Origin of the sequence: Sphingomonas aquatilis (genome assembly GCF_014196115.1) — a bacterium.
Classification (GTDB): Bacteria; Pseudomonadota; Alphaproteobacteria; order Sphingomonadales; family Sphingomonadaceae; genus Sphingomonas; species Sphingomonas aquatilis.
In genome coordinates this window covers 1-55567 of sequence record NZ_JACIDB010000011.1, presented here as the reverse complement: position 1 = coordinate 55567, position 55567 = coordinate 1, and the positions used below count along the sequence as shown (strand labels likewise).

Here is a 55567-nt window from a genome sequence, read left to right as displayed (position 1 = left end):
GCTCGCCCCGGCCGACCGATCAGCCCGAGAGCGCGGCCAGTCGTTCAGCCACTGCCTTGCCGCCATGGGAGGCGAGCGCCGCTGCGATCGTGCGGGCGTCGGACTTCTCGATGGCAGCGATCTTGACCCGCTCGAGCGCGGCCAGAAGGACAGGACGACCGGCGTCACGGGCCGCTTCCGTCGCTTGCTTCGCCTGCTCGTCGACGCGCGCCAGTTCGGCAAGCAGCGCCTCGCGTCTCGCCGCGATGGCCGCCAGATCACCGGTGTTGGATTTCGCACGAGGCATGTGGCGTTCTCTCTTGTGCTGCAATTCGTGGACAGCACAAACATGGCCGACCCTCTCCAAGATTACTAGGTATCAGGGTATTGATCTTGTCCAGATCGACGGTGTCGATACCGGACCGGCATCAATGACGACTGCCAAGGCCGTTCGACTGTCGAACATATCAGGCGTCCATGTGCTTGCAATAACCTCGGCAATACAGCCCACTCCGCGTCTGGAGTGATTTCACTCCATCTAATTGGTTTTTGTACGAGGGTGGATCAATTATGAGGGATGGCAGGATATGCCATCTGGCACCAATGTAATACATTGGCTCGATGGCACCGCTGCACGGGGCTTTGAAAGTGGTGATCAGTCTTCGGCTCAAGGACGATCTGATCGCGGAGATCGACCGCGTCGCGGCCGCCCATGGCCAGACCCGGAGCGCCTGGATCGCGCAGATCCTCACGCGCACGGTGCTTGCGTCGGAACATGATGACCTGCCCATCGCGGGGGCGGCAGGTAGGCTCGATCACGAGGGTCATTCAGACGAGCAGGTCCGGGTGACGGTCCGCCTCAACCGGCGCGAGATCGAGGCGATCGATATTGTTGGCGCGCCGCTCGGCCTGTCCCGCAACGAGTGGATCAAACGCGCCCTGCGCTGGCAGCTCTGGGACAAGGCCGCGCAGCTCCGGCTATGCCCGGCCATGAAGGAGGAGGTCGGAAAAGTCCGCAAGCAGATCCTTCTGATCGGCCGCAACATCAACCAGGCGGTCCATGCCATGAATGCCGCCAACCAGCCCGAGAGCAGCCTCGACATCGCGCGGATTGCGGAACCCTTTCTGGAGACGTGCGCCGACCTGAAGATCGTTCTGCACGCCACTCGGCGCAGCCTGTCCGCCTATGTCGGGGGCGAAGTCGCGTATTGGACCGGCGCGTTCGGAGCACCGCGCGCGTGAGCCTCAACCTGTCGCCGGGCACGCTCGACACGATGGCGGGGATCTTCGCGCCAGCGAAGAAGCAGAGGCTCGGCAGCGGGGGCGGGTCGCCTCCACCAGCAAAGCAGGGCGGAACAATGCTGAGGCTCGCGGTCGCCTCCATGTTCCCGAAGGCCACGAGCCGACCGGGTGGCGGTCGCCAACCTTATGCGACGAAGCAGGCATTCGGTGCGGGCGCCCAAGGCGCCGTCAGTCGTCGCGCTATCGCGACGATGGACCGAACCGCACGCCGGGTCCCCGAGGTCCTCGTTCGCATCACGGGACGTCAGCATGGCAGCGGGCACGTGCTCGCCAATTTCGCCTACATCAGTCGCCTTGGTCACGGCACCGACAAGCAATTGGCGCTGTATACGAGCGACGAGGAGGTGCTCCGTGACGGACGCGCCATGCAGGAGCTCGCGCAGGATTGGCAGGAATGGGAGATGGGCGACGATGCCCGCCGCAAGGGCGCGACGTCGCTATCGATGATCCTTTCGATGCCATCGGGTACCGATCCCGAACGCCTCAAGGCGGCCGCGCTGGATTTCGCGCGGGAGGAATTCGCGAACCGGTCCTGGGTCGCGTCGCTCCACATTGACCGGGATCATCCGCACGTTCACCTGACCTTCGCACGGCGCGACCATGATGGTCGACGTTTTCACCCCACCCGTGACGACCTCTTCCGCTACCGCCAGCGCTTCGCCCAGAAGCTGCGCGACCGCGGCATAGAGGCGAATGCGACGCCGGCGAAGGCGAGGGGGGTAGACCCCAAGCATGAGCCGATCGCTGCCAGGAAAGTGCGAGCAAACGGCCAGGTACCGCGGCTCGACACGAACCGCCTCGCGCGCGCACAACGCTTCGCGAACGCGACCACAGCCGATCCGGTTCGGGCTATCCTTACCGAGCAACAGGCCGTCGTCAGGGACGCCTATCTGCAGTCGATCGCCGAGCTCAGTGCCACCCCGTCGGTCGTCAACCAGACGGTCGCGAAAAGCCTGCAACGGTTCGTCGAGGTTCTGCCCGACCCCGAACCGAACTCCATCCAGGCCGCCCATACGCTCCGCGTGCTGCGGGCGTTGGACACCCGACTTGGTGGACTCGAAGCGGAGGCAAGCGATGCGCCAGCGGACCCGATCGCCGCCGCGATCGCCCGGTCCAGCGCGATGAGGGACCGGATCGAGGCACGTCGTCTTCGCGATCAGACGGATGCGGTCCGCTCGCCCGAACCCGTCGACCCCGAGCGGCAGAAGGAGGAAACTCGGACACCAATCACCCGCCACGATCCGGCAACCGCACCGACCGATATCGACGAGGTAATGCGTCAGGTTCAGGAGCGAGAACGCGCGCGGATGGCCCGCGAGCGGGAGCGGGATCGAAGCCCTGGTAGGGGAGGGCCGACGCGATGAGCGATGTCAGTCAGACTGCCGCCCTAGCCGCCATTCTTGACGCGCTGACACTGATGCAGGACCAGGTCGAAGAGATCGGCGAACGCAGCAAGCGCCTCGAAGCAAATCAGGCCGACATCCTTGCAAGGCTCGAGACCATCGATGCTGCGCAGGCCATCGCGACGGACCTCCAGCCTAATCTCGAGCATCTCGCGTCCGAAGTCTCCGAGACCCGGGGCGAGATGGGGGAGGGGTTCGCCCGTGTTGCGCAGGTCGCGGGCTGGGCGCATGCCGCGGCCGCTGGCAACGCCGCTCCATTGCCGGCCGATGTCCTCGACGATCCGCTGCTCGAGCTCTTCGTCATCAGCCAACCCGCAGACCGCACTTCAACCCGCCGCGCCATCGTGGATTGGCGGGAGAAGGCGCGGACGGTCGATACTGCGGCGCTGACCGCTCTTCTGATTAGCCAGTACCGCCCGTCACCGACAGACGATCGCGCAGGCCGCCGTCTGCGATACAAGTTGGCTGCGATCACCCGCGACGAACTGGAGCGTCGAGGTGCTGTGATGCCGCCATTGCCGCGCTCGACAATAGCGGCGGACCGATCGGCCGAGGCGCAGCGCGCGCGGTCCGAGGCGCTGGTCGAGGTGTGGCAAGCGGGGGAGGGCGCAATGCTCTACGCTGAGCCGGAGCTCGCTGGTGCGATGGACATCATGGCGGCGGCAAGGCGGGAGGGTGTTGCGCTGCCTGAGCAGAGCCTAGCAAGCGGATTGGCTGCGTTGCATCAGACGATTTCAGATCGCCTGAGTGTCGGCGACAGACCTGAGTTGGCATCTGATCCGAAGAACGTCGGCGCGAGGGAAGAAATACTCCGTGATCGATAGCTTTGAATCACGTACAATCTGAGGAAGAGACGCTGAAGCCGTGCGCCACATGTCAATGAGCGCGTCACATGAAGAAGCGGAACTGAAACGGGGTACTCCCCAAGCGGGGCATTCGTTTAAGAACCCGCGCTAGGACCTTGGCGTAGCTCATGGTCACGGGTAGGGGATCGTAGAGTCCGTCGTTGTTCCAATTCATCTTGGAAAGCGCCAATGCCGCCATAGCCGTGTCATCCCACGAGCCATGTCCGGCGTGGCGCACAAGCCGGATCGGCTTGGGAGTTCCCCGCCCGCCCTGAAGGTGCGGCCGCTTGCCCAAGCCGTCTACCGCGCCGTGTATCCAAAGCAGCGCGTCTCGTGGGCCGAGCTGTACCAGCGTTCCCCGTTTGACCGGATATGCGGCGGCCTGATTGCGGCGTGGATTGTTGGGGTCCTGCTCCCACCAGACACCACGCCACCCGACCTCATCAACGACTTGGATGAGATCGACCGCTTCGCAGACCGGTAGCGCTTCGAAGCAACCAGCGATCTCGTCGCTTTTGAATTCGGTGGTCTTGTGGATCATCACGCGTCGAGGTGAGCGTCCCCCGTGTCGTCGCCTGTAGAGTTCGAGCGACCGCGTGATCACTCGGAACATCTCGGCACGAGACAAAAACGGGTTCTCCCGTTGTACCTGAATTTCATTGGTATCAAACGCGATAAATTCTAATCCGGCGCCGTCCTCATCGAAAACCTGACTGCAGCAGGTTACGAAACGTGGACTACCGCTGTCGTCATTACGAACGGCATAGGAAATGCCGATGAAGGCCGTTTCCGCCTTGGTGTCAGCCAACTTCCAAGGAATGCCGCCAGCCTTGGCATAGATTGCGAGGCCGATACGCCACATCACGCTCGCTCGACATGAATAGGAGAGCGCGCGCCCTTCACGCACGATCTGGATCGGCATCCCGCGAATTGCTGCAAAGGCCTTCAGATAGTCGTGCAGGTCGAAGTCATCGTCGTGGCCGAAGAAGGCGGCCTCCCAGCGATCGGGCAGGTAGACGAACAGAACGTCGAACTCCGTGCGAAACGCCTCCAAGCAGCGAACTGCTTGGATAAGGCGGTCGGCCAGCAGAGTATGCGGCGCCGGGCTCGCGGCGAGATCGGCGTCCAGTGCCGGCTCAAGTTCGACACGGCACTTGGCCGGTGCCGCGGTTACCCGCGTGTTGAACACGGCCGAGAAGCCCGGCCACTCGGGAAGATAATCGGTTCGTTCACGTGGCGAAAACGTCCGGTGGAGCTCTTGCATGAAGCCGAACAGGCGGGTGGACTCTCCGGCCGGCGCAATGGTGGCAACCCGAATGGGACTGGGCACCTGCGAGGCGGAAAAGGGACCAAACCTCTTGAGGCCGCGTAGCGGATGAATATCTCGATCGCCGCTGCGCTCAGGATGGAAGAGGAGTTCCGGCTCCGGATACCAGACGTGGGGCGAAATTTCGCTGCTCATGGCGTCACCCTGAACGAGAACGCGGTTCGTCGCCCGACGGCGAACGAAGCGTCGATCCCATCTCCAATCCCCAGTGCCCGCACATTCTCTCCGGCAAACAGTCCCGTCCAGAAATCGATGAGCTTATCCGCATCCCGGTTGTAGCGGCGCGCTGTTCGCTCGCGCGCAAAGTCGGCCGCCTTGGCCCGGCTTGCGGTTGAGCCATCGTCGTCCGTATCGATCCGGGGCTCAACCAAGAGCCACAAGCGGTCGTCCGCCCAATCCAAGCGGACCGCTACTCCCTCCCGCCATCGTACCTTGCCGCCGTCGATCCGACCTTGGAGCGGTCCCACCAAGCTGCGCAGCGACCCCCAATGCTCATCTGCCGGGTCGTGCGGTGCCAGGATATGGACGTTGCGCCGCCGCTGGGCATCAAGCCCATGTACACTGCACAGCCCACGAACCAGCGCCTCTCGCAGCAGGCCTCGTTCACCGGAATCGTAACGCAGTCGCCGATCCTCAAAGACGGACAGATCAAAGTCCGTGATATCGTAGGGGGCGAAGACGCGGCGAAACTCCTGGTCCGAGCCGAACCCAATGACTCCCCCGCTGGTGCGGGTAGCAATCAGATCAGCCTTCGCCGCGAGTATTGCATCCCGGACGTCTGCCGCCCCACCAATTCCACAAACGACGCGGCGGGCGTTTGTCGGTATGGATTCGACCTCGATCCCATTTAGTCGGACGAGAGGCCAGTTATGTTTGCCGGTCAGCGCCGGGGCGGCTGTCCACCAGCGTTGCTTCTGACCCAGGCTGTCGAGCGCTGTCGAGTCGAGGTCAGGCAACAGACGCACGAGATCGCGAAGCGCTTCGTCCAAATTCTCGATACGGACCAGCCCGCTGTCGACGCCAACCGCCTGGGCGCGTTCGAGCAGCTGGTTGACGCGTTCGAAGGGTGGCTCCTCGCCGCGATGCAGCCAAAACAAGCCTCCCGGGAAGGCGCCGGGGCGTTCGAGTGCTGCCTCGAGCGCATCCATAATGGACGCATCGCGTCCGCTATACCCCCCGACGACCAGACCGGATCGGCGGCAGGAATCGACGAGCACCTCTCTGAGCTGTGCATCCTGCTGCCTGAGCTCGTCGGGTGTGTTCTTGAGCCGGCGGGACCGGAAATCGCCGTGCAGCTTGACCTCGATAGGCCATTGCTGCGCTGCAATCTGCTCGGCTGCCAGATCAGGCGCATCAATGGCCACGACGCTGAGCGACTTGGTGGTGCCATAGGTTTGTGCGCAGGCATCCGCGACGAGGTGATCGAAGTTGGTGGTCCAGATCAGGTGAGCATGCCCCGCCTTTAGCAGGGCAGCGAGCGCTAGGTGGCCATAAGCAGGCTTTGCGCCGCCGATCATGCCATCGATGAACGTTCGACGGTCCTTCTCGGCGGGATAAGCTGCTTCGAATAGCGCCGCATATTCGTCCGGAGCACCGGGGACTGGTAAGCTGCCCGATCCGCTGACATGGGCGTCGAGCAACGCACGCACACTCGGATTGCCGGTGTCGGCGATGGTCGAAAGCGGCACCCGCCGCTGCGCCGCATAGAGGATCTGCTTGAACTGCCAGATCATGTCCCATGCGGTGGGCACGCCCGCAGAGACAGACGCACCCGCGCCCAGAAACCACATGAGCTGACCAGGTCGCAGCGCGAAGCGCCGTGCGAAGTCATCACTATCTATCTCAGGTGCCAAGCCATTCCCCTCCCGGGCCACGCTAGCCAACTCAGGCCGCCTGTAAAGTAGAGGCAGCCAGCGTTGTGAGATCGGTCGGACTGAACCAAAACACCCGCTTCTCGAAATCTGCCGGTTCTCGTCAGTGCCGCAGGAAGCCGTCAGCTCTAGGCACTGGCCTGGGGCGATCACATATAAGACTGTATGAGCACTTTTCTGCTTCCGTTATCCGAGTTCAACCGCATCCATCAGGTGATCCACGGCACGATCAAGGACGAGGGCAATCCCGGCAAGGCGTGCACGCTCTTTGCCTGCATCGGCGCCTTAATCTTGAACAAGCATTACAAGATACCGGCCAGGGCGGTAGCCGGAGGTTTTGCGCTATGCGTCGAACCCGAGAAGGTCATGTTCTTCGGGCGGGATGGGGGAGGTACCGTAGAGTTCGACGAAGACGGCTTCCACATGTGGGTCCAAACCGAGACCCACGTGATCGACTTCATGTCTCCCTTGTACCAAGAAGCGTTCCAGGACGTGCAGCAGGAAGTGGCCATTCCACGCCGAATGTTGCAGAAGCGGCTATCCGATGAAGCACCCGACCTCAACCAGCTAAAGAAGGCCGGCGACTACTTTACGATGCCCGATCCGGAGCTGAGCGAGCGCTTGATCGATCACGTCCTAGACCGGCCTATCAACACCGATATTATCCACATCGCTGAAACATGGTTCGGCACGCGTCGAGGTAAGCAGAAGCCATCGCTGACGATCGGCAGCAATGACGGGCTGGTTCGTGACCTGCGGCTGCCGGCGACCGTCGCGCGAGGAGCTTGGTAAGCCATGGCAGTTGCACGATGCCGCTCCGGTTCGCCTAGCCCATGGCCCCTGCGATGCCGCTGATCGGCACAATTGATCCTGCATGGAAGGACATGTCCAAATACGTAGTCCACTTCGCCAAGGAGTCTAAGTTCAAATCGGCCTATGATAACGCAATTGCGATCCTGTACGAGCGGCGCATTGTCGCGATGAAGGCGTTCGGTGCCGGACGCCATCTTCCGCACGCCAAGCGCTCGGTCTGTTTTAGTGAGGTGCCGCTTCATCACTTCAAGCGCCTGGCTGACGCGCGAGGTCAGCACGGGATCGGCTTTCGCAAGGAGTTTCTGGTCGAGCGAGGCGGCGGGCCGATCCTCTATGCCTATAAGGATACGCCGCAGGCGCAGGCGATCAATGCCCTGGTCCATAGCGCAGCCGGCGATCCGGCCGCTCCGGTCTGGAATTTGGCGCCCTTTGTGGACTTGCCCGGCACCTATGGTGTCTCGACCTACCTTTTCGAGTGGGAGCGCGAGTGGCGACACGTCGGCGACCTACCGTTTGCAGAGACGGAACCGGCGTTCCTAATTATTCCCGAAACGCTCCACGATGCCGCCAGAGGCTTCTTCGCCTCCGCTAAGCTCGATCATGTCGGCCCGAGCTACGAGTGTCCGTTCATCGATCCCTACTGGAGCGAAGACAGGATCGAGATGGCGTTGTCGGGCTGAGCGCTTGGGTGTTGAAACGGATCTCAATCGGTTGCGCTGTCTGGATGTAAGCGTTGTCGGCACGGCAGGCGAGACTGCACGGAACGACCGACAAGCTTTGCTCACCACGGAGATCAAGCGTGACCTGCATCTACTGTCCTTCCGACGGCCCTTATACTGAAGAGCACGTCGTCCCGGCGGGCATGGGCGGTGACGACGGCAAGTGGTTGCTGAAGGATGTCGTCTGCGGGGTCTGCAATACTGACGTTTTCTCTCCCATGGAAACGAAGGTAATGCGCGCCTCTCCTCTGGCGATCGCCCGCTTGTTCAAGCAGACCCGGTCACGAAAGCGGGGCAAAAGGACTGCCGCGCCCTCTATTTACGCGCCGGTCAGTTACTTTGATGATCCACAGTCCGGTCTGCTTCTTGAACAGGAGCTTGGCAGCGGAGGCCAGTCAATGGTTTGGCCGCAAGTGAACTACGTACCGCCCGAACGGATGACTGTCAGCGCGACCGACGCGGCGTCGGCGAACGAGTTGATTCGCGATCTGGGGCACTCGCCGACCTGCTTACGCTTTGTGAAAAGCTGCGGGACGGTGTCGAGGTGCGTTACCGTCTGACTTTCTTGCGCTGGGACGGCGTCGCTTACCAGCCGGGCGAGGTCGACAGCGCCGCAGCAGCGCCGCGCGGGGCCGTCTGGCTCGAGCCGCTCGAGTACCCAAATACCGAAACAACCGGAACTCTTACCGCGCGTGTCTTTCGTAGGGGCAGGGGGGCGATGACTTGCCGGGCGGAAGATGTCGAGGCTGTCGCCAGCCTGCTAACCCTAATCCGTCAAAACCACCCGAAGCTCGTCGTCCCCGCTGACGCCACCTCAATCAGTACCGACACGCCCGGAATCCATCTTCGCCAGACCATGGATCCCGTTGCCTATGACAGAGTGCTGGTCAAAATAGGCGTAAACGTCTGTGCTCATCTGTTTGGAGACGCAGCTGTTCGGACGCCAGCATTTGCCAGCGCCCGAGACTATGCGCGCTACGGAACTGGCAGCGTCGTTCAGCTTTCGATCGAGGAAGCCAAGAAATTTACCGAAGCTTTCCCGGTGCTCGCACACCATCATCTGCTCCTGGTCGCCACCAAGACACCGGAGGGCGAAAAACCTGGCTGTGTCATGATCACCATGCAGTTCTACGGGGGGCTGACGCATTCCTATTTGCTTGCCGTGGGCGACGTGGTCCCGAACGCCGCAGACCCAATCTTCGTTGTAGTCGACTATGAAGCCAACGTGATCGAGCGTCACACTCCGGAAAGCTTTTCACGGTTCGCGAAGCGAAACGGTGCGACTTGGCGTCCTATCGACCTAGCTGGGGGGAGTAGCTAGGGTCTGGACTCGTTGATCGCAGCCAGGAGATGATGGTGGCCGCGAGGCGACGTCGGAGAAAAAGGCGTTTGGGCACCGATCGTAGCGGGAGCCGACACGGCGCCAGTCCTTCAGACGGCCGAACATGATCTCGATGCGGCTTAGTCGTATCTGAGCGACTCTTTACCCGACCTTCGACGCGGGATGCCGGGTTTAATGCCCTTGGCGTTAAGAGCATTCCTGACCCGACGGCGTCATAGCCGCGATCACTGAGCAGCCACTGCGCCCTTGTGCGGGTCGTCGAGCAGCGCCGCCGCACCGGTGTAATCGCTGACCTGGCCCGCGGTCATGAAGAAGCTCGGGCCGAAGAAAAGTCGTGAATGACCGCGTGTGGGATCGCGTCGCCCATGCTGATCTTTGAGGGTCTAATTATCTGGCCATCGGCGATTGCCGAGAAACTAAGCGACCCGAATGTTGAGTGCGATCAGATGATCGAACAGCTCCTTTGTTCGTGCGCTTGGAGGCACAGCCAAGGCTGCGTCCACGGCGGTACGACTGAGCAAGGTACGCCGTTGATCAGAGCTCCCATGGGTTGAATTCGGCGACGCGAGGCCGGAAGCGGCAATCGCAGCAGCGTCCTCCGCGCCGGACTCGCTTGCCTGAATGACCCTCAAGCTATTGCGGGCCACCGCGGGATCGAGCCGGATCATCGGCATGGCAGGTGGCGCGATCCGTGTGCGTGCCGCGAGCTTCTTCTCGGCATAGTATCGAACCTTCTTGCCATAGGTCGCATACATGCCACGCCGAAAGACAATGAGATCGTCCTCTGGCAACATTTCAACCTCCTGGGGAAGCATCAACGGGCGGCGCTGATCGGACAGCGACGTGGAGCCACCCCCGCCTCCCCAGGTCCCTATCGAGCGCGATCGTGATTTGAACGTGTACGTGCCAAGCTGCTCGGAGATATTCTTCGCATCGGACAGCCCTGCCGGGCGGAGGATGAGCCGCACGGCACAATTGCGTTCGATGTCGGCCGCCACCTTGTCGCCGTAGACGCCTTGGATCTGCTCGATCGATTGGAAGGCCGGAAGCAGCCGGAGACCATAGCCGGCGACGTAGCTGAAGGCGTTCGCCAGGACGGAGCACTTGCCGAGGCTGGCGAATTCGTCGAGCGCGAGAAGCACCTTCACCCGGTGCCGATCTCCCTTTGGCAGTTCGCGCACATTCAGGTCGACGAGCTGCTGGAACAGCAAGCCGTAGATCGGCGCGGCGCGATCGAGGTCGTCGGGCGAGACACCGAGATACAGCGAGATACGCTCATCTCGGAAGTCGCGCAGATCGAAGTCGCTTTCCGAAGTGGCGGCATCGACATAGGGGTTCAGCCACGCATTGACCTTGGCCGTCACCGACTGACGAAGCCCCGTGAACGTGTTCGCCGACGACGACGTGTAATCACGGATGGCAGATTCGCAGCCCCCAGACAGCGGCTTCCCGGTCGCTTTGCGCTGCTCGATGATCTTCGGGAACCGTCGCTGCGCGTCGCCAGCTGCGAACTGCCGGTAGACTTCACCGAACGTGAAGGGGAGCGCGTCTTCGCCATCGTCGGCCGTCGCAGCGATATAGGCCGTGACGCCAAGAAACGCCGTACGTGCCCCCTCGGCCCAGAACTTGTCGCCGGTCAGCGGATCGGGGAACAGCATGACCGCGATTTTCTGCAGTTCGTTGATCACCTCGACCGGATTGCGACGATCGATATAACTGAGCGGATTGTAGCGAGCCGTCCGTCCGGATGGATCAAGCGGGTTGAACAGGACGACACGCTGGCCCAGCTCCTTCAGGCGATAGCCGGCCGTGTTGTCCCAATTCTCCTGCTTAATATCGAGAACTACTAGGGAGTCGGGCCAGTCGAGCAGGTTGGGAATGATGACGCCAACGCCCTTGCCAGCCCTGGTCGGAGCCTCGAGCAGCACGTGCTCGGATCCGTCGAAGCGCATCACCTTTCCGCCGAACTTGCCCAGGACGATGCCTGCCTTGCCGAGCAGCTTGCCCTTGCGAACCTCGCCCGGCCGCGCCCAGCGCGCCTCGCCATGGAGGGTCTGCCGCCGGAAGAGCGAAGACGCGATCAGAAATCCGGTGAGCACCAGTCCGATCCCGAAACCGACGATGAACGGCTTGTAGATGATCGGATAGGCACGCATCGACCACAGGGCCGCCGGGACCTTCAGCCACGGTGTCTTGGCACTGAGAAGATGCGCGCGGCAGAGGACTGCGACGGCTCCGATCGCCGCGCTGAACGCAAGGCCGATCACCGTTAGAAAGATGATTGCGCCGGGTTGCGACCCTTCGCTGCTCCGGACCCACTTGCCGCTCACGCGCGACCCTCCTCAGTCTCGCGGCTTACCCGCCGGATCGAACCACACCTCCGTCATGCGATAGCGCGCAGGCTGCCCGTCTCGCGGGGGCAGCCGGTCCATTTGCACGACGATGTCCACCAGCGACCGCAGCAATGCTCTGATGTCATGGCGGTCGAGGTCGCTTCCGCCGTCCGACTCCTTCACCAGGAGCGTGAGCTGCTCGAGCGCGCCCTCGGCCGTATTGGCGTGGACGGTGGTGATCGATCCGGGATGACCGCTGTTGACGTTCCTTAGGTAGAAGAACGCCGTTCCATCGCGCAGCTCCTGGAGGAGGATGCGATCAGGGCGCATGCGAAGGGCAGACTCCAGCAACTCTTTTGCCCCGACCTTCTGCAGCCCCTTGCCGTCCTTGGCGTACATCATGTGGACGCGGTTGCGCTGCGGCACGACCAGCTCGCGCGTATCCTCGATCGTCAGGATCCGCTCATGGTCGGGGATCAGCTTGATGAGCCCCTTCGAAAAGCTGGTCTTGCCCGATCCTGTGGCGCCGGAAATCAGAATGTTCTTCTTCGCTTCCACGGCCAGTCGGAAGAACGCCTTCCAATCACCGGCCGCGCGCCGCGCGAGCAACGCCGCATCGATCTCCTCGTGAAGCCCTTTGGCACGCACCTCACTGAAAAGACCGGCCCGATCGAAATCGTCGAGGTCCATCGAGACACCGGATGCTTTGCGTACCGTGATCGAGATGAAGCCTTGCTCGACTGCGGGTGGAACGACGACCTGCGCTCGTTCACCGCCTGGAAGGACCGATGATACGATCGGATACTCAGCGCTGACATCCTGTTTGGTGCAGCCGGCGATGAGCCGCGAGAGCGTCATCAAAGACGAACTGTCGAGCGAAGGCTCCTCGTGCCACTCCCAACCCGCGCGAGTTTCCAGTCCAATCAGGCCGGGCTCGTTGATGACGAGTTCTGTGACGTCGGCGCGCTCCAGATGGCGAATGATCGGCGCCGCGTTATGAGCGTAGAGCAGCGAGGCTGAACCCGACGCCATATCAGCGCCTCAGGCGCACTTCGTAGACCGACCGAAAGTCAAAATCCTTCGCGACGAAAATAGCCGCCGTATCGCCTTGGTTCTTCTTCAAGACGGGCCTGATCTGCATCGTCTGTTGAAGAACGGTATTGGCGGTGTTGCCCGGAACCTGCGTCGAATAGGTTCCTTCCCCTTGAACCGCCCGGCTCGCGATGTTGGAGGCGTCCTCCAAGACCGAAATAACGAGGCCAAGGCCGAAGCGGGACCAGAATTGTGTATCAACCCCGCCCGGCAATCCCGCGCGCCCAAGACTGTCAGACGCCGGCGAACCAAGGTTGATCGCGACGCCGCGAGGGGTGAGTGCCCGGGTCCAGAGAACGAAAAGGCGCGCCTGACCTTGCGTGATCCCGCCTGCATACTGGCCGAGCACCTTCGTGCCTTTGTCGAGCAGCACGATGCGGCCGTTTTCCGAGAAGACGTCGTGATTGATGACGCATGACACAAAGCCCGCCTGCGTCGAGTTTATCGCCGTCTGCAGCGTGCAAGGGATGACGGTTCCGGCGCTGAGGAGGAGACTGCGGTCGCCCACCATCGTCGCGCGCACCGTCTGAATGCCGGAATGGCTCAGCTGGTCGCCGAGGTCCGTAGCGCCCTTTGCCGTTGCAGTGCCTTCGCCTTGGTCATTGAAGCCGCTCGCGCCGACATCACGACGAGCGACCATCGACCGCCCGGTCTGGAGGTCGCTGCCATCTTGGACCCCACCGGGATCCTGCGAAGCTCTCGTCGCGTCATTTGCCGATCCGGATGTTTCGGGGGTCGGACCCGTCGCACCGAACGCCATGATCGGCGATCGGCGCGCTGCATCCGCCATGATCCTTGCCTGTTCCGCGCGGCGCTGAGCGGGCGTCTGTTGGCCACTTGCGGTCGGACCCTGGTTCGCCACGACACCCGCCGCAGGATTCGCATTGCCGCTCGCGTCGACCGTCGGTGTCGCCGGCGTGATGGGACGACCGAAGATATCGGTTGCGGGAGCGCCAGGTTGGCCGAGCTGATTGGCGAGCGCGGCGCGCTGGACATTTGGATTGGCCATCACCTCGTCAACGCTGCGATCGCTAGCTTTCGCAGGCGCGGCAGCGTTGGTCGCGTTCACCGGTCGATGAAAGGCACCGTACCCGATGGCTATGCCGCTAATTGCGCCGACAAGCCCTATCCCAGCGCTCAGAAGGGCAATATTCCCCCAGCCGCCGCTACGCGCCACCATGGTGTCCGGCTGTTGCGATGCGATCGGCTCGGGGCCGATCGACCCGCCACGATCGATGATGGTCTCGGCCATGCTATTGGTCCTTCACCTTGCGCTCGACGACGTTGGACACGGTGCCGGTCCGGTCACCCCGGACGTTGCGGGGAGGGGCCTCGTTGAAGATGCACAGTACGGCGGTGCCGCGACGGAGCCGCAACTCCCGATACACCGCATGGATCACGACGAAATCCTCGCGCACGTCGTAGGGAACGATGGTTTCGGTACCATCGACGTCGACCGCGAAGATCGACGGAACGTCGGCATGACCCGGATATCGCAGAACAGTGAACTCACCGTTGTCCGATACCTCGCTAGGCTGCAGTGCCACGTCGCCCTGCACCGTATAGTTCAGGTTCCGCTGACCCTCGATCACGGCATGGTCGAGCGCCGCTGTGGTAATACCAGACTCGATCGCCTTGGCGGCCTGCGCCTCTGCGACCTGAGCCTGCAAAGCGGCGACCGCGCGCTCCTCGCGCAGATAACGAAAGCGGACGCCGTACATCGTGCCGGCCGTCCCCAACGAGAGATTGAAGTGATAGGTGCGAGCCACGCCTGCCGCATTGGTGACGACAATCAAATTGGTGGGCCCGGCGCGTTCCCGGGGCTTCAGGAACACGATGTTGGCGACCGGCGCGATCTGCCACGATACCGTATCCCCGAGCGCCGCCTGCGTGATCGTCTCACCGGGTCCAAATCGGATCTCGATGGCATGGCGGAAACTGCCGACGATCGAGACAACCTGATCGGGATCGTAATTGACGTCTCGCAACCGGGTGTCCTTCGACCCCGGGCGAGGGACCTCAGAGGCGGTCGCGGGACGAGGGATCATCGTCGACGCGATGAGCCCGACCGCTGAGAAGGCGACTAGCCGATGCCATATCCTTCCAATCCCTCGCCAGAACCGGCTCGTCGCGCCCGCTTTCGTCACGGTCAGCTTGCTCATCGAAGGCGACAGCCGCTCCTCGACCCTCCGACGCAGCGCCGGAAGGAACGGGACGACGACACGATCCGGGTTCACCCGGGAGTTCGATGGCTCGTTCATGTCACGCCTCCGGATCAGAGCGATAGTTGACGACCTGGAAGCCGAGCGGATTGATGTTGCGATCTTTCTCATGCTCGGGGGCTGTCGTGAATTTGAAGGTCAGGATGGCGTTCCAATTCTGTGCGATGGGAGCGCTCTGTCCGTAGGTAATGATCTTGGAATAGCGGACCTGCGCGACGGTCTGGCTGAGGAAGCTGATCGACCGGATCGAAATCGATACGAAGCCTTTGTCACCATAAATATTGGACGGTGCATTCCTGTTGCTTGACTGGACGCTGTTCAGATAACGCTGTGCTTCGTTCTGATCGCTCATCAGCATGACGGCATAGGCATTTTCGCGTGCTGCATCGTTGAGCCAGCCCTCCCGTAGCCGGACGTATTGCGCGATGAAGTAGCGATTGACCGCCTCATCGTAGGTGCGGGGCTGCGGTCCCTTCAGGGCCGTGACGATCTGGGTTTCACCCGAGGATCGGTCGACGCGGATCACGAACGGATCAACCGTCTTGAGCGGGGTCAGCATCGCGACGGCGGCCACCGCGACAATCGCCAATACCACCGCGACTGCCGCGATGATCCAAGCGAGCTTCTCGCGTCCTGCGGCAGCGCGGAAGCGATCGTATTCCCAGGTCCGTGACGTCTGAAAATACTCGTCCTTCTTCTCGGCCTTCACCGCCGGCATGGCGTCGTCCCCCTGATCAGCATGGAAGGTAGGATCGAGCGACGATCCGGTTTGACAGGCGGGGCTTGGCCGCCGGACCTAGGATCTCGCGGCCCGACGATGAGGAAGGCGTGCCCGAGCCTCGTAGCGTCGGGATCTCGGGGGCAGACGCAGGCTGTTGCGGTGGCGCGGAGCCGGATGGCGGGGCGATCATTGATCGTGCCGCCGCTTGCGATACAGGCACGGGGATCGGCAGCGTCGGAAGAACGCTGCCGTAGGCGTTCGCTGGCCGTCGATGCTTGCCGTCGCAGACCGCCGGCTTCTTGAGTTGCGCGCCGGCACATCCGCTAAGCGCGATCGTGCCGATCGCCACCAGGGCTAAGCCTCTCATACGATCTCCAATGCTGGTGATGCTGGATCCAGCGGCCTGGATCCGATCTGGACGATGCTCATCGCTATGGTCATGCCGCGCGATTGATCGAACCGCCGCTCGCCGCCCGATTGGCTGGAGTGGCAGCCTGGGTCGCGCGCCGGAACATCAGGCGATTGGCCATCATGTTCGCACCCGTCATCAGAAAGCCATGGCCGCTGGACGAGGCGCCGCCGGCGATCCCCGAGGCGATGGCGGGGGACTGAAAAAAGAAGATCGAGCCGACGATATAGATCGCTGAGCAGGAGATCGTCGCCACGACCATGACCCCGGCGCTGAGTGTCAGATACGTATTCTCGGTGGTGACAAAGATGGTACCGTCGCCAATTGAACCCAGGATGCCGTCCATCGCGGCCTCCTGCAGGCCGGTGATGAATTTCGTCATGATCGCCATGATGACCATCAGGAGAACGAAGTTGGTGGTCTGCTTCAACCAGCCATCGAACAGCCACCGCGAGGAGTTGAACAGTAAGCAGGCAAGAGCAAGTGGCGCGAGCGCAACGCAGATCGAAACGGACAGCTTGGCGAAGATGACGATGCAGAAACCAATCGACGCCGACAGAAACGCAAAGACGTATAGGATTGCGATGCAGATATAGGTGACCAATGAACACGTCAGCTGAATGAGCGGCGTCCGGAAGTCAGTCAGGCCGCGCGAAGCCTGCGCCTGGACCTTTGTATTCGCGTCGACCATTCGCTGACCGAGTTTGCCGGTGTCGGCAACATAGGTATCGAACGTCGTGCCCGGATTGGTGACTGGCGTCCCCGACCCTGCCGCGATGATCTGGGCTGGCAGGTCGGTCGCGATGTTGACGACAAAGGTCGTATAGCCGACCGCGCTGGCCGCCGCGAGCGCGAAGCCGACCTTTCCAGCTTGGAACACGAGCTCCCGGAGTGGCGCCTGGATAGCACCCCGCAGGACAGCGAAGCCGAGCAACAGGAAGTAGATCGTGGCCGCAAGTGCAAGCGGCGCCGCGACGAAGCTCACAAGGCCCGAACCGAAGGTCGCGACGGCACCGGCAATGGCACTCTCCACGTACCCATACATGGTCGTGAACAACGTCATGATGTTGGGAGCGGCCATGCTAAACCCGTCCTGATATTGCGAACCGACACCGCACGAGCATCACTTCCTCAGCGTGTTCGCCTTGAAGAAATCCGAATCCTTCTTGCCCGCCTGCATCTGTGCGACGGAGATGGTGGCCTCCTGCGTGGTCGCGCAGAACTCGGCCTTTCGCGCCGGCGAAAGCTGGCTGTATTCGCCAGTGTCACATTTGCCCTGCCACTCGGTCAGCAGCGATCGATCGGCGATAAGTTGCTTGGCGGTGGGAATGGAGACTTGCTGTTGGCACGCGCAGACGGTCAGTAGCCCACATAATGAAATGAACCGACGCATGTTACCTCCGGATCGTGTTGGCCTCGAAGAACGCTGACTCGTTGCGGCCTGCGGATACCAGCGCAGCACTTGCGGCCAGATTTGCCGCACCGGCTTGGGCCATCTGGACCGCCTGCATCTTGAGCATATCGTTCTGGAGCTGCGCCTGTTCGACCGCGATGCGCGCCTGCAGGTCCATGACATCCTTCGGATCGCGGGCGCTCGCCAATTGCTGGCGGAGCTGATCGAGGCCCTGGGTCCGTGCTTGGGTCACGTTCAGGGTGTTTTCGCCGAGTGCCGCGGTCGTCGCTGCGGCCCCCGTGGCGTTTCGCAACGCCAGATCATAGGCTGCGTCCGCGTCGGACGATCCGGTTCCTGAAAGACGGTACCTTGCCTGGATATTCGAGGCGAGGTTGCCGAGCGGCCCCAGCCTCGAAAGGTTGCCGGATAGCAACGTTGCTGCGTCGGTATTGGCGTCGGGGAGGAGGTTGCGCACCTGAGGCAGGTTCAGGGTCGAGGCGATCTCGCTCATGTTGGTGAGCTTCTGCAGCGACTGTAACTGGTTGGCGGCCGTCTGGATCTGCTGCCTTCCTTGGTCGACGATGGTCAGGGTTTGACGGGCGGTCTGCAACGCTTGGAGATACGTCGTCGTGTCGAACACCGGGATGCCCTGCGCCGCGACGGGCGCGGCGAGTCCGATCACCCCGACCGATGCTGCGAGGCCGAGCAAGGTCCGTTTGATCCGCATGTCAGCTTTTCCTCTCGTTAACGTAGAATAGTGGCAGCCAGTCGTTTGGATGGTCGCCGGCGACGGCGATCGCTTCATCCATGGCGATCAGGGTCTCTGCCCGTCCGGACAGGACTTTCAGCTCATCTGGCATGCCGCCGAGGTCGAGCTTGGCAACGATGGAGGTGTGGCCCTGCTTGACGAGAAAGCAGCGGCTCTCCGGCGTCAGATCCTCGCGGATCAGCCGGAACTCCGCTTCCGTCAGTCCCAGCCCGTCGCAATAATCGGAACGCTTCGCATCCGAGTTGGGCAGGAGGATCTTGGTCGCCGTCTGCTCAATGATCGAATGGGCGATCGGAGAGCGCAGCGCGTCCGCGGGTGACTGCGTGCCGAAGACCATGAACGCGTTGCGCTTGCGGAAGGTCTTCAGTCCGTCCTGCGCGAACGATCGAAAGGCTTCGTCCTGCAGCGCTTTCCAAAACTCGTCGATATCGACGACGACCCGCTGTCCATCGAGCAGCTCGTTCACCCGGTGAAACAGGTAGAGCATAGTAGGCGTGCGGATCTCCGGGTTCTCGAGGAATTGCGTCATGTCGAAGCCGACGAACCGTGCCGACAACGATACCTCGTCGACCAGGCCGTCAAAGGCCCAGCCTAGCGATCCGCCTTGGCACCACCGCTCGAGCCTGGCGCCGATCCCCTCGGCGTCCGCGTAGCCGAGCATCTCGCGCAGCGCGCCCATTGAGCGAGCGGATGAGGGAAGCCGCATGACGGCGTCGATGCCGTCATCGATGAGACGGTCTTCGGCAACCGTGAGTGGCCGGTTCTCACGACGAACTAGCACGCGGACGAATTGACGGAGGAAGGCGATATTCTCCGCAGTAGGTGGCAACCCCTTTAGCGGCGCAAAGCCGGTTGGCTCGCCATTGCGCAACGTCAGGTAGGTGCCTCCACAGGCTCGGACAAAAATTTCGGCGCCGCGGTCCTTGTCGAAGAATATCTGCCGTGCGCCGGTCTTTTCGAGCTGCGCCTGAAGGAAGTTCTGCAGCACGGTCTTCCCCGCACCGGTCGGGCCGATAATCAGCGTGTGCCCGATGTCGGCGCGATGAAAGTTGAACCAGAAGGACGACCCGGCGCGCGTCTTAAGCAGCGTGACCGCCTCACCCCAATGGTTGCCCGATCGGCGTCCTGCAGGAAACGTGTAGAAAGGGCTCAACGCAGCAAAATTGCGACTGTTGATCACCGCTGGACGTGCCCGCATTCGAAAATTGCCCGGCAGCTGTGCCCAGAACGCCGCCTCGAGCGCGACATCTTCGCGCGCCATGACCATCCCGGTATCCGCCGCGGCCGAGCGCGCGATCGATAGCCGCTCGAGCAGCCGTTTCGGATCGTCGTCGATTACCGAGATCGACAGGTGATGCTCACCCATGACGAACCTGTTCGCCATGAGTTCGTCCTGGCCGTCCAGAAGCTCGATCGCTTGGCTGACGCCGGCATCATCCGACGACGTCATCTGCTTGTATTTCTTGGAAAAGCGCTCGCTAGCGGCCTGTTTTACCAGCGGGGCGAAGCTCTGCGTCAGCACAAAGGGGAAATCGAGCTTGAGCAGGCTGTTGAACTGCCCTGTTCGCGTGCTCGCGACATACTCGCGGACGCCGAACATCCCGAGATAATGCGACTTGTGCGGCAGCCGGATCTCGGCCGCTTCCCGGCCGAACACCACGCGGGATTGGTACAGCGCCTGTCCCAGACGGCCATCCAGCAGGGGCACGCGGATGCGGTCGCCCGTCAGAATGAAGTGCAGCACCTCCATGGGCTTCGAGAACAGGATGCCGTCATGTTCATAGAGTGACAGTGGCTCGGGGGCGGCGTCCGCCAGCAGCGTTTCAAAGTCGCGGCACTTGTCCGCCATGATCGCCAACGCGCGCGTGTCGAGTTCGTCGGGGCTACTCCGTCGTCCAAAGAAGCGCGCTACCTGGTCGCCGGCCATGCTCGATGGCCGCACGATGACCGCAACATAGAACTCGTTGTGGTAGAGGACCTTCTCCCTCAACGCCTCAGAGTAGCGATCTTGCAGCCGCCGGGCGAAATCCGAATGGAAGTCACCGCCGAGGACCGGATCGGTCGCTGTTCGAACGAGATGCGTCCACAATGCGACACGATCGTCACCGATCGATCGCCAGGTGATGTTGAGCTTGGTGTGCCAGGTGTTGAGGTCGGCGATATCGCTCGTCTCGAAGGGCCGTCCGTCGACGCGATATAGTCGCATCAGCGAGCCGTCTTCGAGGGCTACGACTGTGTCGTCGACGTGCCGGGTGTAGGGGATGAACTTGACGTCGTCCGTCTCGCGCACGGCAACGCGCTTGTGCTGCAGCCGGGTGTCAGTCATTGCCGAACTGCTTGCGTCTAACGGCCTTCCCGAGGCGGACGGGAGAATAGCTCCCGCCACCCCAGAACTTCCGGTTCTTCGACAGGAAAACCGTCTGGAACCAAAGGCCCCACAACCGAAAGGCATTGTAGTCGTAGTGGACGACCATCCGCGCCGGGAAGTAGAGCGCGCCGAACAATGCCAGGGGATAGAACGGGTTATGCATGATCCCCCACAGGACCATGCAGACCATGATGATCGGCATGATCGCCTCGAGCGGCAGTCCCATGAAGACCGACGGCCTGGTCAAGGCGAGGAAGACCTTATCTTCCGCCAATTTGTCGGCTTCAGCCACCCGAGCTCATCCAGCCGACGATCGTCGTCGCCGAGAAGATGATGCCAATGCCGATCAGCACGGTGACGGCGCGTCCCCAGTCCATGCGGCCCGTTAGTTTCGCATAACCGACTGCCATGACCGCGATCACACCGACGACGCCGGCAACCGTAACCATCCAGTCCTTGATGGTGTTGAGCCCGCCTTCGATTGCGGTTCCGCTACTCTGGGCAAGTGCCGGCTGCGCGATCGCGGCGAGAGCAATCATGCCGGCGACGCCGATCAGTTGCCGGGCACGACGATCGGACATCAGCCTGCCCATGTTCGACGTAAACTTCATAGGGGTCTCCATCGCTAGCTCTACCGCTCCATGTCGGATCGGATCTGGATCGGCTCGACCTGTCGAACCGGGGTCGGCTCACGCACTGAAACCTCGAACCCCCGCCGCAGCACGTCCGAAATCATCTGTCGGCTTTCGAGGTTAGCGGTTGCCATGCGGCCCGCATCACCGCCGAAGACCTCGCCGATATGGAGCTCCATCGCGGCCTGTGCCTCGCGCGCGCCGGCGAGCCGTGGATCGGCCGAGACGCGATCGATGGTCCCGTTCAGAAAGATCTCCGCCAGTTCTTCGCTCTCGCGCTGTCTCGCACTCGCGTCGCGGTCCTGACGTTCCCCGACAGTCGGCTCTCGGTCGATCAGCGTTCCGCTGCCGGCGGCCGAATGCTTCGTGCGGGCGGCGTCTTCTAGTTCATCGGCAATGGCGCTGGTGGCGCGCTGTGGCTCGCTTGCCTCTAGATGAGGGGTTTCGCGGTGCATCCCCGATCGCACGCGAGCGATCGCGTCGGCGATTTCGCCATGGCTTTCGTCGACCATGTCCAGTGAGCGCAACCGGTCCGGCCCGTATCCCACCTGCTCGAACGCCGCAGCCAGCGTTGGGCTCTCGAGGGCGCGCTCCAGAGACGTGTTTACTGCCTCGCGATTATGATCGAGGCGCTCCGATCGAACGTCGCGATCGAAAGCATCCATGCCTGGACGCAGGGGCGCATCGAGACTTTTGCGGTCCTCGATATGCCGGCTGACCGTGAGGAGGAGCTTTCGGTCGCCGCTCGATAACGCGTTTCCGTCATCGTCGCGCAGCGCGCCGCGGCCATCCGCCTCCGGCGGAGTCATCGCTGCCTTGGGATGTGTTTCGCCGACAATGTCAATGCGCGGCGGGGCAGCGGCTCCCTGCTGAGCGTCGCGCTCGCGGCGCTCCTTCGATGCGCGTCTGGCCTGCTCCACGCGCTCTTGCTCGTTGAAGCTGGGATCGTAGCCACTGACCCTAAGTCCTTCGCGGGTCGCGGCCTCCCAAACGGCCTGCCGAAACTCCGGCGACCCGTCGACCGCGATGCGATCCCAGCCGCTATGCTGCGCGATTGTCACGAGGGCGGCCACCGTCTCGGCGTCCTCACTTCGCGCAACGATGCGATCGTTCGTGATCTCGATCGAGGGTCCATCGCGATCAGTGGGCCGGAAGAGACCGATCCGCTGCTCGCCATCGGCACCGTCAACGACACGAACGTCGTATCGCCCGGCCAGGGCCGGTGGTAGCTCGAAGCCGGCCGGCTCGGCTGGAACCACAGGCATTCGGTCGTCCCGGACGATGCTGTTGGCGCCGCTCATTTGAACACCGTGACTGTGGTCGGCGAAAGCGGGCCGACGACCCATTGGTCTTGGGCTGTCAGCGTTGGGTGTGCCGCCGAAGCCGCGCGTGTCGCCGCAGCAGTGTCAACTCCTGGCAGGGCTGGAGCGGTTTCAATGGACCCCAGGTTCACCGCGGCTGACCAGACGCGGCCTGCATAGCCGTTGCGTAGACCACGGGTGAGGGACCCGGTGTTGTACATCGAGTACGTCGCAGAGATCGCGTCCAACCCCGAATAATGCCGGGCGGCGGTGTCGTAGCTGCGCTGCAGGATCACCGAGGCAAGACGAAGATTATTGCATGGCTCAAACACGCTCTCGATCGTCACGCCGAGACGGGTGAAATTTGCTGAGTTGATCTGGGCGAGGCCGACGTCGACCGTGTAGCCCGCCGCGATATAGCGGCGTACCAGCGCCGCTCCCTCCGGAACTGTTCTTGCGCGAACACGGGGACCCTTGTTCACGTTTATCTGCAACGGCTCGCCGCCGCTCTCGGTGAGGACGAGCGGCACGATCGCTTCGGTCGCGATCTCGGGAGCGCAGGCTTTCGCCAAGGCGATGATGGCCGGTACGTCGTAGCTCATTGGGACGTCACCGTCTGGTAGCGCGTGTCGAGCTGGTAGCGTGCCGTCGTTCCATCTGACTTAGAGACGGTGAGGCTGTAGCCATGTTTCGTTTGACGCGTCCGGATGCCGACGCCGATGCAGCTGGGGAACACGCCACCGATCGCGAGATGCTGCCAGAGCTTCGTAATTGGTGGCACACAGGCGGGATAGGTCGTCGGCGAGCCCGGTGTCGCGAGACACAGAACGACCTGACAACCCCAGTCGGACGCGCGTGCCGGCTGTGGCACCGCGATCGCCAACACGCCGGCAAGGGGGATCACGACGCCCGCTGCGCTCTGCGAGATCGTCTTGAGAGTCCGTGCCAGCATCATCCACCTCCTTGAAGCGAACGAGGACCGGTCGTCGCGAAGACGTCCCACGCCGCAGGTCTCGGCTCGGCAACCGACCCCTCGGGGACCGCGTCCAGCTGCCTGGTTCCGGCGGGTTGCTGCCCGCTACCGTTCCGCGCGACGTCCAAGAACCAGTCTTCGCCGTCCTCGATGTGCTGCGTCCGGTCTATGGTCTGTCCCGGGCGGGCGAACGCGACGTGCCAGTGATTGGAATGCCCTTGATCGCCTGGGCCAAGGAGCTCGATGATCCGGATGCCGTGCTGGGCCATCAGTGCCCGGATCCGGCAACGATCGATCGTCCCGACGCCGCCAGCCGGCACGAAGTCGACGGCTTGTCCGACTTTGTGCCAGCTGTAGCGGGCCCCATATGTCGCATTCGCCGGTCGGATCGTATCGGTGACGCGGGCGCCGAACGCCTTGCGAAGCAGGCTGACCACATCTGATACGCTTTCGGTACCGGCGAGCGGCGATCCGCGGCCGCCATCGCCGACACGCGCGAGACTGCATGGATCAAACACCGTCGATGGAGTGACCCCGAAGGTCGTAAAATGGCGCCCCGCGATCTGGAGCGGACCCGCGGTGAAGTCGGCCCTGAGGGCGAGAAGGTCGCGTACCGTCGCTTCCGCATCCGCGAGGTTCTGCGGCTCTCGCAGCAAGGTAGCGCCGCTGATCACGGCAACCGGAAAGGACCCCGCCGAGATTGGCTGAGCGGGTCCAACCATGGCTGCGCAGAGCTGGATTGCCTTCGCTGTGAGTGCCGCTGGAAGCATGATGCTCCGTCCATCTGGTGCAGTCCAAATAAACTCTAAAACGAAAATGACGCAAGATGGAAATTCGGCAGAGTCGCTTTAACGGCCTTCCTGGGTGCCGGCGGTTGCGTGGTCAGGCCGGTCTTCGACGCGCACCGTGTTGCTCGGAGCCTATGGTTGACCTACAGAATTCGCGCCCGGCACACGGTGGCGCTGGCGCCGTTCATCGAGAGGAGGGCAGGGGTGGGAAAAGTCGTCGCGTTCCTCGCGGAATGCCAAGGATCGGCGACGATCGACGATCAGAAGGCCGCCATGAACTCCGAGGCGCTCATCGTCGTTGCGGGCCGTCAGAGCTTCAACAAGCTGGGCGATCTGCTCGCACGCAGCGGTCTCCAACTTGAGGCCGGCGACAGGGTCGTGGTTTATGATCTGTCGTGTATCACACTTTCCACCCCGACGTTGATCCGCCTTATCGACCGGATGCTCCGCCGCGGCATCGCGTTCGAGATCGTAGCGGCGGGCGTTGTCATCGAACCCGCACCTGACGACAAGCTTCACGCGCTGATCCGCGCCCTTGATGGGCACCATCGTTATTTGCACGGGTTAAAAACACATCCCGAGACAGCGTCGCGGGGGCGCAAACGGCTTCTCGACCCAGATGATCTGCCTGCGATCAAATCGAGGCTGGAGTCACCGGGGGCGACGGCAACCGATGTCGCCCAGGAGCTACGCGTGTCGCGCTCCACCTTGTTCAACTTTCTCGAACGGTACGATCCCGACCGGGTCAGAAGGAGCAAGAAGATCAGCGACGGGGGTGATGAGGATATTAGAAAGCAGCGTCATCTCGCGTAACGTCACGCAGTCTGACGTCGCGCCCATGATATCCTTGATGCGCTGCACGGAAAGTGTCGCCCGCGCCGCCAGGACTTCAACAGAGAGCCCGGATCGATCTGCCAGCGCCGCGATCCTCAGACCGAAGCGACGTCGCATCGCTTTACCATCGCTCACGCCGACACTCCATACGATAGACCAGATACCGCTTTGTCCGGTTGCTCGAAGCAGTCGATTGCTACCCAATTGGATTTAGGAGGCCAGCGTAAAAGGAACAACGCCGTGTTTGGATGCAAGAAGCGATTAATTCGGAGTGATTAGGTTCCTAGTCGTTGTTCGGACGAAGCAAATCCCACACATCGGTGTCGAGAACTTCGGCAATCTTCGCCATGAGATCGAGCGTCGGATTGGCCTGTGCGCGCTCGACCTGCGAAATGTAGGCGGCCGTGCTGCCGGTCCGCTCGGCGAGTTGGGCTTGCGTCATGTTGTGAGCAAGGCGACGCTGTTTGAGCCTTCCGCCGAAAAGCTCGGCGAGAGGCAGCCTGACGTTATCGGCGATGATTACCTTTGGCATGATGCAGCGCTACCAAGTTTTTCGTGTAAGTCCCACAGTCTGCATCGAGGCGCGGCGCTCAACGCAGGATCACGGCAAGGCTGGGCCACGCCCGCAGGACGCCACGCTTCGTCAATGCTCTTGCGGCGCACGTTGGGTCCAGTGGGCCGCTAGACCGATGTCGTTGTCCAGCCCGTCCGGTAGTCAAAAAAGCTCCGGTCGGGCTAGGCGAGTGCCGCTCTCGTGTTCGACATAGCGCGCTGCGATCCGGAGGCCATGTGAGGCGGCGAACGCATCCAGCGCGGCGCGAGCGCGGTTGGCGTCCTGTTCAGCGATCGATGCGCGGAGATAGGCCCGGACGAACGTACCTCAGTGCTTGATGAACGGTCTTGTTATGTCCAGTCCTTTTTGAACGTCGTTTGACGGAAACGAGACTGAGCGCGCTCCAGTCTTTCAGAGGTATGCCCAAAAGACTGGCTGGGTCGATTTGCTAAGTTTGGCTTCTTAGGGAACGCCGCGAGGGACTACGCCGGACGAAAGCGCCGTGACACGGTGGGGTTAGCCGAACCGGTGTTGAGCGCGTAGTCGCTCCGGCGTGCTTTTCGGCTAAGTGTATGTGCCGACGGAGTGATCGCAAGCTCAAAGCCCGCTGGGTCGATCCAAACAACCTCATTATCCCGCAGTACGGGTACCACGGCATAGTGCCCGCGTTGTCCGTTGGTGCCGGTCAGCACGGCGTCAAACTGCGCAGTCGGCTTGTCCTCGGTGGCCTTCCTGGCGAGTGACCTCTGCCACTCGAGGAAGCGCTGCGGATCGATGAACGCGTCCGGTTCGGGGGCTGGTTCAGCAGATGTCAGCCAGCGATTAAAGTCGGCGCGGCGGTTCGCGCCTTCATCCCGTGTCTTCGCCAAACCCTGAGATAGACAGAAGGCGATGAATGGATCGTGCGTACCCCAGCGTAGGAGTTCCCGTGCCCAAAAGCCGAACCACGGAAGACCGGTCGTAGCCTTCCAATCACTCAAGCTAGGGATGGCTAACGGATCGGCTGCCCCCAGCGACCAAGCCTGCGCAACGACGGCTCCCAACGCCATACCAAGACGGTATTCGAGGTTGTCGGCGACGAAACGCTGCCAAGATCGCAGTTGATCGGGGGCAGGGGGTGTTACATCAGGTTCGTTGAGGCACCACCCAAGGACGTCATTCCAGCGGTCAAGCAGACGCTCATCGGTATCGGTCCGGCGGACGCGGAAACCGTAGCCGCGATCGTCCTTGATGAGATCGCCGATCCGCTCGAACACGTCGATCCGTTCTTCTGGACTAGCGGTCCCGTAGTTTACCGCCTTGCTGATTTCCGCAAGTATCGCGGTCGCTACTCCCTCGAACCGGCGACCAATCACCGGTGTGAAGCCAAATTGGTAGAGGCGAGTGCGTTCGGCACGGTCAGGGTAGAGCTGGGTGACTACGCCGGAACCGCGACGAATAAATGCTTGTTCAAGCCATGCTTCTTGGGCGGTTGCTGTTGCGCTGAACGTGCGCTCCCAAACGCTTTTCAGATGTGCCTCGATCTGCGCGCGCGACATTGCAGCAGTATCGCTTTGCTGAAGTTCCTCCACGGCCGCCAACGCCAAGCCATCAAGCTCATCCATGGCATCCGCAAGTCGGGCACGAGGGTCGGTCGCTCCAGTGCCGGCTGCTGCGCTGACGGTCGTGGGCGCCGTCGCCTCGAGCCAGTTGAGGAAGTCGTCTGGCGATACCTGCAGCAGCCGATGCGCGCGATCCCAGATCAGTTCCAGCAGCATCGCCAGGGGGCTGGGCACACTATCGGCATCACGCTCTTCTATTACAAGCGCATCACGCAGCTGGTCGTATTCCGTACTCAAGGTTGCCAGCTGACGACGCTGTATGGGGCGGCTCGCAGTGGCAGTGGTTGAAATTTGGCGGGGCAGAGCGACCAGGGTCAGTCCTTCAATCCCTCGCGATGCACCAGGTCGCCCAGCGCGTCCGGCAAGATTGCGAAACTCCGCCGTACTAAGCGGAGCGATGATCTGCTCCTCCTCGACTGGATCCCACGATGTGCGCTTCAGTGAGGTCAAAAATATGAGATCGAACGGAAGATTCACACCCTCCGTCAATGTCGCCGTCGCGACCGTTATCGGGCAAATACGCTGATCGATCATCTCCACCATCAACCGACGGAGACGCTGCGGCATCTGACCGTGGCTGGTGGCAATTCCCCGTTCCAACAGGAAAAGCTCGAAGCTATCGGCTCCACAATAGTCCTGACAAGCGGCTCGCGCCTCGTCAAAGCGCTCACCACGGCGGCCCCGGGGCGGCGTAAAATTGACGATCGCCTGCCAAGCTGGCAGCTCAAGCGCTTCTTTGTACCAGCGCATCGTTTGTTCGGGCTCTTGCGCGACCGAGATCAGGATGCGCTGATCCTCCTCTACGAGATGCAGGGCGGTCCACAAAACGCTCAACGTGTTGAAGCGATTGAGGCTGTTGCGCCACTGCGAGCGAAGCTGAGGCATCGGTGCAACGCGGAGGGGAAGATACACCGGGTCTTCCTCGCCCCGGAGGTAAAGCGGGCGGCCGTTCATGAGGTCGAGCAGGATACGACCTGATGCGTTCGTTGCGGTCTCCAGCACCCCGATAACCTGGCGGGTGCTGCGATAGCGGACGCCAACGGCCTGAGCATCCCCGCGGCCTTCGATCCAGCGCGCAACGGGCTGTGCGGCCCCCCCTGCAACGGCGGTGAGCGCGATGCGTACGACCTCCGGCTGTCGCGCGACGATACGCGAAACCAGCGTCTCGAGCCGGATGGCCCGATTGCTATGCTCCGCGAAGCTTACGCGGGTGGACTCGTCAGCGTCGGGTACGACCTGATGGGCTTCGTCAATAATGAGGAGTTTGATGCGCGCTATGAGGATGGGCCCGAGATAGCGCATCAACGCGTCAGCCTTCTCGACCGTAGCGATAAGCACCACCGGACGGTCGGTCGTCAGCCAGGCATCCGTGATGCCCCAGTCGGCGCCACCATACAGACCCGTAATCAGGCACTCTCGACCAAGCTCCGAGGTCAGTTTCGCCTCGACCTCGTTCGCCAGCGCGCGAGAGGGAACGATATAAAGCGCCAACGGTCCGATCGCTGCGGGCTCCGCACGCAGGAGCAATTCTTTGACGATCGCCATGTTGGCCACCAACGTCTTGCCTGATCCGGTCGGCGTGCAAAGCGCGAAGGAGTCGTCGCGTAGTTGCCGTTCCAGTCCCTGCAGCTGCGATGTCCAAAGGATACCGCGCCCGCGACTGAATTGGTCACGCGCGTAATCGGTGAGCTTGGAAAGCCGCTCTGGCCGGAGCACAGCTAATGCGCGCAGGGGTTTGTAGATGGAGGCGGCAACGAAGCGATCGGCCACATCCCGGATCAGGGAAAGAACGAGCGCTGCATCGTCGCTGAAGGTCCGAGCTGCCATCTCGTCGAGCGCGCGCAACTTGGCCATTGCGCGATCCAGGCGTGGATCGTCACCGCGGCGGAGGCAGTCGGCGATGAGGCCGACAGTGCGAACTAATTCGATGGTGAAGTACCAGGTGACGCGATCGCCATCCTCGCCGGCTTCGTCGGATTCGAGGAGCGCGGTTGCGAGCAACGTTCCCTGGTCAGGCTGGGTGAGATGTGGGTGCTCGCTCCAGAAATTAGCGGCGCGCGCGATGACATCGTCGAAGTCGGCGCGCAGGAAGGCAGCGAGCAGGCTGACCCCATCCTGATCGGACGGCACCTGGGCGAGCAAGCCGGCTGCCATCGCCGGCAAACCGCCAAGTTGGTAGGCACCGGCCGCGAGCAATTCGATTGGTACGATCGTGCGCAGGCCGTCATCTGCCCGCGCCAACCACTCAAGCAGTTCGCCCGTGCGGCGATAGCAGTCGATAGCGCCAGGGCACGTCGGCCCATCCACTGTGCGGAAAATGTGCGCCGCATGAAGAAGACGGCGCGCGTCACTCAGCTGACTCTCAGACTCACGCGCCGACCAATGGATCGTGGGAACCTGCCAGGTCGTCTGCAAGCAACGCACGAAGGCGCGAGCCTGTGGGCGGGATAACGCGTTTTCGATGGCCAGCGAAGTGCGAACTTGCTCTGCGACGGCACGCCGCATCTCTTCGGACATGGCGTCAGGGCTTCCACATAGAGGTATACAGCCCGTCGATCAGCGCCTCACCGCCTTCAAGGATCAACTCGACAACCTGCAAGTCATGCGGGGCGGTGTAGTCTGCCGGCGGCTTCTTCCACGGGATCAGCACATTCAGTTTCTTGCGGGTCGCTGCGGCGTTGCCGGCGATCACAACGAGGTTCGTCCGAGCAAGCGTGGGTACGGTCGCGGTGATCGCGGCGTCCATGGACGCAATGGCGGTCGCATGATTCACGGGATCCCGCAGCTCCAGCAGGCGCTGCAGCTGACGCAAGCCCTTCGGAACGACGCTATCCCGATTCACCTCAAACCAAATGCCACGACCGTTGTGGACATTCTTGCCCGTAGTCGGATCTTTCAGGTTCTTCTCGCCATGGAGGAGGGCGGCGACGGCCGAGTTGGTAAGGGAGGCGCGCCACTTTGCTTCCCCGACGATGACCCGGACCACGTTCCCGGCCGCGTCGAGCCGTACCCCGACGAAGTCGGAACCGAAGCGACCGAATACCTGGCGCTTGCGGGATGGATCGTAGCGAAGGTCCCACAGATAGCTCTCCACATCGGCATGGAAGCGGAAAAGGAAGATCGGGACCGACCACTGATGCTCGCCGACGAGTTCCTCTGCATAGGCCTGGGTTACCAAGCCGGCGACTACTTCGCCAAATAGGCCACGCCGGGCGACGGCCGGCAGGCAGTCTGGATAGCAGGCATGGGCTCCCGCCGCCCCAGCGTCCGGGTGAAGGTCGATGCCGACCTGCTTATGAAAATGTTCGCGCGCGTCGAGATGAGCTGACTCAAAATACGGGCGAAGAGCGTCGATCAGACTCTTGTCGATTGGCTTGATCTGTTCGAGCAGGAGGTGACCGTAGCGATCTTCGATCGTCCCGTTGGCATCGAGCCACGCCTCAAGTGCGGCAGATGGGGGCGGTTCGGTGTGCACCTCACAACCTACCGGATAGTCACGATCTTCACGGCCACGTCGCCTGCTATGTCGCGCCACGCTTTGTCGGCGGTGTACGCCGCGACGCCGAGGCGTTTGGCCAAAGCGAGGCAGAAGCGATCGCCCAGCGACAACCCGGCCGATGAGGTGGCAGCGCGCAGGTTACCGGCATCCCAGGCGAGCGCATCATCCGCCGCGACGACGGTATAGGGCAGGGCCGCCAGCATCGCCCGCACGTCGTCAAGCGGCGCGCCTAGATGAACAAAGTGGCTGATGACCTCCGCCTGATTGATCGCGCACACTGAGGCATCCGCAATCACGCTGCCGACCTTGCTGGCACCGCGCTCGCCTTTCAACAGTGCGAGGATCGCCGAGACATCGAGAACGACATGGGTCATTCGCCGCTGTCCTCGCGCCGTACGGCAAGAAAGTCATCGACCGACGCGCCGGGCTGTTGTGCGTAGCGCTTGGCGATTGCTTGCGCCTTTGCCACCGCCTGCTCCACGGTGCGCAGGATAACTCCGTCCGGCGTTTCTTCGACAAGGACCGCACCGCCATCCTCAAGCCCTAGGCGCTTTCGAATGCCCACCGGCAGGCTCATACGACCATTTGGTGTGATGTTAACTTGTAGCGTCATATGGCAAAGCCCGCGTGTGGTGGCATTAGGAGTTATATATGCCACCATGATAGCGAAGAGGCGAGGGGGTAAACGCAAGCCGCCATCTGTAGGTTTCCCTAAAATGGTGGACGCCATCCTACCTACAGCAGCAGCTGAAAAGAGTGGATCTGCGCCCGAAACAGTGGACGGCAGCCGCTCTGTTCCGCCACAACTCGCCTGCCTGAGCGTACCGTACCCAAAAGCACGAATGTGCGGCTAATCGGCCAGCGGCCGTACGTTGGTGATGGTGACGCCGACCTCAGCGCTCGCCAGCGGCCCGTCCGTCGTGAACATCTCCGCTTGTAGGTCAATCGCCAAGGCAAGACACGCTCGGTCACCAAGCGAAAGTCCAAGCGCCTTCGTCGACGGTCGCAGGTCGCCTATGATGAGCGCCTGGGCAGGAGAGAGCGGCCGTACATCGAGGTGCAGCCCGCCAAGAGCCTCACGTACCTCGTCGAGCGGCAATCCTCGGTCCCGAAGCTTGGAGACGACCTCGGCGAGGTTGGTCGTTCCGATAATGCTGCGGGTCAGGACGTCGACTACCCGATCCGCCCCAGGTTCGTCGTTCAGAAGGCAGAGCAGGGCGGAGGCGTCGAGTACGACCTTGCTACTCACGCTCCGCCTCGCGCCGGCGCTCTGCGATCAGCTCGTCAGCCAAACCGACGCCTTCGGGCACATATTTGCGAAGGATCGCGCGAGCCCTTTCGAGCGCCTTAGGCACGGAACGTACCCGTAGCTCGCCATCGTCGACATCGACGAGAACGGTATCACCCGTGGTGATCCCGAGCTCACGGCGCATGGCCGCCGGGATCACGAGTTTACCACCGTCCACGATCTTGACCCTCTGTGCTTCCATCTGCACTGAACTCGCTTGGCTGACCCAACTCTCGGATCATACCGGATATTGGCGCTGACGGATAGCGCGAAGCAGCGCACTTCAGCGCGTTTGGTGATCAGTCGTCGTTCATATCAGCGCCATTAGCTACTTAGACCTGGCTTGCTGAGCTAGGCTCGACAGGATCGGCGTTTGCTATTCCGAGCCGGTTGCCGCAGTGGTGGCTCACATGGGTGTACCGAACGGAGCCAGCATGACGAACCCGATCCGCGCTGCGCGCGTGTACCTGCGCGTAAGCACCGACGAGCAGGACCTGACCCGGCAGGAAGCAATTGTCACCGGTGCGCGCGCAGCAGGCTATTACGTCGCGGCGGTTTACCGCGAGAAGGCGTCGGGCGCGCGGCCTGATCGGCCAGAGCTCTTACGCATGGTTGCTGACCTGCAGCCGGGCGAGGTGGTGGTTGCGGAGAAGATCGACCGGATCAGCCGTCTGCCATTACCCGAAGCCGAACTGCTGGTGGCGACGATCCGGGCGAAGGGCGCGCGGCTAGCCGTGCCAGGCATCGTCGATCTGTCCGAGCTTGTCGCTGACAGCGCCGGTGTCGCGCGCATCGTGCTCGAAGCGGTGCAGGACATGCTGCTGCGCGTCGCGCTTCAGACCGCACGAGACGACTATGAGACCCGGCGCGAGCGCCAGCGAGAGGGCATCGAGCTCGCCAAGCGAGCAGGGCGGTACAACGGCCGTAAGCCGGATATCGCCTTGCACAGGCGCATTGTTGGGCTGCGGGAGACAGGGATGAGCATCGCGCGCACGGCCGAGCTGGCGGGATGCAGCATAGCGCAGGTGAAGCGCGTTACGGCGCTGCATCGGGCACGGACGGGCTCAGGAAAAGCTCATGCCGAGCCTCGGTCTGCGGAAACTGGCGGAGGTGATTTATCGGTGCGCTTTGAATCTGGGTGAGGTCGGCGTTGGATGCCACGCGATTCAAGCCGCTAACGAAAGCATGTTCCTTCCGGCATTCTTGGAACGGTACAGTGCCTGATCCGCTGCAATGAGCGCGCCTTCCAAATCACCGTCGTCCGGGATCGGAGCGAGACCGACACTTACGGTCGCGGCCACCTGCCTGCCATCCGGCAGGGCGAGCCGCTCGGCGGCGAACTGCAGTCTAATACGTTCGCACGCGGCGCGTGCCTCGGCCAGCCTCACATCTAAGTAGAGCACAGCGAACTCTTCCCCACCAAGGCGTGCGACTGCATCCGTGCCGCGGGTATTCGCTGTGAGCACAGAGGCGAAGGTTCGAAGTACATCATCGCCCGAGGCGTGACCGAACGTGTCGTTCACCGCCTTGAAGCGATCTATGTCGAAGAGGGCGAGGAACTGCTGCCCAGGTTTGCCTGCCTGCGCGAGCCGCTCCCTAGCGATCTCTAGGCCACGGCGATTTGGAAGACCGGTTAGCGCGTCTGTCGCAGCGGCGCGGGCGAGGTCGAGCTCGACCGCCTTGCGGCGCGAGACCTCCCGCACCACGTTCACGGTTCCGCTCGCCTGGCCATGCTCGTCCGAAATGGCGCAGGCATGGCTTTCGAACCATGCCATCTCTCCCGACGCCTTCATCGCCCGGAACTCGAAAATGATGGTCTGGTCCGGCGAAAGCATAGCGCGCCGGTGCGCGTCGACGATCTGCTCCACGTCCTCAGGAGAGACGATCTCACGCGCAAGTTTGCCGACTACTGCTTCGGGCGCAAAGCCGGCGATCTTCATCAGCGATGGAGATACGAAGCTGATCCGGCCGTCTGCAGTGACCGCCATGATGATGTCGCCACTGCGGTCGGTAATGATTTTGTGAAGGGCGGCTTGCTCCTGCACCTCCGAAAAAAGGATCTTCCGCCGCTTCAGCTCCGTCGCCGCGGGAAGCGCCATCAGCGTCGCGACGGCAAGGTAGAGTTCGATAAGCTGGATTCTGCCGCCCGCACTCAGCTCCGGCATCGCAACAGGTCCCAGCCCGCGAGCAGTGCATACCGAGCCGATGATCGTCAGCAATAGTAGCGCCAAGGCGGCGCCTAATCGGCCGAACCGGAAGACCATCAGCATCAACGGAAGCAGCGGCACGAACAGGAGCGGCAGCTGCGTCTGAGCGAAGACGAGCACCGCAACCGTGACGTGCAGCGTGGTTAGGGCCGCGAGCTCATAAAGCTCTCTCCGGCGCACTGCCTTGCTCCACGCCGTGACGTCCCCGCCGATTACCAGCTTGACGATCGGCATGACCGTCAGTGTGCCCAGCGAATGGGCGACGAACCAGTTGAACGCGTTGCGCCAAACAGGAAGGTCTGCGGCCCCATGCGCAAGAAGACCTGCCGGTAGCGCGGTCGCGGCCGGGACCGCGAGCCCAGCGACCAGGAGCAAAAGGCCGAGTTCGCGCAGGGACGTGAGGTGACGAGGCGTCGGCTCGACCCGCCGCATGAGCCAGGCGATCGCAGCCCCTTCCGCAACGCCGAGCAGGGCGAATGGAAGGGCCACCTGCAAGCCAAGTCCGTGGATGGTGGTCGCGAGGGCGCTTGCGATTGCACAGCCCACCAGCCTCAGCGTCCAGGAGCGCTCCGGACGATAACGGAGATCGACCGCCAGCAACGGCGTGGCGAACCATAGAAGGGCAACGCCGCCTCCCACGCGCGTGTAGGTGACAGCTACATAGGCTGCGATGAAATAGGCGATGGCGAGAAGTGACGCTTGCGCAAGCTCCTTCCTCAGTATTTGCAAGAGGGTCACGTTCGGCATGCGAGAGTGTTAGGATAAAGTGCTTAACGAATGTTAATCGCGCCTCGGGCGAAGACGTCGTCGCGCCAGTTTGTGCCTCATTGTCGACGCGAGGAAGTGTCTCTAACCAACAACCACGAGCGGCGTCTCGGTGCGCTCGAGCAGGTCGCCGGTGACCCCACCGAGCAGGATCTCGCGGATGCGGGAATGAGCGAACCCGCCGATCGCGATCAGATCGGCACCGATTTCTTGCGCATAGAGAGTCAGCGTCTCCGCCTCGCTCTTGTCGTCGTTGACGACCCAGTGCCCCTGAGCGTCGAAACCGTGCCGGAGCAGGTGTCGTTTGACTTCGGCGTGCGCCTCCTGCTCGCCCTCGCAAGCGTGCAGGGACGTGCCGACCGTCACGACATCGATCAGCGCGCCCGGGTCAGCCAACTGCACCAGCGTGTGCATGGCACGGGTTGCCTCAGGTCCGGCCTTCCACCCGAGCACTGCGCGACGGACAGGTTTGAGCGTCTGCTCTTCAGGCAGGATCAGCAGCGGGGTTCCGCTGGCCCGGATGAGCGTCTCTGCGACGCGTCTGCGCAGCCACGGGTTCGCCCAGGTCTCGCGCGCGCCGATCGCGATCAGGTCGGCCACCTGCCGCCTTCGTTTGAGATTGCCGGCAAGCCAGCCGATGTCGTCATGCAGGCCGAAGATCTCGGCCGATGACCCGGCGGCGGCGAGATGAGCGCGCACCCGTTCGACATTGGCCTGATCGTCGCCCATCAACACCCACTCAGGAACGTATAGCGTTCCGAACGGCGCGGTCCCTGGCGAGGCTGTCGGAGCGGGCGTGAGCGCGGCGACCTCCAGCGTCGCTTCACGAGCCGCCGCGAGCTCGGCAACCGTCTTCAGGAAGGTTTGTGCGTGATCGCCGTCATCGACGATGGCCAAGATGTCCTTGATCATCGGCTTTCTCCCCAGGTCAGGCGGCGGTCGCCAGGTCGGTCTCTTGCAGCGGTGCCGCCTGGGCATTGATGTCCAGCACCACGCGTCCTTCGATCGACCCTGTCCGCATGCGATCGAAAACGTCGTTGATGCGCTCCAACGGCGCTGTTTCGACCGTCGCGCGGACCTTGCCGAGTGCAGCGAAGTCGAGCGCTTCCTGCAGGTCGAGGCGGGTTCCCACGATGGAGCCGCGCACGGTGATGCCGTTCAGCACCGTGTCGAAGATCGACAGCGGGAAGTCGCCCGGTGGCAGGCCGGTCAGCGACATGGTCCCGCCCCGACGCACCATCCCAAGCCCCTGTGCGAAGGCGGTGGTAGAGACCGCGGTTACGAGCACGCCATGCGCGCCGCCGATCGCCCGCTTGACGAAGGCGACCGGGTCGCTGGTAGCCGCGTTCACGGTCAGCGCGGCCCCGAGCCGTTCGGCCAGCCGCAGCTTGGCATCGTCCACATCGACCGCGATCACGTGCAGGCCCATCGCGACCGCATATTGGACCGCCATATGGCCCAGGCCGCCGATGCCGGACACGACCATCCAGTCCCCCGGCTTGGTGTCGGTGACCTTCAGTCCCTTGTAGACCGTGACGCCGGCGCATAGCACCGGCGCAATCTCGGCGAAGCTCACCCGATCGGGGAGGTGCCCGACATAGCCGGCATCGGCGACCACGTAGTCGGCGAAGCTGCCGTTGACCGAGTAGCCGGTGTTCTGCTGGCTCTCGCACAGCGTTTCCCAGCCGCCCAGGCAATGCGGGCAGTGGCCGCATGCGGAGTACAGCCAGGGCACGCCGACGCGATCGCCCTCCTTGACGTGGATGACGCCGGACCCGGTGCCGACGACGGTTCCGACACCCTCGTGACCCGGGATGAACGGCGGCGCCGGCTTGACCGGCCAATCGCCATCGGCAGCGTGGAGATCGGTGTGACAGACTCCGCAGGCCGCGACCTGCACCAGAATCTGCCCGGGGCCGGGGCGGGGGACGGCCACTTCCTCAATCACCAGCGGCTCGCCGAATCCGCGCACGACCGCGGCCCTCATCGTCTTGTCCATCGTCGATCTCCGTTGTGCGCGAAGTATCTCGCCCAAACAGAGATGGCGCGGCATTGGGGATGTTACGGAGGCGGCGAACCGGCTGACCCGCCCCTTGGTCGCCGATCTCAGGCGCGGGTCCGTCGTACGATCACCAAGGCGACGAGGCACAGGCCGGCAAGCCCGAACCAGGTCAGCGCATAGACGAGGTGATTGTTCTGGAAGCGGATGACGGTAAGCCCGGCGCGCGGCCAAGCGTGCTTCGGCCGGGCATCGGCGTCGGCATCGATAAAGTATGGCGCCACGCGAACGAGCTGGCGCGCAGCCGCGATCGCCTGGACATCGCGGGAGAACCAGCGATCTGCCACGGGATCATTGCGGCGGAGAAAGGCACCACCAGGCTCCGACGTCCTGAGCAGACCCGTGACGGTCGCGTGCGCCGGGAGGTTGCGAGCCCGGGTGGCCTGCACCGCACGCTCCGGGGGGACATAGCCCCGGTTGACGAGCACGACGAAGCCGGTGTCGGTGCCTAGCGGCGTGAGCACCCAGAAGCCCGTGCCCAGGTCCGTCACCGCCCGCACCAGCGTCTCGCGGTCGTGGAGGAAGCGACCGCGCGCGACGACGTGCAGATAGGCGTGGCGCTCACGTTCGATCGATGGCCAAACGGCCGGAGGCGGCGCAGACACGGGCGATGCCTGCACGCGCGCGTCCACCGCTTCGATCAGCGCCAGCTTCCAGCTTCGGCGCTCGACCTGCCAGATGCCGAGCGCGCTGAAGAGGACGATACCGAACACGGCCAGGACCGTGAGGGCGGTGCGCTTGCGCCTACCCGGACGCGACCGCCCCATCACCAATCTCGCTTCAGCGAACCGGGCCGGTCATGCCGCCGGGCATCGGCATCATGTTGGTGTTAAGGTGGAACATGACCCACACCGACCCACCGATCGTCAGCACCACGATGACCGCGGTGAACAGGAACGCCAGCAGCGTCCAACCGCCCTCGGAGCGGGTGTCCAGGTGCAGGAAGCAGACGACATGGACGACGATCTGCACCAGCGCGAGCGCGAAGATCACCGCGGCGGTCCAGCCCGGCGCGGGCCCCTGCTGCGACATGACAAGCCAGAAGGGCACGACCGTGAGGATGATCGCCAGCAGCGAGCCGATCCGGTGGCCGCGGCGGCTGCCGTGACCCATCGTGTCGCCGTGCGCGTGGAGCGCGTGATCGTAGGGTTCGGTGCTCAACGGATCACTCCATACAGGTACACGAAGGTGAAAACGCCGATCCAGATGATGTCCAGGAAGTGCCAGAACATCGACAGGCAGATCAGCCGCCGCTTCATCGGCAGCGACAGGCCGTGCTGCCCGAGCTGGATCAGCATGACTGTGAGCCAGATCAGGCCTACCGCGACGTGGGCGCCGTGCGTGCCCACCAGCGTGAAGAAGGCCGATAGGAAGGCGCTGCGCTGCGGGCTCGCGCCTTCGGCGATCAGCTGCCCGAACTCGTAAAGCTCGATGCCGAGGAAGGCGAGGCCGAGCAGCCCCGTGATCGCCAGCCACGCCCGGGTCTGCCCGACCCGGCCGGCCTCCATGTGCGGCATGGCTTCGCCGAAGGTGATGGAGGAGGCAAGCAGCAGCGCGGTGTTGAGCGCGACGAGCTTAAGGTCGAAGATCTCGCGCGGGATCGGACCGCCGGCATAGCTGGTGCTCACCACGCCGAACATCGCGAACAGCGAGGCGAAGATGAGCGCATCGCTCATCAGGTAGATCCAGAAGCCCAGGATCGTGGCGCCGCCTCCGCCGTGATCATGGTCCTCCTGCTCGGCAAGGTGCCAGGTCGGGCTGGCCGCGCGAGGGTCGAGTGCGTGGTCCGTCATGTCAGGCTCCGGCGCCGAGCAGCAGCTGCTGCCGCTGGCTTTCTGTGCGGGACACCTCGTCCGCGGGGATGAAGTAATCGCGATTGAGATTGAAGGTGTGGCCGATGGCGACCGCCAGCAGGCCGGCGAAGCTGAGCGCGGCGAGCCACCACATGTACCAGACCATGCCGAAGCCGAGCGCCAGAGCGAGGCCGGAGAGGATGACGCCCGTGCCAGTGTTGCGCGGCATGTGGACCGGCCGGAAGCCGTCACGGGGCCGCTCGTACCCGCGTGCCTTCATGTCGTGCCAGGCGTCGAGCGCGTGGACCACCGGCGTGATCGCGAAGTTGTAGGCCGGCGGAGGCGAGCTGGTCGACCATTCCAACGTCCGGCCGTTCCACGGATCGCCGGTCGTGTCGCGGAGCTGCTCGCGCTTCAGGAACCCGACGAGGATGCTCATGACGAAGCCGAGGATGCCGACCAGGATGATGAGCGCGCCGATCGCCGCGATCACGAAGTAGGGCTGGATACTGGGGTCGTCGAAGTGGTTGACCCGGCGCGGCTCGCCCATCAGGCCGACAATGTAGATCGGCGTCCAGGCGACCCAGTAACCGATCACCCAGCCCCAGAAGGCGACCTTGCCCCAGAACTCGTCGAGCTTGAAGCCGAACGCCTTGGGGAACCAGTACACCATCGCCGCGAACAGGCCGAATACCACGCCGCCGATGATCGTGTTGTGGAAGTGCGCGACCAGGAACAGCGAGTTGTGGAAGACGAAGTCGGCGGGCGGGATCGCCAGCAGCACGCCGGTCATGCCGCCGACGACGAAGGTCAGCATGAAGGCGACCACCCACATCATCGGCAGCTCGAAGCGGACGTCTCCCTTGTACATGGTGAACAGCCAGTTGAAGACCTTGGCGCCCGTCGGGATCGAGATCACCATGGTGGCGATCCCGAAGAAGCTGTTGACGCTGGGGCCCGCGCCCATGGTGAAGAAGTGGTGCAGCCAGACCAGGTACGACAGGATGGTGATGACCACCGTGGCATAGACCATTGACGAGTAGCCGAAGAGCGGCTTGCCCGAGAAGGTGGAGGTGATCTCGGAATACATGCCGAACGCCGGCAGGATCAGAACGTATACCTCCGGGTGGCCCCAGATCCAAACCATGTTCCAATACATCATCGGCGCGCCGCCAAGGTCGTTGGTGAAGAACGCGGTGCCGATGTAGCGATCGAGCATCAGCAGGAAGAAGGCGGCGGTGAGCGCCGGGAAGATCGCGATCGCCAGCACGTTGGAGCAGAGCGCGGTCCAGACGAACACCGGCATTTTCATCATGGTCATGCCCGGCGCGCGCATCTTCACGACGGTGGCGACCATGTTGATGGCGCTGAGCGTCGTTCCGACGCCCGCGATCTGGAGCGCCCAGAGATAGTAGTCGACGCCGGTATCGGGACTGTACTGCAGCCCGGCGAGCGGCGCATAGGACAGCCAGCCGGTGCGCGCGAACTCGCCAACGAACAGCGAGATCATCACCAGCACCGCGCCCGCGACCGTGAGCCAGAAGCTAAGATTGTTGAGGAACGGGAAGGCCACGTCGCGCGCGCCGATCTGGAGCGGCATGACGTAGTTGATGATGCCCACCACTAGCGGGATCGCCACGAAGAAGATCATGATCGTTCCGTGCGCGGTGAAGATCTGATCATAATGGTGCGGCGGGAGGTATCCCTCGTTCGCGCCGAACGCGATCGCCTGCTGCGCGCGCATCATCAGCGCGTCGGCGAAGCCACGCAGCAGCATGACGATGCCTAGGATGATGTACATGATGCCGACCTTCTTGTGGTCGACGCTCGTGAACCATTCGGACCAGAGATAGCCCCACAGGCGATAGCGCGTGACCACACCGACGATGCCGAGCCCCAGCAGCGACACGACGATGAAGGTGCCGAACAGAATGGGCTCGTGAATCGGGAACGATTCAAACGTCAGCCGGCCGAAAATAGTCTTGAGGATGGAGTCGCTCATCGTGGTTCCGATCGCGCGGGGGTCAGGCCCGCACGGCGCCAGCGGCGCCGCGGAGGAAGGAGGGAAGGGCGGAAAGGTCGCGGTTGCGCTGGTCGCCCGGCTTCAGCTGGCCTGGAGCCTTCCCGGGCTTCGCCGGCTTGGTGACATTCGGGCCTGAGCCCTTGTCTTCGGGCGCCTTCTGGAGCGCGGGCGTGGGCTTTTCACCCATGATCGGCGCGGCGCCGCGGCCGGGCGGCATGCCGGCGCCCATGCGGTGATCGTGCGGGTTGCCGCCGGCACGCGCCATGTCGCGCGTCATCACGTCCATCATGCACGGCTTGCCTGCCTCGACGCAGCGGTTGACGATGCGATCGAACAGCTGCGGCTGCACGGCGGCGAAGCGCATCACCGGCACCTTCTCGCTCGGCTTCGCCAAGGCGACGAAACGCTCCGTGGGAAGCGAGCCGCCTTGCGCCTTCACTCCGGCCACCCAACGTGCGAAGTCTGCCGGCGACTGCCCGTGCATCTTGAAGCGCATGTTGGAGTAACCTGCGCCGGAATAGTTGGCGGAGTAGCCCTCGCTCGTTCCCGGCTTGTTCAGGACCGCATTCAGCTCGGAGCGCATGCCCGGCATGGCGTAAATCATGCCTGCCAGCGTCGGCACGTAGAAAGTGTTGAACTGATCGTTGGAGGTGATGGAGAAGCGCACCGGCACGTCCACCGGCAGAGCCAGCTCGTTCACCGTGGCGATGCCCTGCTCGGGATAGATGAACAACCACTTCCAATCGAGCGCGACAGCCTGGATCTCGAGCGGCTTGGTGCCGGCGGGCACCGGGCGGCCCGGCGAGATCCGCTCCAGCGGCCGGAAGGGATCGAGCAGGTGCGTGCTGGTCCAGGTCACGGCGCTCAGCGCAATGATGATCAGCAGCGGGCACGACCAGATCACCAGCTCCAGCGTGGTGGAGTGGGTGAAGCTCGGATCGTAGGTCTTGTTCGCGTTGCCGCGGCGGTACTTGCGCGCGAACACCACGGTCAGCACCATGACCGGCACGATGATGAGCAGCATGACGCCTGTAGAGAACAGGATCAGGTCGCGCTGCTGGACCGCGATGTCGCCGGTGGGGTTCATGACCACCATGTCGCAGCCGCCGAGCAGTGCCGGCAGCGCCAGCATCGCCAGACGCTGTGGCAGGCGCAGAGCGCGTCGCATGAGGTTGGATCCTGTCTTGAGCATGCCCGTCCGCTAACCGGCACGCCGCCCTCTCGACTTTGACAAAAGTCAAAGGTTCGCCGGTCGCCCGAGATTACGAGAAGACGTCAGATTGAAGGACTTGGAAGCATGGTAGCCAGCACCCTGGGCCCGGCGAACTCGACGGCACTTGAGCGAGACGCCAGCCTCATCAATGCCGAACGGCACGACGTTCGCCCGGGCGACATCGCCGTCGGCGTCATCATCGGCCGCTCGACCGAGTTCTTCGACTTCTTCGTCTACGCGATCGCGTCGGTGCTGGTGTTCCCAAGCCTGATCTTCCCCGACGTGAGCCCGGTGACGGGAACGCTCTACTCCTTCGCGATCTTCGCGCTGGCCTTTGTCGCGCGCCCGTTCGGCGCGATGGCGTTCCTGTGGCTGGATCGGAGGCACGGGCGAGGGGTCAAGCTGACGGTGGCCATGTTCCTGCTGGGCGGCTCGACCGCGGCCATGGCGTTCCTGCCTGGCCATGCGCAGGTCGGCTGGATCGCTGCGGCCCTGCTCGCGCTCTTCCGGATCGGGCAGGGGATCGCGCAGGGCGGCACATGGGACGGGCTGCCGGCGCTCCTGTCGCTGAACGCACCGGCCAACCGCCGCGGCTGGTTCGCCATGATCCCGCAGCTCGGCGCACCGATCGGCCTGTTCGTGGCCGCGGCCGTGTTCGCGTTCCTGCTCAACACGTTGAAGATGAGCGACTTCCTCGACTGGGGCTGGCGCTATCCCTTCTTCGTCGCCTTTGTTATCAACGTGGTCGCGCTGTTCGCCCGGCTTCGGCTCATCTCGACGCCCGAGTTCCAGGAGCTGTTCGAAAGCCGAGAGCTGCAGCCCTCGCCCGTTACCCAGATGTTCCGGGAGGAGGGGCGCACCGTGGTGCTCGGCGCCTTCGCCGCGCTCGCCAGCTTTGCGCTATTTCACCTCGTCACCGTCTTCCCGCTCTCCTGGGTGGTGCTGAATGGGGGCAGCGCTATCCGCTTCCTGACCATCGAAATGGTGGGTGCAGCCGTCGGACTCCTTGCGGTCACGGCTTCAGGGGCCATCGCCGACCGGATCGGCCGGCGGGTGCTGCTGGGCGTGTCGGCGGCGATGATCGGCGCGTACAGCGGGTTCGCACCGCAGCTCCTTGATCGCGGGCCGGCGGGCGAGTGGACCTACATGATCCTCGGTTTCGTCCTGCTCGGGCTGTCGTTCGGGCAATCGTCCGGCGCGACCAACGGCAGCTTCTCGCCCCGGCATCGCTACACGGGTGCAGGTACCACCGCGACGGCGGCCTGGTTCGTCGGTGCCGCCTTTGCACCGTTGGCGGCGCTGTTCCTCGCCAGCCGCTTCGGGCTGATCGCCGTGGGGGCGTACCTGCTGTCGGGCGCCGCCTGCACGCTGGGCGCGCTCGCGCTGAACCGTGACTGGGGCCGCAAGGCCGCCTGAGCCGGCCACCGCTACTGGAGTGAAGCCATGATGTTCCGTCACCTCGTTGTGCTCGCCAACCCGACGCCTGAAGGGTTCGACCACGCCATCGTCGATGCCTATCGGGAGGCGGTTGCAGCCAACCACCATAGCGTCGAGGTCCGCGATCTCTATGCATTGGGGTTCGACCCGGTGCTGCGCACCAGCGAGCGTCCGACTGAACCCGGCTGGTCGCCTGCAGCGGACGTCGCAGCCGAACTAGCCCATCTGGAGCGCTGCGACATTGTCGTCTTCGTCTACCCGATCTGGTTCGGCCTGCCGCCGGCCATGCTGAAGGGCTATGTCGAGCGTGTACTGGGGGCGGGCTACACCTTCCGCGATCTGCAGGCTGCTTCCGGGCAGTCGGTGGTCGCAGGAAAGCCACTTCTGTCGTTCAGCACGTCAGGCGCCTCGCTCCCCTGGCTCAACGAGCAGGGGCAGGTACTGTCGTTGAAAGAGGTGTTTGACGTCTATCTCTGGCGTGGACTGGGTATGGGACAGGCCGAGCACATTCGAATCGACTCCGTCGTGCCTGACATGGATGCCTCTTACGCCGGGGAGCAGTTGGAGCGGGTGCGCCAGGCCGCGGACAAGGCGTGCGCGATGCTCGCTGACGGTCGGTACCGCGCGCAGGCTCAGGCGGCGCTGCAGCGGCGTTCGCAAGAGGATAGCAGCCGGACGCAGTGACCAGAAAGCTGGAGGCTTTGCCGTGGAACAGCCTTTCTCGCAGGTGCTGCCCTTCGTGCGCAGGTCCAAGGTCATCGACGAGGTCGATGTTGGAGCTCTTTTGTCGGATCATGCCGACATCAGAGAAATGTGCGACCGGGTGGAAGCGCTCGCCGATCGCCTCCTGGAGGCACCGGACCATGACGAGCGTAGTGCGATCGCCGACCTGATCCAAAGCCGCTTCAGAAAGCATGTCGAGATCACCAGCAGGTTTCTCGACCGCGTGTTCGCGGGCGAACAGCTCCGCGTCGGGGCGGGTATGTTGCGACGCATCCTTCTTGAGCAGGTCGCGATCGGCATGCACGCGGAGGATGTCGGCGAGATGCTCCGAGAGAAGGGTGTCGACGACTCGCGAACAGACATGCTCAGCTACATGCTTCGCTGCCTGTTCGATGGTTGCCGGCGCTTGCTGGACTATGAAGAGCTGGCGTTCCTGTATCTGGGCGCTCGCCGATACACGCCGGGCGCAAGAATGACGCTGGAACAGGCGCTCGACGGAGCGTCCCACTAGGTTGCTGCCGCGAGCGCCGGCCGATGGAGGGCTCGCGGCCAATCACCATTTGTGGGCCAGGCCCCAATCAGGGATGCCGGCGTTCGCTGACGGTCACGAACATCATGGTCAGCATAAAAAGGCCCATGGCGCCTGCCGCGAGATACAGAAACCAGTCGTTCGGAAGATGGATCATCGTCGCCTCCTTTTGCTCGAGGCCTACGGGGTGCCGCGCTACTCGGCTGCTGCCGTTGACCAACCGCAAGGGCGTTGATCCGGCATTATACGTAGCGGCTCTGACATTTGACGATCGTCAAGGCGCAGGCAAATGTCGCCGGTCATCGCACGCTCATGACCGCTTACCATGCTGACCTCGCCGCGCTGAGTGTGCCACGCTACACCAGCTATCCAACCGCAGTTTCGTTCAGCGGGAAGGTGGGAGCTTCCGAACAACGGCAAGCGCTGGGAGCGCTGGCCGATGACGCAAAGCTCTCGCTCTACCTGCACGTTCCCTTTTGCGAGACGATCTGCTGGTACTGCGGGTGCAACACCGGTGCCGTCGGCCGCGCGAGCCGGGTCACCCGGTACGTCGAGGCGCTGCTAAGTGAGATTGAAACGGTAGCGCAGCTCGTCCGCGGCTGCGTCACCCATGTCCACTTCGGCGGCGGCAGCCCCAATGCCCTGCCGGCAGCCGAGTTCAGTAGGATCTGCGCGGCGCTTCAGCGATCGTTCCGGGTCGACCCTGCCGCCGAATGGGCTGCGGAACTCGATCCGCGTAGTCTCGACGCCGATTATGCCCGCACGCTGGCCGGCTGCGGTATCACGCGGGCCAGCCTCGGCGCCCAAACCTTTTCCCTGCGGATCCAGCAGCAGATCAACCGAGTACAGCCGTTCCGGGAGGTGGCGCTCCGCGCGGCCGAGCTGCGCGCGGCCGGTGTTGCCGCCATCAATCTCGACCTCATGTACGGACTGCCCGGCCAGACGCTGGATGACATCGCATGCACGCTTGCGCGGACGCGGTTGCTTGCACCCTCCCGTGTGGCGATGTTCGGCTACGCGCACATGCCCCGGATGCTGCCGCGCCAGCGCATGATCGACGACACGCTGCTGCCGAACGCGCATGCTCGCTTCACGCAGTCGCTGCTGGCTCATGAGATGCTCGAGGAGCAGGGTTTTGCCACAATCGGCTTCGACCACTACGCCAGGCCCGACGACCCGCTCGCCGAAGCCGCGGCGGCCGGTCGCCTCCGGCGCAACTTTCAGGGTTTCACGGATGACGACGCCGATGCCCTGATCGGCCTCGGTGCTTCCGCAATCAGTCAGGTGGGCAACGTCATCGTACAGAACGGGAAGCACCTCGGTCGGTATGTCGAAATGGTGAACTCCGGTGGGCTGGCCGGGGTCAAAGGCGTCACGCTACAGCCGACTGATCGTGCGCGCGGCTGGGTGATCGAGCGGCTGCTCTGCGACGGGCAGGTGGACCTGGACATCGCGCACCGGACGTTCGGCATTCGTGGACTGCTCGACCGAAGGGCTCATGATCGGCTGGAAGATCTTGTGCTGCGCGGCCTGGTGACGATCTCGGGCGCGACGCTCGCGCTGACCCCGGAGGGGAAGCCCTACGCCCGCCTGGTCGCTAGCGCGTTCGACGAGCACTCGGCGCTCAACGTCCAGCGGTTCAGCCGCGCAGTCTGATCTTCGGGCGCAAAAAAGCGGCCACGTCGGGGAACCGGCGTGGCCGCTGAGTTCGGCCGGAGAAAGGGCGTTAGAAGCGCATGCCGACGCCGACGCCGATTACCAGCGGATCGATGCTGACACGCACACGGTTCGTCCCCGCGGCGGTGGTCAGCCGGGCCGTGGTGTCAATGTCGATGTACTTGACGTCGACGTTCAGGAAGGTGCGAGGCCCGATGTCGACATCGACGCCCGCCTGCAGTGCGTAACCGGCGCTGTCGCTCATGCGCACCTTCGTCGACCCGAGCGCGCCTTCCAGTGCGTCGCTGGCATTCTCGGCATAGAAGACCGTGTAATTGACGCCGGCGCCCACATAGGGCCGGATCTTGCCGGTGGGCGCGAGATGGTATTGCAGGGTCAGCGTCGGCGGCAGCACCCACGTACTCGCAACCGTATCGATGGCGGCGATTGAGCCTCGCCCCGTCGCCTTGTGCTTCGTCGTGGCGACGATCAGCTCCGCGCCGATGTGGTCGGTCGCCATGTAGGTGAAATCAACCTCGGGCATCACGCTGTCGGTCACGCCCACCCGGCTGCCCGGAAGGCCGAAAACCTCACCGGAACTCTCCGTCGGCGACACCACGATGCCGCGGACGCGCACCAGCCAGTCGCCGGCGGCGGTCTGCGCCGCGGCCATGCCGGGAGTGAGCAATGCCGCGGTGAACAGGGCGGCGGTCAGGTAGGCGCGCATGGGAGACTCCTCGAAGTGAGCTCCGCGGCTAGTCCCTGATCTCCCGGTCTCGATTTGACCTGCGACAACCCGGGACCTTCGTACAATCCCTTATGCCCGAGGGCGCGGCAGCTCCTTATCGGCGGTGGGGAAGGGAAGTATGATGCAATTGGCCGCCGCTCAGTCGACACTCTCATCGCGTTGCATGGGCTGCGCTGCCCGCAGCCGTTCGCTCTGCAGCAACTTCTCGCCGGAGGCGGCACGCGAGTTCGACCGGCTCGCCCGCCCGATCACGCTCGCGCGCGGCGAGACGCTGGTCTGGGAGGATGACGACACGCTGCTCGTCGGCTTCGTCGTGTCCGGAGTCCTTAAGCTGACCGCGTCGCTCGCCGATGGACGCGAGCAGATTCTGGGACTTGCCGGCATGGGGGACGTGGTCGGCAGGCCGTTCGGTACACGGAGCAGCTATTCCGTCACAGCGCTCGGACAGACCCGGCTTTGCGTTTTGGGGCGACCGGCCTTCGAGCAGTTCGCCGCAACCCACCCGGAGGTCGAGCATGCACTGCTGCTGCGCGCCCTGGACGAGCTCGACAGGGCGCGTCGATGGATGCTGTTGCTCGGCCGCAAGTCGGCCGGTGAGCGGGTTGCCAGCCTGCTAGTCGAGTTTGCGGAACGATCGCCAGAGGACAACGTCGCGTTTCCCCTCACCCGACAGCAGATGGGCGACCTTCTGGGGCTCTCGCTCGAGACAGTCAGCCGCGAGCTGAGCAAGCTCAAGGCCAGAGGCCTGATCACCTTGTCGGTGAAGCATTTCCGCGTCGAGGACGAGGCGTGCCTTCGCCAGCGCGCGGCCTGACATCCGGAACATTGCGGATATTGGCGCCGCGGTCGCCCTCCTAGCATCGATCCAGGCTAGAGGAGGGAACCCATGAAGAACATCCTGCTGCTGATCCACGGCGATGAAGGACAGGAGGCCCGGTACCAGTCGGCTCTCGACGTTGCGCGCGCGGTGGGCGGGCATCTCACCTGTCTCGACCTGACGATCATCCCCGAGGTGATGGGCGACTATGTGGCGATGGGCGTCGGCGGCCTTCTGCTCGCCGAGGAGCAGGAGAGCGAGACCCTTCACGGTGTCCGGATGCGGGCGCGGCTCGAGCGCGAGGACGTCCCGTTCGACTGGACAGAGACGACCGGCTTTCTGTCGCAGACGATCGAAGCTCGGGCGCGAATGACGGACCTGATCGTGCTCAGCACGGACGAGGACGGCAAGCTTCTCCCGCGCATGCGGGACGTGATCGGCGATCTGCTGGTGCACACCGGCAAACCCGTGCTCGCCGTACCTCCGGCTTCTCGCAAGCTCGATGTGCGGGGTCGCGCGATCGTCGCTTGGGACGGCTCGCCGGACGCGGAGGCGGCGCTGACTGCGGCCATGCCGCTCCTGTCGCTCGCCCGCTGCGTCACGCTCTACTATGCCGACGACAAGTCGATGGACACGCCGATCGAGGATGCGGCCCGCTACCTCTCGCGGCATGGGATCGAACCCGTGATCAAGAGGGAGCCGATCGGCATCGACCGGGTGGACGTCGCGCTCCGGTGCGAAGCCGAAATGGGTCACTATGACCTGGTCGTCATGGGCGCTTATGGCCACGCTCGCACGATGGAGACGATCTTCGGTGGCGCGACGCAGGGCATGCTGAAGCGGTGCCGGGTACCCCTGCTGCTCGTCCACCACCGCTAAAGGATCAGGGAAGGACGAGAACGTCGCGGGCGGCAGTATCTCGCTGTCGCCCGTGACAACCGTCACCGATGCAGCTCCTCGTTGAACTTGCCGCGGCCACCATGCTGGTCGCCATCACGTGCGCGGTTCACCTGATGGGTATCGCCGCGCTGATGCTGCTGCTGCGCCTGCATCGGCGCCGGCGGCCGGCCGATGCGAGGCTGATATGGGAAGGCCTGGCTATCGTGGGCGCGGCGACCGGCCTCTTTGTCCTGCATGGCATAGAGATTTGGCTCTATGCCGGCTTCTATCTGTTCGTCGGAGCGTTGCCCTCTCTTGAAGCGGCCCTCTACTTCTCGACCGCGTCCTACACGACGGTCGGCTATGGCGATGTGGTCCTTGCGCCGGGATGGCGGGTGCTCGGCGCCATCGAAAGTGCGAACGGCATCATCCTGCTGGGCTGGTCAACCGCCTTCTTCGTCGCCATCGTGGGCCGCATCCGCTGGCTGGAATCCGAGATCGAGAACACGCAGTGATCAACGCCGAGACCACCCCCGCCGCGACCGCGGAGGACCTGGCGCTGTTCGTTGCGAGCGTGACCGACCGCGCCCTGTTGCTGGCGGCGCCCGACGGAACGCTGACCTATTGGGGCGAGGGAGCGGAGCGGCTGCTCGGCACGCCGAGGAGCGAAGCGGTCGGGCGCAGTATCGACGCCTTCTGGCCAGCGGCGAGCGGTCGATGGCCACAAGCCGGCGCAAGCATCACTGTTCGGCTGGAAGACTGGTGCAAGCGTGCGGACGGTTCGGAGTTCCTCGCCGATATCACGGTCGCGCCCGTGTTCGACGGCCAGAAGCTCCGCGGCTACGGACTGATGATCGCCGACGTCACGGGGCGGCGCGCGGCCGAGCACATGCTGGCCGAGAGCGAGGCGCATATGCGCTCGGTGCTCGCGACTGTGCCGGACGCCATGGTCGTGATCGACGAGCGGGGGCTGATCCAGTCGTTCAGCGCCGCGGCCGAGCGCCTGTTCGGCTACGGGGAAACAGAGGTCCTCGGCCGCAACGTCAGCCTGCTGATGCCCGGCGACCACCGGGCGCGGCACGATCGCTACATCGGTCATTATCTCGAGACCGGCGAGCGACGGATCATCGGCATCGGCCGCATCGTCGTCGGGCAGCGCAAGGACGGCACCGAGTTCCCGATGGAGCTGTCGGTCGGGGAGGCTCACGGCGCCAACGGCAGGATCTTCACCGGCTTCATCCGCGACCTGTCGGACCAGCAACGCGCCGAGTTGCGGTTGAAGGAGTTGCAGGGCGAGCTGATCCATGTTTCACGGTTGAGCGCGATGGGGACCATGGCCTCGACACTCGCGCACGAGCTGAACCAGCCGCTGACCGCGATCGCCAATTACCTGGAGGCGGCGCGTGACCTGCTGGACGCGGAGGATGCGCCCAGAGAGCTTCTGGCCGAGGCGGTCGGCGAGTCCGCCAACGAGGCGCTCCGCGCCGGCCGCATCGTGCGGCGGCTGCGCGAGTTCGTAGCCCGCGGCGAGACCGAGCGTCGCATCGAGCCTGTACCGTCCCTCATTGAGGATGCGATCCGGCTCGGGCTTACCGGCGCGCGCGAGCGCGGCGTGCGCAGTTTCGTGTCGCTCGACCCGGCGGCCAGTCATGTGCTCGCAGACCGCGTCCAGATCCAGCAGGTGCTCGTCAATCTGCTCCGCAATGCGGTGGAGGCGCTGGGCAACGGCGAGGTCAGCGACATCACGACGTCCACGATCCGCGACGGCGCTCATGTGCGTATCGGGATCACGGACACAGGCCCGGGGTTGGATCCAGCAATCGCACCACGGCTCTTTCAGGCCTTCACGTCGAGCAAGCAGGACGGCATGGGCCTGGGCCTGTCCATCTGCCGGACCATCGTGGAGGCGCATGGCGGACGCATCTGGGCGGAGCCCGGCACGGACAAGGGCGCGGCCTTCTACTTTACGCTACCGGCTGCGTCGGAAGGGGACGAGGTATGAGCGAGCGCCGGCTCGTCCATGTTGTCGATGATGAGGATGCCGTCCGCCGCTCGGTCGGCTTTCTGCTCCGCACCTCGGGCTTCGACGTGCAGAGCCATGCCTCGGGCGTAGCCTTCCTCAAGGAGGTCAAAGCGGCGGAGCCTGGGTGCGTGCTGCTCGACGTCCGCATGCCCGAGATCGACGGGCTTGAGGTCCAGCAGCAGATGGCGCAGCGCGGCGTCGGCTGGCCGGTGGTGATCCTGACCGGACATGGCGACGTGCCTATCGCCGTTCAGGCGATGAAGGCGGGCGCTGTCGACTTTCTGGAAAAGCCGTTCGACAAGGCGTCGCTGCTGCGCGCACTCGCCGCCGGTTTCGCGATCTTCGACCGGCATGATGCGGCCGCTGCCTCGGCGCAGGAGGCTGCCACGCGCATCGCCGCGCTGACGCCCCGCGAGCAGGACGTTCTGCGCGGGCTTGCCGATGGTCTGCCGAATAAAACTATCGCCTTCGATCTCGGCATTTCGCCCAGGACGGTCGAGGTGCACCGGGCCAATCTCATGACCAAGCTCGGTGTTCACAGCTTGTCCGAGGCGCTTCGGCTTGCCTTCGCGGCCGGCCTCGGAGGGGAAGCTCGTACATCTACGTAGAGCGTTGTCGCCATAACGAGGGCAGGGTGGCTCGATGGAACAGAACCCCCGAGCGCTCGCCGTCATCGTTGAGGACGACCAGGCCGTCCGCCGATCGTTACAGCTGCTGCTGCACTGGCGCGGGTATGACGTGCGCGCCTACGGCACGGCGCAGGCGAGCGTTGCGGGCGACGACCTCGCCTCCGTAGGCCTGCTGGTGGCGGACTACCAGCTGCCTGATGGGGATGGGATCGGCGTTCTCCGGGCGCTGCAGCGACGTGGCTGGTGCGGACGAGCCGTTCTGGTCACCGGACACCCCAGCGCCGGGCTGAAGGATGCGGCGCTCGCGAGCGGTTTCAATGCTGTTCTCGAAAAGCCGCTCCGCCGACACGAACTGCTCGGCGCGCTCTCACGCTGAGCGATCGCCCACGCGGCACGGGGTGATTTCGCGGTAGACTGAGGGAAGATACGGATAGGCCACGACCCGGCTTCGGTCGATGGTCCATTCCATGTTGTCTATTGCCTTCCTTCTTATGCTCGCGTCCGTGCCGGAAGCGCCTGCGCTGACCGCCGGCACCGTGGCGCAAGCTGCGGCGCGGCTTCGACCGGGCCAGTATCTCTGGGCCCCGCAGGTTGCACCCAGCGGTCCCATGATCATGGTCGTGAACCTCAGGACGCAGCGAGCGACGGTGTACCGCAACGGCATACCGATCGGCATCACCACGGTGTCGTCCGGTCGGCCCGGGCACGAGACACCGCCGGGCGTCTATACAATCCTGCAGAAGGAAGCGGACCACCGCTCCAACTTGTACAACAACGCGCCCATGCCGTTCATGCAACGCCTGACCTGGGACGGCATCGCGCTGCACGGCGGCGCTCTTCCTGGCTATCCGGCCTCCCACGGCTGCATCCGCCTGCCGGAGGCGTTCGCGCGCTTGCTCTTCGCCGAAAGCCGACTGGGCATGATGGTGGTCGTCACGCGGCTTGATACGATGCCGGTGATGGCGGCTACGGAAGCGGCGCCGCTCCTGCCTGATCGGATCGAGCCTACCCTCTGGAAGGCGGAGAAGAGAGGTGCCGCTGCCCTTTCGGTCGTAGTGAGCACGACTGATCGTGAGGTGCGGGTCATTCGCGACGGAAAGGAGATTGGGGCGGCGCCCGTGACGTTGACGGGCAACGTCACGGGCCCGGTCGCTTACCAGCGGCAGGTCGACGGCCGTTGGCTGCGCCTCGACCTGCCAGGCTCGGGGAGGGCCGTCGTACCCGATCTCGGGCCGGACGTGATCGGGGTCGATCCCGACTTTAGCGCCCGCGTGCTGGATGCAGCGGGTCCGGGGACCACTGTGGTGGTTACTCCAGATCGCCTTCGGCCAGAGCTATCCCTTACGTCAACCTTGATGACGGGGAACGAGTAGACCCCGCAATCAGGCAAACGTGACCGATCGTGGCCGCTCTTGGACCTGAGTGCTCCTGCCAGCGTTGATCGTTGCGGAAAGGAGAATTGAGATGAAAGAGGTCCATGATGAGGCCTCGGCAGCAACCGCGAACAACGGCGTCGTCGACGTGAGCGGTCCGGACGCAGTCAATGTGAGCCTCAAGCCTGCCGCAGCGCTCAAGACAGCGGAGCGGATCAGCAGCGCGGCAGTTGAGGCGCTCCTGGAGCAGACGAGCCAGGCATCGAAGGAACGCCACTAACAAATCAGACTTTCAGGTGGCGAGGCGCTCTAGTGGCGCATGGAGGGACCAGACGAGGCCGGACGGTAGCTCCTGTATCCCGCATTGCCCACCGAGACGACGCGGCGTTGCCACGCTTAGCAAGCGGTCGCTCCAAGCTGAAAGTGGTGCCCTCATCTGCGGTCCGTCGCGATCGGCCCATTGCAGCCATAAGTAAGACGCCTCGACATCGTTGGCGCTCCAGCTGATCTCGACGTAGCCATTCCTGCTGCTCAAGGCCCCGGTCCTGAATGAGTGAACGTGCAGCTCGTGAAGCGCCAGGCCAAGCGTCACCGCGGCGCCAGGACCGACCAGCACTGATGGACCAGTTACCTTGCAGCGCTTGTCACCGACAACGTTCATGAGGCGAGACACAAGGACCTGCAGATCCGTAGAATGCGATTGCGGCTGCAGGAGAAGATCGCCGATGCTGCTCAGCATCGCAGTCCGCGCGGCGAGATCCCGAGCCTTGTCGATCAAGGGTCGATCCTCGTCGAGAACTTGATTTGTTATCGCGGAGACGATCGCAAGGAGGTTGCGCAACTGGTGACGTGCGGTACTCGCGGAGACGTAATCAACGGATTGGGATAGGGCGACAGATGGCAAGCCCAAAGCCGGCGCCACTTGCGCAAGATCACCGCTGATCCGTACCTCGGAGCCGTCAACCAGCGACACAGTGGTCGTGGCCTCGACCCCCCGAACCTGCACGATAGCTTCAGGGTTGATCACGAGACGGGACCCGTCCGAAGCGACCAACTCACGAGAATGAGCATCAACCCTAAAAAGAGCTGAGCCGCTGGCACCGGCGCTCACGTCCTGTGTTAGCACTTGATCGCCGACACGATCGGCTTCGGCATGGTCCAGCGCTTCCGCCAGCTTGCAGGCAAACAGGCTTGATCCGTTTCCGTTATCGTCCAAAACATTCAGCGCTTGACGCGCCAGTGCAATTGACGTGAGTTCCGTCTCTCGATTGTTCATGCGGCTTAGCCCAGGACCACGCCAGCAGTGCGCTGTTCGCTCAAATTGGTGCTACCGCACAAGCATGTAGCGTGCAATCTGATGGGAACGGCGTCGCGATCTGTTCACTCATTGGCGCGCTCAGAGAAAACCTCATTTTACATAAGATATATTATCGGACTGGCGGATTGTAGACGCAACGTACAAATGGCACACTCCCGCAATTTAGAGAAGGCACAGCCGTTCTGAAGCGGGCCTCCGGTGCCATAACCATCCTCGGACATCGAGGATGTGTGAGCGATGACGGTGCTGACAATGAGTGCTGCCGAAGTGAGCCGGTTCGATACGCTGATGCGGCTCGACCGCGGTGAGATCCGGCCGGTCGATGCCATGGCGCTGCTGGGCCTGGAGCGCAGTCAGCTGTACCGCCTGCTCAAGCGCTTTCGACGAGACGGCGCGGCCGGCCTCGTGTCGCGCAAGCGCGGGCGACCGAGCAACAGGCGGTTCAGCGACGCTTTCCGCGACCAGGTCGTTGGTATCGTGCGCGAGCGCTATGCTGACTTCGGCCCGACGCTCGCGCGCGAGTATCTGGCCGAGCGGCACGGCATCCGAATCTCGTGCGAGACGCTGCGGCAGATGATGATGGCAGCGGGGCTGTGGAAGGACCGCGCAGCGCGCCGCCCTCGCCCGTACCAGCCGCGTTATCGGCGGGACTGCCGCGGCGAGCTGATCCAGGTCGACGGGTCCAAACACTGGTGGTTCGAGGACCGGGGCCCGCAATGCACGCTGCTGGTCTATATCGACGATGCGACCAGCGAGCTGATGCACCTGGAGATGGTGGAGAGCGAGAGCACCTTCTCGTATATGCGGGCGACGCGCAGCTATATCGAGCGCCATGGCAAACCCGTGGCCCTTTACTCCGACAAGCACAGCGCGTTTCGCAACAACACGGCCTCGGCGAACGGGGACGGCATGACCCATCTCGGGCGGGCGTTGCACGCGCTCAACATCGAGATCATCTGCGCCAACTCGCCGCAAGCCAAGGGGCGCGTCGAGCGCGC

At 63.5% G+C, this 55567-nt stretch carries 57 protein-coding genes and 2 pseudogenes; 22 read left to right on the top strand and 37 right to left on the bottom strand.

Going from position 1 to position 55567, the window contains the following annotated elements:
* Window positions 1-19 precede the first annotated feature (19 nt).
* Window positions 20-286, bottom strand: a complete 267-nt coding sequence (locus tag GGR47_RS16790) for a hypothetical protein (protein ID WP_043061316.1) — start codon at window positions 284-286, stop codon at window positions 20-22.
* Window positions 287-600: 314 nt separating this feature from the next.
* On the opposite strand from GGR47_RS16790, the gene GGR47_RS16785 reads away from it, so the two are divergent.
* From GGR47_RS16785 to GGR47_RS16775, 3 genes are read left to right on the top strand one after another with little or no spacing between them, the layout of a single operon-like run.
* Window positions 601-1221, top strand: a complete 621-nt coding sequence (locus GGR47_RS16785) for a ribbon-helix-helix domain-containing protein (protein ID WP_217498064.1) — start codon at window positions 601-603, stop codon at window positions 1219-1221.
* Window positions 1218-2645 (top strand): relaxase/mobilization nuclease domain-containing protein, encoded by a 1428-nt coding sequence (locus GGR47_RS16780; protein WP_241769347.1) that lies wholly within the window; start codon window positions 1218-1220, stop codon window positions 2643-2645. Before GGR47_RS16785 ends, GGR47_RS16780 begins: the two co-directional genes overlap by 4 nt.
* Window positions 2642-3508, top strand: a complete 867-nt coding sequence (locus tag GGR47_RS16775) for a hypothetical protein (protein ID WP_116462766.1) — start codon at window positions 2642-2644, stop codon at window positions 3506-3508. Before GGR47_RS16780 ends, GGR47_RS16775 begins: the two co-directional genes overlap by 4 nt.
* A 64-nt stretch (window positions 3509-3572) precedes the next feature.
* On the opposite strand, the gene GGR47_RS16770 is transcribed toward GGR47_RS16775, so the two are convergent.
* Both GGR47_RS16770 and GGR47_RS16765 read right to left on the bottom strand, forming a co-directional pair.
* Complete coding sequence (locus tag GGR47_RS16770; RefSeq protein ID WP_043061314.1) at window positions 3573-4991, bottom strand: argonaute/piwi family protein; 1419 nt, start codon at window positions 4989-4991, stop codon at window positions 3573-3575.
* The gene (locus GGR47_RS16765; protein WP_208663142.1) at window positions 4988-6589 is read right to left on the bottom strand and encodes an SIR2 family protein; all 1602 of its coding nucleotides are present in this window, start codon (window positions 6587-6589) and stop codon (window positions 4988-4990) included. Before GGR47_RS16765 ends, GGR47_RS16770 begins: the two co-directional genes overlap by 4 nt.
* 303 nt (window positions 6590-6892) lie before the next feature.
* On the opposite strand from GGR47_RS16765, the gene GGR47_RS16760 reads away from it, so the two are divergent.
* The 4 genes from GGR47_RS16760 (at window position 6893) to GGR47_RS16745 (ending at window position 9580) form a co-directional block, all read left to right on the top strand.
* On the top strand, window positions 6893-7519 hold the full coding sequence (locus tag GGR47_RS16760) for a DUF2026 family protein (protein ID WP_043061313.1): 627 nt from the start codon (window positions 6893-6895) through the stop codon (window positions 7517-7519).
* Between the two features lie 53 nt (window positions 7520-7572).
* Complete coding sequence (locus GGR47_RS16755; RefSeq protein ID WP_043061332.1) at window positions 7573-8220, top strand: abortive infection system antitoxin AbiGi family protein; 648 nt, start codon at window positions 7573-7575, stop codon at window positions 8218-8220.
* A gap of 119 nt (window positions 8221-8339) precedes the next feature.
* Window positions 8340-8819: a hypothetical protein gene (locus tag GGR47_RS16750; protein ID WP_043061312.1), complete on the top strand. Its 480-nt coding sequence runs from the start codon at window positions 8340-8342 to the stop codon at window positions 8817-8819.
* Complete coding sequence (locus GGR47_RS16745; protein WP_043061311.1) at window positions 8804-9580, top strand: hypothetical protein; 777 nt, start codon at window positions 8804-8806, stop codon at window positions 9578-9580. Before GGR47_RS16750 ends, GGR47_RS16745 begins: the two co-directional genes overlap by 16 nt.
* Here the strand turns inward: GGR47_RS16745 and GGR47_RS16740 are convergent.
* From GGR47_RS16740 to GGR47_RS16665, 16 genes and pseudogenes are all read right to left on the bottom strand, one after another.
* A pseudogene (locus GGR47_RS16740) lies at window positions 9552-9915 on the bottom strand (transposase); the annotation flags it as partial. The gene GGR47_RS16745 and the pseudogene GGR47_RS16740 overlap by 29 nt on opposite strands.
* Window positions 9916-10017: 102 nt before the next feature.
* Window positions 10018-11931, bottom strand: coding sequence for a type IV secretory system conjugative DNA transfer family protein (locus GGR47_RS16735; RefSeq protein ID WP_061780304.1), 1914 nt, complete (start codon window positions 11929-11931; stop codon window positions 10018-10020).
* Window positions 11932-11943: 12 nt separating this feature from the next.
* Window positions 11944-12966 (bottom strand): P-type DNA transfer ATPase VirB11, encoded by a 1023-nt coding sequence (gene virB11, locus GGR47_RS16730; RefSeq protein WP_043061310.1) that lies wholly within the window; start codon window positions 12964-12966, stop codon window positions 11944-11946.
* Window position 12967: 1 nt separating this feature from the next.
* A complete protein-coding gene (virB10, locus tag GGR47_RS16725; RefSeq protein WP_061780303.1) occupies window positions 12968-14278 on the bottom strand; it encodes a type IV secretion system protein VirB10 in 1311 nt (436 codons plus the stop codon).
* 1 nt (window position 14279) lies between these two features.
* Window positions 14280-15287: a TrbG/VirB9 family P-type conjugative transfer protein gene (locus GGR47_RS16720; RefSeq protein WP_052814292.1), complete on the bottom strand. Its 1008-nt coding sequence runs from the start codon at window positions 15285-15287 to the stop codon at window positions 14280-14282.
* 1 nt (window position 15288) lies between these two features.
* On the bottom strand, window positions 15289-15966 hold the full coding sequence (locus tag GGR47_RS16715; RefSeq protein WP_043061486.1) for a VirB8 family type IV secretion system protein: 678 nt from the start codon (window positions 15964-15966) through the stop codon (window positions 15289-15291).
* A 440-nt stretch (window positions 15967-16406) separates the two neighbouring features.
* Window positions 16407-17459: a TrbL/VirB6 family protein gene (locus GGR47_RS16710; RefSeq protein ID WP_241769379.1), complete on the bottom strand. Its 1053-nt coding sequence runs from the start codon at window positions 17457-17459 to the stop codon at window positions 16407-16409.
* 42 nt (window positions 17460-17501) lie between these two features.
* The gene (locus GGR47_RS16705; RefSeq protein WP_043061485.1) at window positions 17502-17771 is read right to left on the bottom strand and encodes a hypothetical protein; all 270 of its coding nucleotides are present in this window, start codon (window positions 17769-17771) and stop codon (window positions 17502-17504) included.
* 1 nt (window position 17772) lies between these two features.
* Window positions 17773-18498: a TrbJ/VirB5 family protein gene (locus tag GGR47_RS16700; RefSeq protein WP_043061484.1), complete on the bottom strand. Its 726-nt coding sequence runs from the start codon at window positions 18496-18498 to the stop codon at window positions 17773-17775.
* A 1-nt stretch (window position 18499) separates the two neighbouring features.
* Complete coding sequence (locus GGR47_RS16695; protein WP_043061483.1) at window positions 18500-20866, bottom strand: VirB4 family type IV secretion/conjugal transfer ATPase; 2367 nt, start codon at window positions 20864-20866, stop codon at window positions 18500-18502.
* The gene (locus GGR47_RS16690) at window positions 20859-21200 is read right to left on the bottom strand and encodes a VirB3 family type IV secretion system protein (RefSeq protein ID WP_082049400.1); all 342 of its coding nucleotides are present in this window, start codon (window positions 21198-21200) and stop codon (window positions 20859-20861) included. Before GGR47_RS16690 ends, GGR47_RS16695 begins: the two co-directional genes overlap by 8 nt.
* Window positions 21193-21519, bottom strand: coding sequence for a TrbC/VirB2 family protein (locus GGR47_RS16685; protein ID WP_052814291.1), 327 nt, complete (start codon window positions 21517-21519; stop codon window positions 21193-21195). The genes GGR47_RS16690 and GGR47_RS16685 overlap by 8 nt, the downstream gene beginning before the upstream one ends.
* A 20-nt stretch (window positions 21520-21539) precedes the next feature.
* Entirely contained in the window at window positions 21540-22841 is a 1302-nt protein-coding gene (locus GGR47_RS16680; protein ID WP_061780302.1) for an LPD7 domain-containing protein, read from the bottom strand.
* A complete protein-coding gene (locus GGR47_RS16675; RefSeq protein WP_043061480.1) occupies window positions 22838-23443 on the bottom strand; it encodes a lytic transglycosylase domain-containing protein in 606 nt (201 codons plus the stop codon). Before GGR47_RS16675 ends, GGR47_RS16680 begins: the two co-directional genes overlap by 4 nt.
* Window positions 23440-23793 carry a hypothetical protein gene (locus GGR47_RS16670; protein ID WP_043061496.1) on the bottom strand — a complete coding sequence of 118 codons (354 nt, stop codon included), beginning with the start codon at window positions 23791-23793 and terminating at the stop codon, window positions 23440-23442. Before GGR47_RS16670 ends, GGR47_RS16675 begins: the two co-directional genes overlap by 4 nt.
* Complete coding sequence (locus GGR47_RS16665; protein WP_061780301.1) at window positions 23793-24584, bottom strand: hypothetical protein; 792 nt, start codon at window positions 24582-24584, stop codon at window positions 23793-23795. The genes GGR47_RS16670 and GGR47_RS16665 overlap by 1 nt, the downstream gene beginning before the upstream one ends.
* 156 nt (window positions 24585-24740) lie before the next feature.
* Between GGR47_RS16665 and GGR47_RS16660 the strand changes: the two genes are divergently transcribed.
* The gene (locus GGR47_RS16660) at window positions 24741-25415 is read left to right on the top strand and encodes a Hin recombinase (RefSeq protein ID WP_240456340.1); all 675 of its coding nucleotides are present in this window, start codon (window positions 24741-24743) and stop codon (window positions 25413-25415) included.
* Between the two features lie 304 nt (window positions 25416-25719).
* Here GGR47_RS16660 and GGR47_RS16655 read toward each other — a convergent pair whose 3' ends face one another.
* The 8 genes and pseudogenes from GGR47_RS16655 to GGR47_RS16620 all read right to left on the bottom strand — a co-directional run bounded on the left by GGR47_RS16655 (window position 25720) and on the right by GGR47_RS16620 (window position 32579).
* Window positions 25720-25968 (bottom strand): helix-turn-helix domain-containing protein, encoded by a 249-nt coding sequence (locus GGR47_RS16655; RefSeq protein WP_043061479.1) that lies wholly within the window; start codon window positions 25966-25968, stop codon window positions 25720-25722.
* A gap of 183 nt (window positions 25969-26151) precedes the next feature.
* Window positions 26152-26289: pseudogene (locus GGR47_RS19180) on the bottom strand (recombinase family protein); the annotation flags it as partial.
* 182 nt (window positions 26290-26471) lie between these two features.
* Window positions 26472-30107 (bottom strand): DEAD/DEAH box helicase, encoded by a 3636-nt coding sequence (locus tag GGR47_RS16645; RefSeq protein WP_147035178.1) that lies wholly within the window; start codon window positions 30105-30107, stop codon window positions 26472-26474.
* Between the two features lie 4 nt (window positions 30108-30111).
* Window positions 30112-31065, bottom strand: coding sequence for a hypothetical protein (locus GGR47_RS16640; protein ID WP_043061473.1), 954 nt, complete (start codon window positions 31063-31065; stop codon window positions 30112-30114).
* 8 nt (window positions 31066-31073) lie between these two features.
* Window positions 31074-31463 carry a type II toxin-antitoxin system VapC family toxin gene (locus GGR47_RS16635; RefSeq protein ID WP_043061472.1) on the bottom strand — a complete coding sequence of 130 codons (390 nt, stop codon included), beginning with the start codon at window positions 31461-31463 and terminating at the stop codon, window positions 31074-31076.
* Entirely contained in the window at window positions 31460-31702 is a 243-nt protein-coding gene (locus GGR47_RS16630; RefSeq protein ID WP_043061471.1) for an AbrB/MazE/SpoVT family DNA-binding domain-containing protein, read from the bottom strand. Before GGR47_RS16630 ends, GGR47_RS16635 begins: the two co-directional genes overlap by 4 nt.
* 237 nt (window positions 31703-31939) lie before the next feature.
* On the bottom strand, window positions 31940-32338 hold the full coding sequence (locus GGR47_RS16625; protein WP_066781968.1) for a type II toxin-antitoxin system VapC family toxin: 399 nt from the start codon (window positions 32336-32338) through the stop codon (window positions 31940-31942).
* Window positions 32331-32579: an AbrB/MazE/SpoVT family DNA-binding domain-containing protein gene (locus tag GGR47_RS16620; protein WP_018251286.1), complete on the bottom strand. Its 249-nt coding sequence runs from the start codon at window positions 32577-32579 to the stop codon at window positions 32331-32333. Before GGR47_RS16620 ends, GGR47_RS16625 begins: the two co-directional genes overlap by 8 nt.
* Before the next feature lie 232 nt (window positions 32580-32811).
* On the opposite strand from GGR47_RS16620, the gene GGR47_RS16615 reads away from it, so the two are divergent.
* Window positions 32812-33519: a recombinase family protein gene (locus tag GGR47_RS16615; protein ID WP_209308654.1), complete on the top strand. Its 708-nt coding sequence runs from the start codon at window positions 32812-32814 to the stop codon at window positions 33517-33519.
* A 24-nt stretch (window positions 33520-33543) separates the two neighbouring features.
* Here GGR47_RS16615 and GGR47_RS16610 read toward each other — a convergent pair whose 3' ends face one another.
* The 8 genes from GGR47_RS16610 to cyoA form a co-directional block, all read right to left on the bottom strand.
* A complete protein-coding gene (locus GGR47_RS16610) occupies window positions 33544-35331 on the bottom strand; it encodes a sensor domain-containing diguanylate cyclase (RefSeq protein WP_037447245.1) in 1788 nt (595 codons plus the stop codon).
* A gap of 102 nt (window positions 35332-35433) precedes the next feature.
* The gene (locus tag GGR47_RS16605; protein WP_037447240.1) at window positions 35434-36261 is read right to left on the bottom strand and encodes a universal stress protein; all 828 of its coding nucleotides are present in this window, start codon (window positions 36259-36261) and stop codon (window positions 35434-35436) included.
* Between the two features lie 16 nt (window positions 36262-36277).
* Window positions 36278-37348: an alcohol dehydrogenase AdhP gene (gene adhP / locus GGR47_RS16600; protein WP_037447237.1), complete on the bottom strand. Its 1071-nt coding sequence runs from the start codon at window positions 37346-37348 to the stop codon at window positions 36278-36280.
* A 107-nt stretch (window positions 37349-37455) separates the two neighbouring features.
* Window positions 37456-38121, bottom strand: a complete 666-nt coding sequence (locus GGR47_RS16595) for an SURF1 family protein (RefSeq protein WP_322788196.1) — start codon at window positions 38119-38121, stop codon at window positions 37456-37458.
* A 67-nt stretch (window positions 38122-38188) separates the two neighbouring features.
* On the bottom strand, window positions 38189-38569 hold the full coding sequence (cyoD, locus tag GGR47_RS16590; protein WP_037447234.1) for a cytochrome o ubiquinol oxidase subunit IV: 381 nt from the start codon (window positions 38567-38569) through the stop codon (window positions 38189-38191).
* Complete coding sequence (gene cyoC / locus GGR47_RS16585) at window positions 38566-39201, bottom strand: cytochrome o ubiquinol oxidase subunit III (RefSeq protein ID WP_037447231.1); 636 nt, start codon at window positions 39199-39201, stop codon at window positions 38566-38568. The genes cyoD and cyoC overlap by 4 nt, the downstream gene beginning before the upstream one ends.
* A gap of 1 nt (window position 39202) precedes the next feature.
* On the bottom strand, window positions 39203-41203 hold the full coding sequence (gene cyoB, locus GGR47_RS16580; RefSeq protein WP_037447228.1) for a cytochrome o ubiquinol oxidase subunit I: 2001 nt from the start codon (window positions 41201-41203) through the stop codon (window positions 39203-39205).
* Window positions 41204-41225: 22 nt separating this feature from the next.
* The gene (gene cyoA / locus GGR47_RS16575; protein WP_037447463.1) at window positions 41226-42392 is read right to left on the bottom strand and encodes a ubiquinol oxidase subunit II; all 1167 of its coding nucleotides are present in this window, start codon (window positions 42390-42392) and stop codon (window positions 41226-41228) included.
* Between the two features lie 129 nt (window positions 42393-42521).
* Here cyoA and GGR47_RS16570 point away from each other — a divergent pair, with 129 nt between their 5' ends.
* The 4 genes from GGR47_RS16570 to hemN all read left to right on the top strand — a co-directional run bounded on the left by GGR47_RS16570 (window position 42522) and on the right by hemN (window position 46782).
* The gene (locus tag GGR47_RS16570; RefSeq protein ID WP_037447225.1) at window positions 42522-43853 is read left to right on the top strand and encodes an MFS transporter; all 1332 of its coding nucleotides are present in this window, start codon (window positions 42522-42524) and stop codon (window positions 43851-43853) included.
* A gap of 27 nt (window positions 43854-43880) precedes the next feature.
* Window positions 43881-44558 (top strand): NAD(P)H-dependent oxidoreductase, encoded by a 678-nt coding sequence (locus GGR47_RS16565; RefSeq protein ID WP_051749601.1) that lies wholly within the window; start codon window positions 43881-43883, stop codon window positions 44556-44558.
* A 22-nt stretch (window positions 44559-44580) separates the two neighbouring features.
* Window positions 44581-45108 (top strand): hypothetical protein, encoded by a 528-nt coding sequence (locus tag GGR47_RS16560; RefSeq protein ID WP_037447224.1) that lies wholly within the window; start codon window positions 44581-44583, stop codon window positions 45106-45108.
* Between the two features lie 282 nt (window positions 45109-45390).
* Window positions 45391-46782: an oxygen-independent coproporphyrinogen III oxidase gene (hemN, locus tag GGR47_RS16555; protein WP_307724545.1), complete on the top strand. Its 1392-nt coding sequence runs from the start codon at window positions 45391-45393 to the stop codon at window positions 46780-46782.
* A gap of 70 nt (window positions 46783-46852) precedes the next feature.
* Here the strand turns inward: hemN and GGR47_RS16550 are convergent, their stop codons facing one another.
* Complete coding sequence (locus GGR47_RS16550; protein WP_147035176.1) at window positions 46853-47509, bottom strand: OmpW/AlkL family protein; 657 nt, start codon at window positions 47507-47509, stop codon at window positions 46853-46855.
* 139 nt (window positions 47510-47648) lie between these two features.
* On the opposite strand from GGR47_RS16550, the gene GGR47_RS16545 reads away from it, so the two are divergent.
* The 8 genes from GGR47_RS16545 to GGR47_RS16510 all read left to right on the top strand — a co-directional run bounded on the left by GGR47_RS16545 (window position 47649) and on the right by GGR47_RS16510 (window position 53531).
* Window positions 47649-48344, top strand: coding sequence for a Crp/Fnr family transcriptional regulator (locus tag GGR47_RS16545; RefSeq protein WP_239024935.1), 696 nt, complete (start codon window positions 47649-47651; stop codon window positions 48342-48344).
* A 72-nt stretch (window positions 48345-48416) separates the two neighbouring features.
* The gene (locus GGR47_RS16540) at window positions 48417-49226 is read left to right on the top strand and encodes a universal stress protein (protein WP_037447218.1); all 810 of its coding nucleotides are present in this window, start codon (window positions 48417-48419) and stop codon (window positions 49224-49226) included.
* Between the two features lie 68 nt (window positions 49227-49294).
* On the top strand, window positions 49295-49741 hold the full coding sequence (locus tag GGR47_RS16535) for an ion channel (protein WP_037447215.1): 447 nt from the start codon (window positions 49295-49297) through the stop codon (window positions 49739-49741).
* Entirely contained in the window at window positions 49738-51228 is a 1491-nt protein-coding gene (locus GGR47_RS16530; RefSeq protein WP_234703088.1) for a PAS domain-containing sensor histidine kinase, read from the top strand. Before GGR47_RS16535 ends, GGR47_RS16530 begins: the two co-directional genes overlap by 4 nt.
* Window positions 51225-51857 carry a response regulator transcription factor gene (locus GGR47_RS16525; protein WP_037447212.1) on the top strand — a complete coding sequence of 211 codons (633 nt, stop codon included), beginning with the start codon at window positions 51225-51227 and terminating at the stop codon, window positions 51855-51857. The genes GGR47_RS16530 and GGR47_RS16525 overlap by 4 nt, the downstream gene beginning before the upstream one ends.
* 34 nt (window positions 51858-51891) lie before the next feature.
* Complete coding sequence (locus GGR47_RS16520; RefSeq protein WP_037447209.1) at window positions 51892-52254, top strand: response regulator; 363 nt, start codon at window positions 51892-51894, stop codon at window positions 52252-52254.
* 91 nt (window positions 52255-52345) lie between these two features.
* Window positions 52346-53251 carry a L,D-transpeptidase family protein gene (locus GGR47_RS16515; protein WP_164523927.1) on the top strand — a complete coding sequence of 302 codons (906 nt, stop codon included), beginning with the start codon at window positions 52346-52348 and terminating at the stop codon, window positions 53249-53251.
* 91 nt (window positions 53252-53342) lie between these two features.
* Window positions 53343-53531, top strand: a complete 189-nt coding sequence (locus GGR47_RS16510; protein ID WP_037447206.1) for a hypothetical protein — start codon at window positions 53343-53345, stop codon at window positions 53529-53531.
* A gap of 12 nt (window positions 53532-53543) precedes the next feature.
* On the opposite strand, the gene GGR47_RS16505 is transcribed toward GGR47_RS16510, so the two are convergent.
* Entirely contained in the window at window positions 53544-54527 is a 984-nt protein-coding gene (locus GGR47_RS16505) for an HWE histidine kinase domain-containing protein (protein WP_037447203.1), read from the bottom strand.
* 279 nt (window positions 54528-54806) lie between these two features.
* Between GGR47_RS16505 and GGR47_RS16500 the strand changes: the two genes are divergently transcribed.
* Window positions 54807-55567: ISNCY family transposase (locus GGR47_RS16500; protein WP_183949600.1), on the top strand; the 761-nt coding region annotated here is incomplete at its 3' end.

What these genes read in the sequence shown, in the direction of transcription:
- GGR47_RS16790 (WP_043061316.1), bottom strand. Translation starts at nt 286, where the DNA reads ATGCCTCGTGCGAAATCCAACACCGGTGATCTGGCGGCCATCGCGGCG.
- GGR47_RS16785 (WP_217498064.1), top strand. Translation starts at nt 601, where the DNA reads ATGGCACCGCTGCACGGGGCTTTGAAAGTGGTGATCAGTCTTCGGCTC.
- GGR47_RS16775 (WP_116462766.1), top strand. Translation starts at nt 2,642, where the DNA reads ATGAGCGATGTCAGTCAGACTGCCGCCCTAGCCGCCATTCTTGACGCG.
- GGR47_RS16770 (WP_043061314.1), bottom strand. Translation starts at nt 4,991, where the DNA reads ATGAGCAGCGAAATTTCGCCCCACGTCTGGTATCCGGAGCCGGAACTC.
- GGR47_RS16765 (WP_208663142.1), bottom strand. Translation starts at nt 6,589, where the DNA reads ATGATCTGGCAGTTCAAGCAGATCCTCTATGCGGCGCAGCGGCGGGTG.
- GGR47_RS16760 (WP_043061313.1), top strand. Translation starts at nt 6,893, where the DNA reads ATGAGCACTTTTCTGCTTCCGTTATCCGAGTTCAACCGCATCCATCAG.
- GGR47_RS16755 (WP_043061332.1), top strand. Translation starts at nt 7,573, where the DNA reads ATGCCGCTGATCGGCACAATTGATCCTGCATGGAAGGACATGTCCAAA.
- virB11 (WP_043061310.1), bottom strand. Translation starts at nt 12,966, where the DNA reads ATGGCGTCGGGTTCAGCCTCGCTGCTCTACGCTCATAACGCGGCGCCG.
- virB10 (WP_061780303.1), bottom strand. Translation starts at nt 14,278, where the DNA reads ATGGCCGAGACCATCATCGATCGTGGCGGGTCGATCGGCCCCGAGCCG.
- GGR47_RS16720 (WP_052814292.1), bottom strand. Translation starts at nt 15,287, where the DNA reads ATGAACGAGCCATCGAACTCCCGGGTGAACCCGGATCGTGTCGTCGTC.
- GGR47_RS16715 (WP_043061486.1), bottom strand. Translation starts at nt 15,966, where the DNA reads ATGCCGGCGGTGAAGGCCGAGAAGAAGGACGAGTATTTTCAGACGTCA.
- GGR47_RS16710 (WP_241769379.1), bottom strand. Translation starts at nt 17,459, where the DNA reads ATGGCCGCTCCCAACATCATGACGTTGTTCACGACCATGTATGGGTAC.
- GGR47_RS16705 (WP_043061485.1), bottom strand. Translation starts at nt 17,771, where the DNA reads ATGCGTCGGTTCATTTCATTATGTGGGCTACTGACCGTCTGCGCGTGC.
- GGR47_RS16700 (WP_043061484.1), bottom strand. Translation starts at nt 18,498, where the DNA reads ATGCGGATCAAACGGACCTTGCTCGGCCTCGCAGCATCGGTCGGGGTG.
- GGR47_RS16695 (WP_043061483.1), bottom strand. Translation starts at nt 20,866, where the DNA reads ATGACTGACACCCGGCTGCAGCACAAGCGCGTTGCCGTGCGCGAGACG.
- GGR47_RS16685 (WP_052814291.1), bottom strand. Translation starts at nt 21,519, where the DNA reads ATGAAGTTTACGTCGAACATGGGCAGGCTGATGTCCGATCGTCGTGCC.
- GGR47_RS16680 (WP_061780302.1), bottom strand. Translation starts at nt 22,841, where the DNA reads ATGAGCGGCGCCAACAGCATCGTCCGGGACGACCGAATGCCTGTGGTT.
- GGR47_RS16675 (WP_043061480.1), bottom strand. Translation starts at nt 23,443, where the DNA reads ATGAGCTACGACGTACCGGCCATCATCGCCTTGGCGAAAGCCTGCGCT.
- GGR47_RS16670 (WP_043061496.1), bottom strand. Translation starts at nt 23,793, where the DNA reads ATGCTGGCACGGACTCTCAAGACGATCTCGCAGAGCGCAGCGGGCGTC.
- GGR47_RS16665 (WP_061780301.1), bottom strand. Translation starts at nt 24,584, where the DNA reads ATGCTTCCAGCGGCACTCACAGCGAAGGCAATCCAGCTCTGCGCAGCC.
- GGR47_RS16655 (WP_043061479.1), bottom strand. Translation starts at nt 25,968, where the DNA reads ATGCCAAAGGTAATCATCGCCGATAACGTCAGGCTGCCTCTCGCCGAG.
- GGR47_RS16645 (WP_147035178.1), bottom strand. Translation starts at nt 30,107, where the DNA reads ATGTCCGAAGAGATGCGGCGTGCCGTCGCAGAGCAAGTTCGCACTTCG.
- GGR47_RS16635 (WP_043061472.1), bottom strand. Translation starts at nt 31,463, where the DNA reads ATGACCCATGTCGTTCTCGATGTCTCGGCGATCCTCGCACTGTTGAAA.
- GGR47_RS16630 (WP_043061471.1), bottom strand. Translation starts at nt 31,702, where the DNA reads ATGACGCTACAAGTTAACATCACACCAAATGGTCGTATGAGCCTGCCG.
- GGR47_RS16620 (WP_018251286.1), bottom strand. Translation starts at nt 32,579, where the DNA reads ATGGAAGCACAGAGGGTCAAGATCGTGGACGGTGGTAAACTCGTGATC.
- GGR47_RS16615 (WP_209308654.1), top strand. Translation starts at nt 32,812, where the DNA reads ATGACGAACCCGATCCGCGCTGCGCGCGTGTACCTGCGCGTAAGCACC.
- GGR47_RS16610 (WP_037447245.1), bottom strand. Translation starts at nt 35,331, where the DNA reads ATGCCGAACGTGACCCTCTTGCAAATACTGAGGAAGGAGCTTGCGCAA.
- GGR47_RS16605 (WP_037447240.1), bottom strand. Translation starts at nt 36,261, where the DNA reads ATGATCAAGGACATCTTGGCCATCGTCGATGACGGCGATCACGCACAA.
- adhP (WP_037447237.1), bottom strand. Translation starts at nt 37,348, where the DNA reads ATGGACAAGACGATGAGGGCCGCGGTCGTGCGCGGATTCGGCGAGCCG.
- cyoC (WP_037447231.1), bottom strand. Translation starts at nt 39,201, where the DNA reads ATGACGGACCACGCACTCGACCCTCGCGCGGCCAGCCCGACCTGGCAC.
- cyoB (WP_037447228.1), bottom strand. Translation starts at nt 41,203, where the DNA reads ATGAGCGACTCCATCCTCAAGACTATTTTCGGCCGGCTGACGTTTGAA.
- cyoA (WP_037447463.1), bottom strand. Translation starts at nt 42,392, where the DNA reads ATGCGACGCGCTCTGCGCCTGCCACAGCGTCTGGCGATGCTGGCGCTG.
- GGR47_RS16570 (WP_037447225.1), top strand. Translation starts at nt 42,522, where the DNA reads ATGGTAGCCAGCACCCTGGGCCCGGCGAACTCGACGGCACTTGAGCGA.
- GGR47_RS16565 (WP_051749601.1), top strand. Translation starts at nt 43,881, where the DNA reads ATGATGTTCCGTCACCTCGTTGTGCTCGCCAACCCGACGCCTGAAGGG.
- GGR47_RS16550 (WP_147035176.1), bottom strand. Translation starts at nt 47,509, where the DNA reads ATGCGCGCCTACCTGACCGCCGCCCTGTTCACCGCGGCATTGCTCACT.
- GGR47_RS16545 (WP_239024935.1), top strand. Translation starts at nt 47,649, where the DNA reads ATGATGCAATTGGCCGCCGCTCAGTCGACACTCTCATCGCGTTGCATG.
- GGR47_RS16540 (WP_037447218.1), top strand. Translation starts at nt 48,417, where the DNA reads ATGAAGAACATCCTGCTGCTGATCCACGGCGATGAAGGACAGGAGGCC.
- GGR47_RS16535 (WP_037447215.1), top strand. Translation starts at nt 49,295, where the DNA reads ATGCAGCTCCTCGTTGAACTTGCCGCGGCCACCATGCTGGTCGCCATC.
- GGR47_RS16525 (WP_037447212.1), top strand. Translation starts at nt 51,225, where the DNA reads ATGAGCGAGCGCCGGCTCGTCCATGTTGTCGATGATGAGGATGCCGTC.
- GGR47_RS16520 (WP_037447209.1), top strand. Translation starts at nt 51,892, where the DNA reads ATGGAACAGAACCCCCGAGCGCTCGCCGTCATCGTTGAGGACGACCAG.
- GGR47_RS16515 (WP_164523927.1), top strand. Translation starts at nt 52,346, where the DNA reads ATGTTGTCTATTGCCTTCCTTCTTATGCTCGCGTCCGTGCCGGAAGCG.
- GGR47_RS16510 (WP_037447206.1), top strand. Translation starts at nt 53,343, where the DNA reads ATGAAAGAGGTCCATGATGAGGCCTCGGCAGCAACCGCGAACAACGGC.
- GGR47_RS16505 (WP_037447203.1), bottom strand. Translation starts at nt 54,527, where the DNA reads ATGAACAATCGAGAGACGGAACTCACGTCAATTGCACTGGCGCGTCAA.